The 57,671-nt window shown below is 61.0% G+C and carries 48 protein-coding genes (1 of these 48 running past the window's edge); 22 read left to right on the top strand and 26 right to left on the bottom strand.

Features of this window, described 5'->3' with window-relative positions; translation table 11 throughout:
- Positions 1 to 83 precede the first annotated feature (83 nt).
- Entirely contained in the window at positions 84 to 818 is a 735-nt protein-coding gene (locus ACQRBV_RS15035) for a phosphoadenylyl-sulfate reductase (RefSeq protein ID WP_090369257.1), read from the bottom strand.
- A 150-nt stretch (positions 819 to 968) separates the two neighbouring features.
- Between ACQRBV_RS15035 and thrH the strand changes: the two genes are divergently transcribed.
- The gene (gene thrH / locus ACQRBV_RS15040) at positions 969 to 1,586 is read left to right on the top strand and encodes a bifunctional phosphoserine phosphatase/homoserine phosphotransferase ThrH (protein ID WP_090369259.1); all 618 of its coding nucleotides are present in this window, start codon (positions 969 to 971) and stop codon (positions 1,584 to 1,586) included.
- A 12-nt stretch (positions 1,587 to 1,598) separates the two neighbouring features.
- On the opposite strand, the gene ACQRBV_RS15045 is transcribed toward thrH, so the two are convergent.
- The 6 genes from ACQRBV_RS15045 to ACQRBV_RS15070 form a co-directional block, all read right to left on the bottom strand.
- Complete coding sequence (locus ACQRBV_RS15045) at positions 1,599 to 1,955, bottom strand: helix-turn-helix domain-containing protein (protein WP_104994525.1); 357 nt, start codon at positions 1,953 to 1,955, stop codon at positions 1,599 to 1,601.
- Complete coding sequence (locus tag ACQRBV_RS15050) at positions 1,955 to 2,257, bottom strand: type II toxin-antitoxin system HigB family toxin (protein WP_104994524.1); 303 nt, start codon at positions 2,255 to 2,257, stop codon at positions 1,955 to 1,957. The genes ACQRBV_RS15045 and ACQRBV_RS15050 overlap by 1 nt, the downstream gene beginning before the upstream one ends.
- 228 nt (positions 2,258 to 2,485) lie before the next feature.
- Positions 2,486 to 3,829, bottom strand: a complete 1,344-nt coding sequence (gene pabB / locus ACQRBV_RS15055) for an aminodeoxychorismate synthase component I (protein ID WP_411985833.1) — start codon at positions 3,827 to 3,829, stop codon at positions 2,486 to 2,488.
- The gene (locus ACQRBV_RS15060; protein WP_060756243.1) at positions 3,830 to 4,816 is read right to left on the bottom strand and encodes an alpha-L-glutamate ligase-like protein; all 987 of its coding nucleotides are present in this window, start codon (positions 4,814 to 4,816) and stop codon (positions 3,830 to 3,832) included. It lies immediately after the preceding gene.
- Complete coding sequence (locus ACQRBV_RS15065; RefSeq protein ID WP_060756242.1) at positions 4,816 to 6,348, bottom strand: inactive transglutaminase family protein; 1,533 nt, start codon at positions 6,346 to 6,348, stop codon at positions 4,816 to 4,818. The genes ACQRBV_RS15060 and ACQRBV_RS15065 overlap by 1 nt, the downstream gene beginning before the upstream one ends.
- Before the next feature lie 5 nt (positions 6,349 to 6,353).
- Positions 6,354 to 6,890 (bottom strand): ATP-dependent zinc protease family protein, encoded by a 537-nt coding sequence (locus ACQRBV_RS15070; RefSeq protein WP_090369269.1) that lies wholly within the window; start codon positions 6,888 to 6,890, stop codon positions 6,354 to 6,356.
- A 272-nt stretch (positions 6,891 to 7,162) separates the two neighbouring features.
- Here ACQRBV_RS15070 and ACQRBV_RS15075 point away from each other — a divergent pair, with 272 nt between their 5' ends.
- The 5 genes from ACQRBV_RS15075 (at position 7,163) to prpF (ending at position 13,928) form a co-directional block, all read left to right on the top strand.
- Complete coding sequence (locus tag ACQRBV_RS15075) at positions 7,163 to 7,858, top strand: GntR family transcriptional regulator (RefSeq protein ID WP_060756240.1); 696 nt, start codon at positions 7,163 to 7,165, stop codon at positions 7,856 to 7,858.
- Between the two features lie 11 nt (positions 7,859 to 7,869).
- The gene (gene prpB, locus ACQRBV_RS15080; protein WP_060756239.1) at positions 7,870 to 8,763 is read left to right on the top strand and encodes a methylisocitrate lyase; all 894 of its coding nucleotides are present in this window, start codon (positions 7,870 to 7,872) and stop codon (positions 8,761 to 8,763) included.
- A gap of 42 nt (positions 8,764 to 8,805) precedes the next feature.
- Positions 8,806 to 9,933 carry a bifunctional 2-methylcitrate synthase/citrate synthase gene (prpC, locus tag ACQRBV_RS15085; RefSeq protein ID WP_411985832.1) on the top strand — a complete coding sequence of 376 codons (1,128 nt, stop codon included), beginning with the start codon at positions 8,806 to 8,808 and terminating at the stop codon, positions 9,931 to 9,933.
- Between the two features lie 198 nt (positions 9,934 to 10,131).
- Positions 10,132 to 12,726 (top strand): Fe/S-dependent 2-methylisocitrate dehydratase AcnD, encoded by a 2,595-nt coding sequence (acnD, locus tag ACQRBV_RS15090; protein ID WP_411985831.1) that lies wholly within the window; start codon positions 10,132 to 10,134, stop codon positions 12,724 to 12,726.
- An 11-nt stretch (positions 12,727 to 12,737) separates the two neighbouring features.
- Positions 12,738 to 13,928: a 2-methylaconitate cis-trans isomerase PrpF gene (prpF, locus tag ACQRBV_RS15095; RefSeq protein ID WP_411985830.1), complete on the top strand. Its 1,191-nt coding sequence runs from the start codon at positions 12,738 to 12,740 to the stop codon at positions 13,926 to 13,928.
- A gap of 127 nt (positions 13,929 to 14,055) precedes the next feature.
- Here the strand turns inward: prpF and ACQRBV_RS15100 are convergent, their stop codons facing one another.
- The 7 genes from ACQRBV_RS15100 to ACQRBV_RS15130 all read right to left on the bottom strand — a co-directional run bounded on the left by ACQRBV_RS15100 (position 14,056) and on the right by ACQRBV_RS15130 (position 22,856).
- A complete protein-coding gene (locus tag ACQRBV_RS15100; RefSeq protein WP_060756235.1) occupies positions 14,056 to 15,378 on the bottom strand; it encodes an AAA-associated domain-containing protein in 1,323 nt (440 codons plus the stop codon).
- 14 nt (positions 15,379 to 15,392) lie between these two features.
- Positions 15,393 to 17,138, bottom strand: coding sequence for an ABC transporter permease (locus ACQRBV_RS15105; RefSeq protein ID WP_060756234.1), 1,746 nt, complete (start codon positions 17,136 to 17,138; stop codon positions 15,393 to 15,395).
- Between the two features lie 229 nt (positions 17,139 to 17,367).
- On the bottom strand, positions 17,368 to 18,096 hold the full coding sequence (locus ACQRBV_RS15110) for an alanyl-tRNA editing protein (RefSeq protein ID WP_411985829.1): 729 nt from the start codon (positions 18,094 to 18,096) through the stop codon (positions 17,368 to 17,370).
- Positions 18,097 to 18,098: 2 nt separating this feature from the next.
- Positions 18,099 to 19,091 carry a serine O-acetyltransferase gene (locus tag ACQRBV_RS15115; protein ID WP_104994520.1) on the bottom strand — a complete coding sequence of 331 codons (993 nt, stop codon included), beginning with the start codon at positions 19,089 to 19,091 and terminating at the stop codon, positions 18,099 to 18,101.
- Between the two features lie 37 nt (positions 19,092 to 19,128).
- A complete protein-coding gene (locus tag ACQRBV_RS15120) occupies positions 19,129 to 20,043 on the bottom strand; it encodes a PLP-dependent cysteine synthase family protein (RefSeq protein ID WP_060756231.1) in 915 nt (304 codons plus the stop codon).
- Between the two features lie 15 nt (positions 20,044 to 20,058).
- Positions 20,059 to 21,921, bottom strand: a complete 1,863-nt coding sequence (gene moeB / locus ACQRBV_RS15125) for a molybdopterin-synthase adenylyltransferase MoeB (protein ID WP_104994519.1) — start codon at positions 21,919 to 21,921, stop codon at positions 20,059 to 20,061.
- Between the two features lie 41 nt (positions 21,922 to 21,962).
- Positions 21,963 to 22,856, bottom strand: coding sequence for a DMT family transporter (locus ACQRBV_RS15130; protein WP_161549611.1), 894 nt, complete (start codon positions 22,854 to 22,856; stop codon positions 21,963 to 21,965).
- A 160-nt stretch (positions 22,857 to 23,016) separates the two neighbouring features.
- Between ACQRBV_RS15130 and ACQRBV_RS15135 the strand changes: the two genes are divergently transcribed.
- On the top strand, positions 23,017 to 24,441 hold the full coding sequence (locus ACQRBV_RS15135) for a PLP-dependent aminotransferase family protein (protein ID WP_060756228.1): 1,425 nt from the start codon (positions 23,017 to 23,019) through the stop codon (positions 24,439 to 24,441).
- Between the two features lie 155 nt (positions 24,442 to 24,596).
- On the opposite strand, the gene ppsR is transcribed toward ACQRBV_RS15135, so the two are convergent.
- Positions 24,597 to 25,415, bottom strand: coding sequence for a posphoenolpyruvate synthetase regulatory kinase/phosphorylase PpsR (gene ppsR, locus ACQRBV_RS15140; protein ID WP_003175525.1), 819 nt, complete (start codon positions 25,413 to 25,415; stop codon positions 24,597 to 24,599).
- Between the two features lie 179 nt (positions 25,416 to 25,594).
- On the opposite strand from ppsR, the gene ppsA reads away from it, so the two are divergent.
- The 8 genes from ppsA (at position 25,595) to ACQRBV_RS15180 (ending at position 33,736) form a co-directional block, all read left to right on the top strand.
- Entirely contained in the window at positions 25,595 to 27,970 is a 2,376-nt protein-coding gene (gene ppsA, locus ACQRBV_RS15145) for a phosphoenolpyruvate synthase (protein ID WP_060756227.1), read from the top strand.
- 106 nt (positions 27,971 to 28,076) lie between these two features.
- Positions 28,077 to 29,066 carry an alpha/beta fold hydrolase gene (locus ACQRBV_RS15150; protein WP_244700071.1) on the top strand — a complete coding sequence of 330 codons (990 nt, stop codon included), beginning with the start codon at positions 28,077 to 28,079 and terminating at the stop codon, positions 29,064 to 29,066.
- A gap of 230 nt (positions 29,067 to 29,296) precedes the next feature.
- Positions 29,297 to 29,788, top strand: coding sequence for a ribonuclease E activity regulator RraA (gene rraA / locus ACQRBV_RS15155; protein ID WP_017527456.1), 492 nt, complete (start codon positions 29,297 to 29,299; stop codon positions 29,786 to 29,788).
- 24 nt (positions 29,789 to 29,812) lie between these two features.
- On the top strand, positions 29,813 to 30,808 hold the full coding sequence (locus ACQRBV_RS15160; RefSeq protein ID WP_090369287.1) for a zinc transporter ZntB: 996 nt from the start codon (positions 29,813 to 29,815) through the stop codon (positions 30,806 to 30,808).
- Between the two features lie 86 nt (positions 30,809 to 30,894).
- Complete coding sequence (locus ACQRBV_RS15165) at positions 30,895 to 31,140, top strand: hypothetical protein (protein WP_060756224.1); 246 nt, start codon at positions 30,895 to 30,897, stop codon at positions 31,138 to 31,140.
- 2 nt (positions 31,141 to 31,142) lie between these two features.
- Positions 31,143 to 31,967 (top strand): mechanosensitive ion channel family protein, encoded by an 825-nt coding sequence (locus ACQRBV_RS15170; protein WP_017527459.1) that lies wholly within the window; start codon positions 31,143 to 31,145, stop codon positions 31,965 to 31,967.
- Between the two features lie 87 nt (positions 31,968 to 32,054).
- The gene (gene sigX / locus ACQRBV_RS15175) at positions 32,055 to 32,645 is read left to right on the top strand and encodes an RNA polymerase sigma factor SigX (protein WP_003193286.1); all 591 of its coding nucleotides are present in this window, start codon (positions 32,055 to 32,057) and stop codon (positions 32,643 to 32,645) included.
- A gap of 107 nt (positions 32,646 to 32,752) precedes the next feature.
- The gene (locus ACQRBV_RS15180; protein WP_090369289.1) at positions 32,753 to 33,736 is read left to right on the top strand and encodes an OmpA family protein; all 984 of its coding nucleotides are present in this window, start codon (positions 32,753 to 32,755) and stop codon (positions 33,734 to 33,736) included.
- Positions 33,737 to 33,797: 61 nt separating this feature from the next.
- Here the strand turns inward: ACQRBV_RS15180 and cobA are convergent, their stop codons facing one another.
- From cobA to ACQRBV_RS15220, 8 genes are all read right to left on the bottom strand, one after another.
- A complete protein-coding gene (gene cobA / locus ACQRBV_RS15185) occupies positions 33,798 to 34,541 on the bottom strand; it encodes a uroporphyrinogen-III C-methyltransferase (protein WP_411985828.1) in 744 nt (247 codons plus the stop codon).
- Positions 34,542 to 34,551: 10 nt separating this feature from the next.
- Positions 34,552 to 37,260, bottom strand: coding sequence for a molybdopterin-dependent oxidoreductase (locus ACQRBV_RS15190; protein ID WP_411985827.1), 2,709 nt, complete (start codon positions 37,258 to 37,260; stop codon positions 34,552 to 34,554).
- Positions 37,260 to 37,577, bottom strand: coding sequence for a nitrite reductase small subunit NirD (gene nirD / locus ACQRBV_RS15195; RefSeq protein WP_060756220.1), 318 nt, complete (start codon positions 37,575 to 37,577; stop codon positions 37,260 to 37,262). Before nirD ends, ACQRBV_RS15190 begins: the two co-directional genes overlap by 1 nt.
- Positions 37,574 to 40,027, bottom strand: a complete 2,454-nt coding sequence (nirB, locus tag ACQRBV_RS15200) for a nitrite reductase large subunit NirB (RefSeq protein ID WP_411985826.1) — start codon at positions 40,025 to 40,027, stop codon at positions 37,574 to 37,576. Before nirB ends, nirD begins: the two co-directional genes overlap by 4 nt.
- 231 nt (positions 40,028 to 40,258) lie before the next feature.
- Complete coding sequence (locus ACQRBV_RS15205; RefSeq protein WP_411985825.1) at positions 40,259 to 41,929, bottom strand: protein kinase domain-containing protein; 1,671 nt, start codon at positions 41,927 to 41,929, stop codon at positions 40,259 to 40,261.
- A complete protein-coding gene (locus tag ACQRBV_RS15210) occupies positions 41,929 to 43,140 on the bottom strand; it encodes a nitrate/nitrite transporter (RefSeq protein WP_060756217.1) in 1,212 nt (403 codons plus the stop codon). Before ACQRBV_RS15210 ends, ACQRBV_RS15205 begins: the two co-directional genes overlap by 1 nt.
- Positions 43,141 to 43,349: 209 nt before the next feature.
- On the bottom strand, positions 43,350 to 43,925 hold the full coding sequence (locus ACQRBV_RS15215; protein WP_060756216.1) for an ANTAR domain-containing response regulator: 576 nt from the start codon (positions 43,923 to 43,925) through the stop codon (positions 43,350 to 43,352).
- 13 nt (positions 43,926 to 43,938) lie between these two features.
- Positions 43,939 to 45,144: a CmpA/NrtA family ABC transporter substrate-binding protein gene (locus ACQRBV_RS15220; RefSeq protein WP_411985824.1), complete on the bottom strand. Its 1,206-nt coding sequence runs from the start codon at positions 45,142 to 45,144 to the stop codon at positions 43,939 to 43,941.
- A gap of 309 nt (positions 45,145 to 45,453) precedes the next feature.
- Here ACQRBV_RS15220 and ACQRBV_RS15225 point away from each other — a divergent pair, with 309 nt between their 5' ends.
- The 4 genes from ACQRBV_RS15225 (at position 45,454) to ACQRBV_RS15240 (ending at position 48,447) form a co-directional block, all read left to right on the top strand.
- Complete coding sequence (locus tag ACQRBV_RS15225) at positions 45,454 to 46,308, top strand: secretin N-terminal domain-containing protein (RefSeq protein WP_411985823.1); 855 nt, start codon at positions 45,454 to 45,456, stop codon at positions 46,306 to 46,308.
- A 180-nt stretch (positions 46,309 to 46,488) separates the two neighbouring features.
- Positions 46,489 to 46,875: a winged helix-turn-helix domain-containing protein gene (locus tag ACQRBV_RS15230; protein WP_411985822.1), complete on the top strand. Its 387-nt coding sequence runs from the start codon at positions 46,489 to 46,491 to the stop codon at positions 46,873 to 46,875.
- On the top strand, positions 46,868 to 47,329 hold the full coding sequence (locus tag ACQRBV_RS15235; RefSeq protein ID WP_162843523.1) for a transglycosylase SLT domain-containing protein: 462 nt from the start codon (positions 46,868 to 46,870) through the stop codon (positions 47,327 to 47,329). The genes ACQRBV_RS15230 and ACQRBV_RS15235 overlap by 8 nt, the downstream gene beginning before the upstream one ends.
- Before the next feature lie 86 nt (positions 47,330 to 47,415).
- Entirely contained in the window at positions 47,416 to 48,447 is a 1,032-nt protein-coding gene (locus ACQRBV_RS15240; RefSeq protein ID WP_060756211.1) for a quinone-dependent dihydroorotate dehydrogenase, read from the top strand.
- Between the two features lie 227 nt (positions 48,448 to 48,674).
- Here ACQRBV_RS15240 and rmf read toward each other — a convergent pair whose 3' ends face one another.
- Positions 48,675 to 48,890 carry a ribosome modulation factor gene (gene rmf, locus ACQRBV_RS15245; RefSeq protein ID WP_002553055.1) on the bottom strand — a complete coding sequence of 72 codons (216 nt, stop codon included), beginning with the start codon at positions 48,888 to 48,890 and terminating at the stop codon, positions 48,675 to 48,677.
- A 532-nt stretch (positions 48,891 to 49,422) separates the two neighbouring features.
- Here rmf and rlmKL point away from each other — a divergent pair.
- Positions 49,423 to 51,687, top strand: a complete 2,265-nt coding sequence (gene rlmKL, locus ACQRBV_RS15250; protein WP_411985821.1) for a bifunctional 23S rRNA (guanine(2069)-N(7))-methyltransferase RlmK/23S rRNA (guanine(2445)-N(2))-methyltransferase RlmL — start codon at positions 49,423 to 49,425, stop codon at positions 51,685 to 51,687.
- 148 nt (positions 51,688 to 51,835) lie between these two features.
- Positions 51,836 to 54,274, top strand: coding sequence for a sensor domain-containing diguanylate cyclase (locus tag ACQRBV_RS15255; protein WP_411985820.1), 2,439 nt, complete (start codon positions 51,836 to 51,838; stop codon positions 54,272 to 54,274).
- 29 nt (positions 54,275 to 54,303) lie between these two features.
- Here ACQRBV_RS15255 and dacB read toward each other — a convergent pair whose 3' ends face one another.
- Together dacB and ACQRBV_RS15265 are read right to left on the bottom strand one after the other, a co-directional pair.
- Complete coding sequence (dacB, locus tag ACQRBV_RS15260; protein WP_244385292.1) at positions 54,304 to 55,764, bottom strand: D-alanyl-D-alanine carboxypeptidase/D-alanyl-D-alanine endopeptidase; 1,461 nt, start codon at positions 55,762 to 55,764, stop codon at positions 54,304 to 54,306.
- A gap of 300 nt (positions 55,765 to 56,064) precedes the next feature.
- Positions 56,065 to 56,409, bottom strand: coding sequence for a YggL family protein (locus ACQRBV_RS15265; protein ID WP_161549603.1), 345 nt, complete (start codon positions 56,407 to 56,409; stop codon positions 56,065 to 56,067).
- A gap of 260 nt (positions 56,410 to 56,669) precedes the next feature.
- On the opposite strand from ACQRBV_RS15265, the gene ACQRBV_RS15270 reads away from it, so the two are divergent.
- Positions 56,670 to 57,671: the 5' portion of an NAD(P)/FAD-dependent oxidoreductase gene (locus ACQRBV_RS15270; RefSeq protein ID WP_411985819.1), read on the top strand. It continues 324 nt past the right edge of the window; the window shows 1,002 of its 1,326 coding nt (coding positions 1-1,002); the start codon lies at positions 56,670 to 56,672; its stop codon lies beyond the right edge, outside the window.

The raw sequence follows: 57,671 nt of genomic DNA on the forward strand, positions 1-57,671 counted from the left end.
GGTGTGTCAGTAACCAGCAATCTGGCTGAACCACCGCTATCGGGAGCAAGCCCCCTCCCACAGTCTTTTTTACAGCCTCAGCGTCATGCCTTGCTGATGATATTCCCCGCATGCAGCCCGCATTCCTTCTGGGTTGCCTCCTCCCACCACCAGCGGCCTTCGCGCTCATGTTGGTTAGGCAGTACGGGGCGGGTGCAGGGCTCGCAGCCGATGCTGATGAAACCGCGCTCATGCAGGCTGTTGTACGGCAGCTCCAGCATGCGGATGTAACCCCAGACCTCCTCGCTGGTCATCTGCGCCAGCGGGTTGAACTTGTACAGGGTGCGCTCCGGTGTGGAAAACGCGCTATCGATTTCCAGCGCCGCCACCTGGCTGCGGGTGCCGGGGCTCTGGTCGCGACGCTGGCCGGTGGCCCAGGCGCTCACGCCGGCGAGTTTACGGCGCAGCGGCTCGATCTTGCGCACGCCGCAGCATTCGCCATGGCCGTCCTTGTAGAAGCTGAACAGGCCCTTTTCCTTGACGAAAGGTTCCAGCTTGCTCTGATCGGGCGAAATCAATTCGATGTCGATCTTGTAGAACTCGCGCACCTGCTCGATGAACCGGTAGGTCTCCGGGTGCAGGCGGCCGGTGTCGAGGCTGAAGACCTTGACGTTCTTGTTCAGCTTCCAAGCCATATCGACCAGCACCACATCCTCGGCACCGCTGAAGGAAATCCACAGGTCATCGCCGAACTGGCTGAATGCCAGCTTGAGAATATCCTGGGCGGATTTGTTGGCATAAGTCGCGGCGAGTTCGGCGACGTCGAAGGCTTGGTTCATCAGGACGGTTCCTACAGGTCAGTGGCGCTGAGCGCTCTATAGGGGAGTGATGGTATCAAATCCACCCTGCGTTGCGGCGACGGGCTTGAATCGCTAGAGTTCGGCAGTCCTTGTACTCGCTCAACTTATAACAACCAATGGGAGTGTCTTGTGGAAATTGCCTGTCTTGACCTGGAAGGGGTGCTGGTTCCGGAAATCTGGATCGCCTTCGCCGAAAAAACCGGTATTGAATCCCTGCGGGCCACCACCCGCGACATTCCCGACTACGACGTGCTGATGCAGCAACGCCTGCGGATCCTCGACGAACACGGGCTCAAGCTCGCCGACATCCAGGCAGTGATCGCCACGCTCAAGCCCCTGGACGGCGCCATCGAGTTCGTCAACTGGCTGCGTGAGCGTTTCCAGGTGGTGATCCTGTCAGACACTTTCTACGAATTCTCCCAGCCGCTGATGCGCCAACTGGGGTTCCCGACCTTGCTGTGCCACCGCCTGATCACTGATGAAAATGACCGGGTGGTGAGCTACCAATTGCGCCAGAAAGACCCCAAGCGCCAGTCGGTACTGGCCTTCAAGAGCTTGTACTACCGCGTGATTGCCGCAGGTGACTCCTACAACGACACCAGCATGTTGGGCGAAGCGGACCGTGGGATTCTATTCCATGCGCCGCAAAACGTGATTCGTGAGTTCCCGCAGTTCCCGGCGGTGCATACGTTTGAGGATTTGAAGAAGGAATTTATCAAGGCGTCGAATCGGGCGTTGAGCCTGTAACGACACCCTCGATCAGGCGTCTGCCAGCAAACTCTCATAGGGAATGCGCAAGCCTTCATGCAGGCGTTTGATCATTGACAGGCTGAGCTTACGCTTGTGGTTCAGCACCTCGGACACCCGCCCACTGGTGCCGATAAAGGGCTCCAGGTCGCGGGCGGTCATGCCAAGTTGTTCCATGCGAAACCTGATGGCCTCCACTGGGTTGGAAGGCGGCATGGGATAATGTTCTGCCTCGTATTTTTCGACGAGTATTGCGAGGATTTCCAGCTCGTCTCCCGCCGGTGAGCCGTTTTCAGCTCCCCAGAGTTGTTCAATACGCGTAAGCGCAGCGGTCAGGTCTTCCTGAGAATGAATAGGTTTGATGTTCATCACACGGTCTCCGCGTTGATCTGGTCGTACTGCGCGTGGGTTCCTACGAAACGTATGAACCCCAGCTGACGCTGATAATCGATCGCCATGATCACTCGATACTTGTTGCCGCCCACGTTGAAAACAACCCTGCCACCTTTGAGAATACTCGCTGTTCTGAGCTCTGCTTTGAGTGCTTGGGGTGTCGGGTAAATGGCCTTCTCCATATGACGAAACAGTTCGACCAGTGGCGTTTTGGCATCGTTATACGCTGGGTGGCTTTCCCAGAATACCCGTAAGGTTGATAGAGCGATTATCCGCATCGCTGACACCTCCCAATTTGGGAGATGATAGGTGGGGTCAGGTTGGGATGCAATCTCGGAAATGATTTCTGGCGAGTGTTTAATCGCTTCATGTGATCCTTCACAGACGGCGGTTGGACGGTCAGAGCTGGACGCTAACCTGCAACTCGCACCCGGTCCACGGGTGTTCTGATTCAGATTTTTTCTTGCCGGGATCTTTTCTTTCGAGACGCTGGTTTGGCCGGGACGCTAAAGGTTTTCCAACGTTTGCAGCAACACCCGTACCTTCGTCAGCGATTCCTGATACTCCGCCTCCCACTCTGAATCAGCGACTATCCCGCCGCCGCCCCAGCAGCACACCTGCCCGTCCTTGACCAGCAGGCTGCGGATGGCGATGGAGCTGTCCATCTCGCCACGCACGTCCAGGTACATCAGCGAACCGCAGTACAAACCGCGCCGCGTCGGTTCCAGTTCGTCGATGATCTGCATGGCGCGGATCTTCGGGGCGCCGGTGATGGAGCCGCCGGGGAAGCTGCCGGCGATCAGGTCGAGGGCGTCTTTGTCGTCGGCCAGCACCCCTGTGACGCTGCTCACCAAGTGATGCACGTTGGGGTAACTTTCCAGGCTGAACAACTCCGGTACTTTCACCGAGCCGATGCGGCAGGTGCGGCCGAGGTCGTTGCGCAACAGGTCGACGATCATCAGGTTTTCGGCACGGTCCTTGGGGCTGGCCAGCAACTCGGCGGCGTTGGCGGCGTCGTCTTCGGGCGTCAAGCCGCGGGGGCGTGTGCCTTTGATCGGGCGGGTTTCGACCCGGCGTTCGCTGATGTGCACAAAACGTTCGGGCGACAGGCTCAGTACCGCGCCGTCGTCCGGCAGGCTCTGGAAGCCGGAGAAGGGCGTCGGGCAGGCTTGGCGCAGCGCACAGTAAGCGATCCACGGGTCGCCAGCGCAGGAGGCCCGGAAGCGCTGGGTGAAGTTGACCTGATAGCAGTCGCCGGCCTGGATGTAATCCTGGATGCGCACGATGGCCTGCCGGTACGCCTCGGCGCTGAGGTCGGGCGCCATGGGCCCCTGCAGCGTGAAGGGCGCCCCTGGCTCGGCCACCGGTTGGCCGAACAGCGTGATCAAGCGTTGTTGCTCGCTGTCGGCCAATGCCGGATGGAATACAAGCTGGCTGGTTTGTGCCTGATGATCGCTGATCAACGCCCAGGCATACAGGCCGAAGCGCGCATCCGGCAGGTGCAAGTCATCCGCCGCAAGGTGCGGCATTGGCTCCAGGTGCCGACCAAAGTCATAGCTCAGGTAGCCGATCAGCCCGCCGGTAAAGGGCAGTTCATAACCGGCAGGCAGATCCGCCCGACCCAGTTGCGCAAGGTTTTCCCGCAAACGCTGCAGGAAACCGTCACCACGTTCGTCAGGTAATACCGTCAGCGTCGCTTGCGGCCAAGCGCTGAGCAGGTCATAGCGCCCACGCTCGGCCGCAGGTCGGCCGCTGTCCAGCAGCACGGCACCAGGCGCGTGGCGAATCGCCGCAAAATACTCGGCGGGGTTGGCCCGGTAGGGCAGTGGGTGTACGGAACAAGTCAGCATTTAGCCTTCAACCGGTGGGATATGCCCAAACATTTCCTGCACGATTTTCACCCGCTCCTGCGGGGTTTCCGTCACGCCGGCCGACTTCAATGCTTCCAGCCGCGCCTCTACCGCATGGGTGCGCAGGGTCAGGCCGCAGTCGTTGGCGATCTGGATATTCAGCCCTGGCCGGGCATTGAGCTCAAGGATCAGCGGGCCTTTTTCCTGGTCCAGCACCATGTCCACGCCGATATAACCCAGCCCGCACAACTCATAGCAGCTGGCGGCGAGTGTCATGAAACCGTCCCAGTAGGGCAGTTGCACGCCGTCCACGGCATTGGTGGTATCGGGGTGTTTGGTGATGATGTTGTTCAGCCAGGTGCCGCGCAGGGTCACGCCGGTCGCCAGGTCGACGCCTACGCCGATCGCGCCCTGGTGCAGGTTGGCCTTGCCGCTCGACTGGCGAGTGGGCAAGCGCAGCATGGCCATGACCGGGTAGCCCATCAGCACGATGATGCGGATATCCGGCACGCCTTCGTAGCTGATGCTTTTGAAGATCTGGTCGGGCACCACGCGGTATTCGATCAAGGCGCGATCGCGGTGGCCACCCAGGGAATACAGGCCGGTGAGGATGCTGGAAATCTGATGTTCGATTTCCTCATGGGTCAGCAACCTGCCGGATACCGTGCGATAGCGCCCTTCAAAGCGGTCGGCGACCACCAGGATGCCATCACCGCCGGCGCCCTGGGCCGGCTTGATCACGAAGTCGCTGCGCCCATCGAGGATCTCGTCGAGCTTGTCGATTTCCTTTTCGGTGGAAATGATCCCGTACATTTCCGGCACATGGATGCCGGCGGCGATGGCGCGTTCCTTGGTGATGATCTTGTCATCCACAATCGGATACAGGCTGCGCTTGTTGTACTTGAGCACATAGTCGGCGTTACGCCGGTTGATGCCCATGATCCCCCGCGCTTCCAGGGCCTTCCAGGTTTTCCAGAAGCCGAACATTATGAATCAGCCTTGAGGAAGGCCTTGAAACGCACCAGTTCGGTCAGGCGGTAGCCGCGATACCGCCCCATGGCCAGCATGAAACCGACCAGGATCAACAGGATCGCCGGGAAGGTGAACACGAAGTAGATCAGTTCCGGCACGCTCATGATCAGGTGCGCCAGGGTTGCGGCGAATAGTGTGCCGATCGCCACTTTCAATGCATGGGTGGCGCCGCGCTCTTCCCAGGTGATCGACAGGCGTTCGATGGTCATGGTCAGAATCACCATCGGGAACAGTGCCACCGACAGCCCGCGTTCCAGCCCTAGCTTGTGACTGAACAGGCTGATGGCCGCGATCAGCACCACCACGAAGGTCAGCACCACCGACAGCCTGGGCAGCATCTGCAGTTTCAAGTGTTCCAGATACGACCTGAGCGACAGGCCCAGCGCCGTGATGATGGTGAATAACACAATACCGAAGCCCAGCTGCGTCTCGCGGAACGCCAGGGCGATCAGCACCGGGGTAAAGGTGCCCAGGGTCTGCAGGCCGATCAGGTTGCGCAGGATCAGGATCACCAGCACGCCGATCGGGATCATCACCATGATCATGAAGGTCTGCTGGGTTTGCAGCGGCAGCCCGTACAGTGAGTATTCGAGGAAGTTGGCGTCGGTGTTCTCATCGGTCAGCTTGGCCAGGCGAATGGCGTTCATTTCGCTGTTGTTCAGGCTGAAGGTCACGGCGGCTTTCTTGCCACCCTCTACCGTGATCAGGTTTTCATCGCCGGTCCACCACAGCAGGCGGTCGGCCGGCAGGCCCTGTTCGCCGGTTTCCGGGTTGAAGTACAGCCAGTCATTGCCATTGAAACTGCGCAGCCACAGCTCCGGGGTCTGCGGTTGGTCGGCCACTAGGCGCAGGGTGTGCACCTTTTCGATCGGCACGTGGGCAATCGACAGCAGCAGCTCGACGATCTTGGCCTTGTGCGGTGTCGACGGGTCGCCGGCCAGCAGCAGCTTCACATTATCGTCGTTGAGGTTGTTGGTGCGCTTGATGGCCTCGCCGATAAACGTCTCGACGTCGGCCGAGTGCTGGCGGATCGGCGCGAGCAAGGCTTCGGCGGCGATCTTTTCCGGGCCCTCCACGGCAATGCTGTCGCGGAAGGTCGGGCCCTTGACCTTGAGCTTTTCGCCGCTGTAGCGCTTGGTCAGCACCAGGCGGTAGTACAGGGTTTGCTTGCCCTTGGCCCGGCGTGCCGACCAGGTCACCTTGCGGTTGCCATCGGTACGGTTGACGCTCACCCCATAGTTGTTCGAGATGAAGCTTTCATTGAGGCTGACGAAGTCGCGGCTCAGCGGCGGCACGAACATCGAGATTTTGACCGGGTCCTTGGGGTTGGCGACGAACTCGACCTTGGCGTCGATGTTCCACAAGTCGTCAGTGGCGTCCTCGGTCACCGGAATACCCAACACGAAAATCTGGTAGGCGGTGACCGAAATACCCAGCACCACCAGAATGGTGATCAGGATTTTCAGGTGCAGGGTCAGAGAGCGCATTCGGTTTACTCGGCGGTATAAGCGTCGGCGGCGCAGGCAGGTTTGCCCGCTGCGTATTTGAGACTGGGGTCGACCAGCGCATCAAAGCGTTTCAACGCTTCGGAGCCGATCAGCAGCGGATATTGGAATGCGCTGCGGTCAGTCAAGTTCACTTCGATGCTGCGTATCGTGGTGCCCATGCAGACATCCAGGGCTATCACCGGGCGGGCGGTGTAGTGCTTGTCCTCATCGGGTGAGTAGTCACCGGCGCGGCGCTTGATCTTGCTGACGCGGGCCAGGGGCAGTTCGATGGGGTGGGAATGGGCGGTGTCGATAGCCAGGTAAAAGCGCACCCAGGATTCGCCATTGCGCTTGAAGCGCTTGATATCGCGGGCGCTGAGCGACGCGGTCTTGGCGCCGGTATCGAGTTTGGCCGCCACTTCCAGGTCGATCCCGGTCAGCTTGGCGTATTCATTCAGGCCATACACGGTCTTCTCGGCGCCAGCGCCAAGACCCGATACGCACATCAGGCAAATCAATAGAAGGAAGGGCTTGAGTCTCATAAATCCTGAGGCGGTGCCATGCGATGTTCAATTCAAGGCGACTGGCATTGCTGCGCAAACTCCCTCGTGCGCCGTTTCATCAGGAGATGTCAGGCGAAAGCGGCGGGCATTCTAACATGATGCTTTTGCGACGCCAGCGCTGGCAGGCGGCCATGCCCCTGGAAGGGGCGGCAGGGGTTATTAGACGATTGTCGACAATGTGTATTTATTCTTTGACTATCAGGGGCTGATTAGCTAGTTTTTGCGGCATTGCTTTTAAAGGTGTCGACAATATGCTGGATCAACTGGAAAGCCCAGTGATGGCGCAAGACGATTCCCAGACCATGTCCGAGAACGTCTTCCGGCGTATCCAGGCCGCCATCGTCAAGGGTGAGATCGCCCCCGGCAGCAAGATCTCCGAACCGGAACTGGCGCGCACCTACGGCATCAGTCGTGGCCCGCTGCGTGAGGCGATCCACCGCCTGGAAGGCCAGCGCCTGCTGGTGCGTGTGCCGCATGTCGGTGCCCGGGTGGTGTCCCTGAGCCATGCCGAGCTGATCGAACTCTACGAAATCCGCGAGTCCCTCGAAGGCATGGCCTGTCGCCTGGCCGCCGAGCGCATGACCGACGCCGAAATCGAGGAGTTGCGCCAGGTACTGCACACCCATGAACGCGACGAAGCCTTCCAGGCCGGCCTCGGTTATTACCAGCAGGAAGGCGACTTCGACTTTCATTACCGGATCATCCAGGGCGCCGGCAACCGCACCCTGACCCAAATGCTCTGCGGCGAGCTGTACCAGTTGGTGCGCATGTACCGCATCCAGTTCTCCGCGACGCCCAATCGTCCACGCCAGGCTTTTGCCGAGCATCACCGCATTCTTGACGCGATCGCCGATCGTGACGGTGAACTGGCGGAGTTGTTGATGCGCCGTCATATCGGTGCCTCCAAACGCAACATCGCCCGTCACTTTCCAGACACTACCCCCTAACGAGGTGAGTCATGAGTTCCACTAACAACAGCACTCCAGGCCAGCGTTTCCGTGACGCGGTCGCCAGCGAACAGCCTTTGCAGGTGGTCGGCGCGATCAACGCCAACCACGCGCTGCTGGCCAAGCGCGCCGGCTTCAAGGCGATCTACCTGTCGGGTGGCGGGGTGGCTGCCGGTTCCCTGGGCGTACCGGACCTGGGGATTACCGGCCTGGATGACGTGCTGACCGACGTGCGCCGCATCACCGATGTGTGCGACTTGCCGCTGCTGGTGGACGTGGACACCGGTTTCGGTTCCTCGGCGTTCAACGTGGCGCGTACCGTCAAGTCGATGATCAAGTTCGGCGCGGCGGCCATCCATATCGAAGACCAGGTGGGCGCCAAGCGCTGCGGCCATCGTCCGAATAAAGAAATCGTGTCCCAGCAGGAAATGGTCGACCGCATCAAGGCCGCCGTGGACGCGCGCACCGACGACAGCTTCGTGATCATGGCGCGCACCGACGCGCTGGCGGTGGAGGGGCTGGAGTCCGCCCTGGAGCGTGCCGCCGCCTGCATCGAGGCCGGTGCCGACATGGTGTTCCCGGAAGCCATCACTGAGCTTGAGATGTACAAGCTGTTCGCCTCCCGTGTGAAGGCCCCGATCCTGGCTAACATTACCGAGTTCGGCGCGACGCCGCTGTACACCACCGAACAGTTGAAATCTGCCGATGTTTCCATCGTGCTGTACCCGCTCTCGGCCTTCCGCGCCATGAACAAGGCCGCCGAAAACGTCTACACCGCGATCCGTCGCGACGGTACCCAACAGAACGTGATCGACACCATGCAAACCCGCATGGAGCTTTACGATCGCATCGACTACCACACCTTCGAGCAGAAGCTCGACGCGTTGTTTGCCGCGAAAAAGTAACGCGGCATGCCTCCCTAATAAATTCAAGATTGGAGAACGAACATGGCTGAAGCAAAAGTACTGAGTGGCGCCGGCCTGCGTGGCCAGGTCGCCGGGCAGACCGCACTGTCCACCGTGGGCCAGGCCGGTGCCGGCCTGACCTATCGCGGCTATGATGTGCGCGAGCTGGCCGCCGAGGCGCAGTTTGAAGAAGTCGCCTACCTGCTGCTGTACGGCGAGTTGCCGAGCAAAGCCGAATTGGCCGCCTACAGCGCCAAGTTGAGCAAGCTGCGTGACCTGCCGCAAGCCCTCAAGGAAGTGCTGGAGCGTATCCCCGCCGATGCCCATCCGATGGACGTGATGCGCACCGGTTGCTCGTTCCTGGGCAATATCGAGCCGGAGAAGGATTTCAGCGTGCAGCGCGACGTCACTGACCGCCTGCTCGCCGCTTTCCCGGCGATCATGTGCTACTGGTATCGCTTCAGCCACGACGGCCAACGCATCCACTGCGTAACGGACGAGCCGACCATCGGTGGTCACTTCCTGCACCTGTTGCACGGCAAGAAGCCCAGCGACCTGCACGTCAAAGTGATGAACGTGTCGCTGATCCTGTATGCAGAGCATGAGTTCAACGCGTCGACCTTCACTGCCCGCGTGTGTGCGTCGACCCTGTCCGACCTGTATTCCTGCGTCACGGCGGCCATCGGTTCGTTGCGCGGCCCGCTGCACGGGGGGGCCAACGAAGCGGCGATGGAAATGATCGAGCGTTTTTCGTCCACGCAGGAGGCCGTCGAAGGCACCCTCGGCATGCTGGCGCGCAAGGACAAGATCATGGGCTTCGGCCACGCGATCTACAAAGACAGCGACCCGCGTAATGAAGTGATCAAGGGCTGGTCGAAAAAGCTGGCTGACGAAGTGGGCGACACCGTGTTGTTCCCGGTGTCCGAAGCCATCGACAAGACCATGTGGGAGCAGAAGAAGCTGTTTCCCAACGCCGACTTCTACCATGCCTCGGCCTACCACTTCATGGGGATCCCGACCAAGCTGTTCACCCCGATCTTCGTCTGCTCGCGCCTGACCGGCTGGGCCGCGCATGTGTTCGAGCAGCGTGCCAACAACCGCATCATCCGTCCAAGCGCCGAATACATAGGCGTCGAACAGCGCAAGTTCGTGCCAATCGAACGTCGCTGAATGGGAGATTGGCGGTCCTGAATGGGTAACCGGATCAAATGTGGGAGGGGGCTTGCTCCCGATAGCGGTGGGTCAGCTACAGATGTATCGACTGACAGTCCACCTTCGCGAGCAAGCCCGCTCCCACATTTGGATCTCATTCCAATTCCGGATGCACGCCGGTTCTCCTTTTGTAGCCACCGTGACCGAGTCCTGACGATGAACACTGAATTTCGCAAACCGCTACCCGGCAGTCGCCTGGATTACTTCGACGCTCGTGCGGCAGTCGATGCAATCAAGCCTGGCGCCTACGCCACCTTGCCTTATACCTCCCGCGTACTCGCCGAGAACCTGGTGCGCCGCTGCGACCCGGCCACCCTCAACGCGTCCCTGGGCCAGTTGATCGAACGCCGGCGCGACCTCGATTTTCCCTGGTTCCCCGCGCGCGTGGTGTGCCACGACATTCTCGGCCAGACCGCCCTGGTCGATCTTGCCGGCCTGCGCGATGCCATCGCCCAGCAAGGCGGCGATCCGGCCCAGGTGAACCCGGTGGTGCCGACTCAACTGATCGTCGACCACTCCCTGGCCGTCGAAGCCGGTGGTTATGATCCGCAGGCATTCGAAAAAAACCGCACCATCGAAGACCGTCGCAACGAAGACCGTTTCCACTTTATCGAGTGGACCAAGAAGGCGTTCAAGAACGTCGATGTGATCCCGCCAGGCAACGGCATCATGCACCAGATCAACCTGGAGAAAATGTCTCCGGTTATCCAGGTGCGCGACGGCGTGGCGTTCCCGGACACTTGCGTCGGCACTGACAGCCATACGCCGCACGTCGACGCACTGGGCGTGATCGCCATCGGCGTCGGCGGCCTTGAAGCCGAAAGTGTGATGCTGGGCCGCGCCTCATGGATGCGCCTGCCGGAAAGCGTCGGCGTCGAACTGACCGGCAAGCTGCAACCGGGCATCACCGCCACCGACATGGTGCTGGCGCTGACCGAGTTTCTGCGTAAACAGAAGGTCGTGGGGGCGTGGCTGGAATTCTTCGGTGAAGGGGCTTCGGCGCTGACCCTGGGCGACCGCGCGACCATCTCCAACATGGCCCCGGAATACGGCGCCACGGCGGCGATGTTCTACATCGACCAACAGACCATCGCCTATCTGAAGCTCACCGGCCGCGAAGACGAACAAGTCACCCTGGTGGAGCAATACGCCCGCCACACCGGCCTGTGGGCCGATGACCTGAAGAGCGCGCAATACGAGCGTGGCCTGACCTTTGACCTGTCCAGCGTCGTACGCAACATGGCAGGGCCGAGCAACCCGCATGCGCGCGTGGCGACCCGGGACCTGGCATCCAAAGGCATCAGCGGCCAGTGGGACGAGGTCCCCGGCCAAATGCCCGACGGCGCGGTGATCATTGCGGCCATTACCAGTTGCACCAACACCAGCAACCCGCGCAACGTGATCGCTGCCGGCCTGCTGGCGCGCAACGCCAACAAGCTGGGGCTGACGCGCAAACCCTGGGTCAAATCTTCGTTGGCGCCGGGTTCGAAAACCGTGGCCATGTACCTGGAAGAGGCCGGCCTGGGCCATGAACTGGAAAAACTCGGCTTCGGCGTGGTGGCGTTTGCCTGCACCACCTGCAACGGCATGTCCGGCGCCCTTGACCCGGTGATCCAGCAGGAAATCATCGATCGCGACCTGTACGCCACGGCCGTGCTCTCGGGTAACCGCAACTTCGACGGGCGTATTCACCCGTACGCCAAGCAAGCCTTCCTCGCCTCGCCGCCGTTGGTGGTGGCCTATGCGATTGCCGGCACCATCCGTTTCGATATCGAAAAGGACGTGCTGGGCCTGGATGCCTCGGGCAAGGAAATCCGCCTGCAAGACATCTGGCCGAGCGACGAAGAGATCGACGCGGTCGTCAAGGCTTCGGTCAAGCCGGAGCAGTTCCGCCAGGTCTATATCCCGATGTTCGCCATCCACGAAGACACCGGGCCGAAAGTCGCGCCGCTGTACGACTGGCGCCCGCAAAGCACCTATATCCGCCGCCCGCCGTACTGGGAAGGCGCGCTGGCCGGTGCGCGGCCGCTCAAGGGCATGCGCCCGCTGGCGGTGCTGCCGGACAACATCACCACCGACCACCTGTCACCCTCCAATGCGATCATGCTCGACAGCGCCGCGGGCGAATACCTGGCGAAAATGGGCCTGCCGGAAGTCGACTTCAACTCTTATGCGACGCATCGCGGCGACCACCTGACCGCACAGCGTGCCACCTTCGCCAACCCGAAACTGTTCAACGAAATGGTGGTTGAAAATGGCAAGGTCAAGCAGGGCTCCCTGGCGCGCATCGAGCCGGAAGGCAAGGTCACGCGGATGTGGGAGGCCATCGAAACCTACATGGAGCGCAAGCAACCGCTGATCATCATTGCCGGTGCCGACTACGGCCAGGGTTCCTCCCGCGACTGGGCGGCCAAAGGCGTGCGCCTGGCCGGTGTGGAAGCGATTGTCGCCGAGGGTTTCGAGCGCATCCACCGCACCAACCTGGTGGGCATGGGCGTGCTGCCGTTGGAGTTCCTGCCGGGCACTGACCGTCACACGTTGAACATCGATGGCAGCGAAACCTATGACGTGGTCGGTGCACGCACCCCGCGTGCGCAACTGACGCTGGTGATCCATCGCAAAAATGGCGAACGTGTCGAAGTGCCGGTGACTTGCCGCCTGGACACTGCCGAAGAAGTATCGATCTACGAGGCGGGCGGCGTGTTGCAGCGCTTCGCCCAGGACTTCCTGGAATCGGCGGCCACCGCCTGAAGAGGATAACCATGGCACACGCAGCGCAAATCAGGATCCCCGCCACTTACATGCGTGGCGGCACCAGCAAGGGGGTGTTTTTCAGCCTCAAGGACCTGCCCGAAGCGGCGCAGGTGCCGGGCGCCGCGCGCGACGCCTTGCTGTTACGGGTGATCGGCAGCCCCGACCCGTACGACAAACAGATCGATGGCATGGGCGGCGCCACATCGAGCACCAGCAAGACGGTCATCCTGTCGAAAAGTACCCGCGCCGATCACGACGTGGACTACCTGTTCGGCCAGGTCTCCATCGACAAACCCTTTGTCGACTGGAGCGGCAATTGCGGCAATCTGTCGGCGGCGGTGGGTTCGTTCGCCATCAGCGCCGGGCTGGTCGACCCGGCCCGCATCCCGCACAACGGCGTGGCCGTGGTGCGGGTGTGGCAGGCCAATATCAGCAAGACCATCATCGCCCATGTGCCGATCACCGACGGCGCCGTGCAGGAAACCGGTGACTTTGAACTGGACGGCGTGACCTTCCCGGCTGCCGAAGTCCAGCTGGAGTTCATGGACCCGGCGGCGGAAGAAGAGGGCGGCGGCGGTTCGATGTTCCCCACCGGCAACCTCGTCGACGACCTGGAGGTGCCGGGTGTCGGCACCTTCAAGGCGACGTTGATCAATGCCGGTATCCCGACGATCTTCATCAACGCCGAAGACCTCGGCTACACCGGCACCGAGCTGCAAGGCGCGATCAACAGCGACCCGAAAGCCCTGGCGATGTTCGAGACCGTGCGGGCCTACGGCGCGCTGCGCATGGGCCTGATCGAGAACCTGGAGCAGGCCGCTCAACGCCAACACACGCCGAAGGTTGCGTTTGTGGCCAAGCCTGCGGACTACGTGTCATCCAGCGGCAAGGCAATCAAGGCTGCCGACGTAGACCTGCTGGTGCGCGCGCTGTCCATGGGCAAGTTGCATCACGCGATGATGGGCACGGCGGCGGTGGCGATTGGCACGGCGGCGGCGATTCCCGGCACCTTGGTCAACTTGGCGGCCGGCGGCGTGGCGCGCAATGCGGTGCGCTTCGGGCATCCGTCCGGCACGTTGCGCGTGGGCGCCGAGGCCAGCCAGGTAGAGGGTGAGTGGGTCGTCAAGAAAGCCATCATGAGCCGCAGTGCACGGGTGTTGATGGAAGGCTACGTGCGCATCCCCGGCGACGCCTTCTAAAGCCCGACATCAATCCAGTGTGGGAGGGGGCTTGCTCCCGATGACGGTGTGCCAGCCAATCCAATTTTCGCTGACCCACCACTATCGGGAGCAAGCCCCCTTCCACTTTTAGCGTGGTGTTCTCGGTTTACATGCTGCCCTCGACATCCTCCAGGCTGAACGTCTCGGTGTGGTCGTCGTAGGAGAAAATCTCCGCATAGCGTCCCCACGCCACCACGGTTTCCAGGGTTTTTTCCACGAATGCTTCGGTCATCGAATCCTCCAGCTCTTGCTCGAAGCGCACCCGAGGGGCGCGGTGCCCGCTGCGTTCAAGCAATACCTGATGAATGCGTGCGGCCAGCGGTACGTGCTGGATCAAATGTTCGGCGAACAGGGTCTTGCGTTCCTGGGTGCCGTAGTCGGCGAACAGTTTGCCGGCGTCGGTGAGGGTGATGTCGGCGCCCTTGAGTTCGGCAAAGCCCAGGTGTTCCAGCATCTCCGCGACCGGGAACAGGTCGTCGACTTCCAACAGGCCCCGTTCGGCCACGTTGGGCAGGCCGGCGTGGCCGTTGTAGGGCTCGGCGGCCAGGGTTTCGATCAGGCCGGCCATGAGGTTGGTGGACACTTCCGGCAGCAGGCTGCTCATCTTCAGTTCGGGCTTGCCGACGCTCGCATCGGCGCTGCGTCGGTCGGTCATCAGGGCATAGATGTCGTCGACCATTTGCCGGAAAGTCGGGTCCAGCCGGTTGCGCGGGTGCGCAAACGGCACCTTGATCTCGGCGACCACGCGCCCGGGGTTGGACGACAGCACCAGGATGCGGTCGCACATCAGCACCGCTTCCTCGATGTTGTGGGTCACGATCAGGATCGACTTGATCGGCAGTTGCTTGCCGCTCCACAAATCCAGCAAGTCGGTGCGCAGGGTTTCGGCGGTGAGTACATCGAGGGCCGAGAACGGTTCGTCCATCAGCAACAGGGTCGGGTTGACCACCAGGCCACGCGCAAAACCTACGCGCTGGCGCATGCCGCCGGACAATTCACGGGGGTAGGCGTTTTCGAAACCGTCCAGGCCGATCAGGTCGATGGCGGCCAAGGCGCGCTTGCGGGCCTCCTTGCGCTCGACTTGCAGGGCTTGCAGGCCGGCTTCCACGTTTTCCAGGACGGTCAGCCAGGGAAACAGCGCAAACGTCTGGAATACCATGGCGACGCCTTCGGCCGGGCCGGTCAGCGGTTTGCCGTGGTATTTCACGTCCCCCGACGACGGTTGGATCAGGCCGGCAATAATGCGCAGCAGTGTCGATTTACCTGAGCCGGAGCGGCCGAGCATGCCCACGATCTCGCCTTCGTGCAGGCTCAGGTCTACGCCGCTGAGCACTTGCAGCTCTTCCTTGCCTTTGCCGAAGACCCGGTTCACGTTCTTCAGCGAGTAAATTTCTGGGGTGTCGGCAGTGTGTTCGGTATAGGTATTCATCACAGCGAATCCCATTAATTCAGACGAAGTTTGTTTTCGGCAATGGCGTACATCGGTCGCCAGACCGCGCGGTTGAACGCCACCACGAAGATCGACATCACCACCACGCCCAGGGCGATCTTGGGGAAGTCCCCGGCGGCTGTGGTTTGTGCGATATAGGCACCCAGCCCGTGGGCGACCACATTGTCCTGGCCCCAGGACACGTACTCGGACACGATGCTGGCGTTCCAGGCACCGCCCGAGGCGGTAATCGCGCCGGTGACGTAGTACGGGAAAATCCCCGGCAGCATCACCTTGCGCCACCACAGCCAGCCGCGAATGCGGAAGTTGGCGGCGGCTTCCTTGAAGTCATTGGGGAAGGCACTGGCCCCGGCAATCACGTTGAACAGGATGTACCACTGGGTGCCCAACACGATCAGCGGGCTCAGCCAGATGTCCGGGTTGAGATGGAAATGCAGGATTACGATGACGAACACCGGGAACAGCAGGTTCGCCGGAAACGCCGCAAGGAACTGTGCCAACGGCTGAATTTTCTCCGCCAGGCTCGGACGCAGGCCGATCATCACGCCCAGGGGCACCCAGATCAACGAGGCAATCAGGATCAGCCCGGCCACCCGCAGCAAGGTAATCAGGCCCAGCACCACCACGTGGCCGACTTCGGCGAGGGTAACTTCGGTGCCGACGTACTGCACGATGTGGTACAGCGCATACGCGGCCATCAGCGCGATCAGTGTGCCCCAGGCCCAGTCGATGAGCTTCGACGCGGCGGGCGTCTCGGTCGGCAATGCCTTGAATGCACTCCCCGCCAGGCTGAAACGCTTGTTGCCCAGGCGGCTGAAGGTACGGGTGATCGGGCGCAGTATGCGTTGCACGACGCGGGTGCGCTGGATCAGGTTCAGCACCCAGGATTGCGGCGCGCTGCCCTGGGAGGCGGTGGTTTCCATGCGGAATTTGTCGGCCCAGGCTACCAGCGGGCGGAACAGGAACTGGTCGTAGATCAGGATCACCGCGATCATCGCCAGGATCACATAACCCACGGCGTGAAGGTCTTTCTGGGCGATGGCCAGGGCCAGGTATGAACCTACGCCCGGCAGGGTGATGGTTTTGTCGCCGACGGTGATGGCTTCGGAAGCCACCACGAAAAACCAGCCGCCGGACATGCTCATCATCATGTTCCACACCAGCCCCGGCATGGCGAAAGGAACGTCGAGCTTCCAGAATTTCTGCCAGCCGGAGAGGCGCAGGCTGGTGGACACTTCCACCAGGTCATGGGGCAACATGCGCAGCGACTGATAGAAGCTGAACGTCATGTTCCAGGCCTGGCTGGTGAAGATCGCAAAGATGGCGGCGAACTCCGCGCCGAGCACGCGCCCGGGAAACAGCAACAGGAAGAACGTCACGGTAAACGAGATGTAACCGAGTACTGGCACCGATTGCAGAATATCGAGCACCGGCACCAGCAGTTTCTCGGCGCGCCGGCTTTTGGCGGCCAGGGTGCCGTACAGCAGGGTGAAAATCAGCGCGGCCACCATCGCCGCGAGCATGCGCAGTGTGGTGCGCATCGCGTATTCCGGCAGGTTGGCCGGGTCCAGGGAGATGACTTCGCTTTGCAGGGTGGCGATGGGAGCCCAGGTCTCCCGGGCGGTGATGGAGAAAAACAGCAGAAAACCGATCACCAACGGCAGGGCGACCAGGTCCCAGCGGTTGGGCAGCAGGCGCAGAGAGGACGCCGGAATGTAATGACGGAACACTTTGTTCATATGCAGTTGCTCATAGGCAGACGTTCCTGCAGCGTTCAGGTTCAGAAGGGCGTGGTGGGTTTGAGCTTAGCTTCTCTACAAGCACCCACGGAGAAGGCTGGGGGCTCTCTCTCCATGAGTCAGGACGGCGCACCTGGGGAAGATGCGCTGCTGGGGGAATTGTACGTTTCTGAATGTTACAAACGCGTAAATTTGCTGTCAGTTTCCTGTACGAACTATCAGTTGGGCCTTATTCAAACCGCAGGATGACCCGGCGGTTGTGCTTGCTCTTCTTCTCGATTTTCTCGCAGAACACCTTGCCGATTTCCTCGGTGTTGATCACATGGGTGCCGCCGCAGGGCTGGATGTCGATGCCGGCAATCTCGATGACACGCACCGAACCCTGGATCACCGGAGGTGCCACCGCCTGGGTGCGGGTGATCTGCAGCAAGGTCGAGTATTCCGAGGCGGGCATCGACAGGGTTTTCACCGGGTGGGCTGCCTCGATCAGCGCGTTGAGGTCGCGGGTGAGGCTGTCTTTGTCGAGGGTCATTTCCGGCAGGTCGAAATCCAGGCGGCCTTTATCGGCGCTGATACTGCAGCCGGTCACGGGCGCATCGATGAGCGAGCACAACAGGTGCAGGCAGGTGTGCATCTTCATGTGCTGGTAGCGCCGTTCCCAATCGAGGCTGGCGTCTACCTGCACGCCGGCAGTCAATTGCTCGGGGCAGTGCTCCACCTGGTGCCAGATGATCGAGCGCAGTACCGGGTCGCGAGCGGTGCCCACCACGTCGACCCGCGTGCCGTCGGCCAGGGTGAGGTGCCCGGTGTCACCCGGCTGCCCGCCGCCCGTGGGGTAGAACAGCGTGTGCTCCAGGGCGATGCCCTGTTCGCTGACGGCAATCACCCGGGCGCTGAAGGCGTTCTGGTAGGGCGCGCTGTCGAACAGCGCCAGGGTTTCCATGGTGTGTACGGACATGTTCATCCTCCAACGATCAATGGGCTGGCTTGCAACAGGTGACGCACCATTGCGCTCAAGCCAGGGGGGGAGAGCAGGGTGATTTCAAATTCCGACCCGCAGATTTTCAGGTTCAGCGGCAGGCGCGGCAGTTGTTCGCCGATGTCGATGCGGCGCAGGCGAAATTGCAGGTGGTGGCGCTCTTTTACCGTGGGCTCCAGCATCACGCCCCGCAACGGATGAAAGTCGGCATCCAGTACCGTGACGTTGTGGCTGGCGTTGACCTCGCCCACCACATGCAGGCGTTCATCCAGCGCAAAGGCGCCGAGATAGTGGGTGTGGTCCGTTTCAACGTTTTTTTGCAGTTGCACCTGGTTGACCACCCTGACCCGAGTGCCTGCGGGAACGTCCTGGGTGATCACGCACGAAGGGCTGATGAATACGTTGTCGCCGATCAAGACATAGCCCAGCACTCGCGCGCCGGAGCCGACTTCGACGTTGTTGCCCAGGCGTGGGTGGCGTTTGCCGTCCGGGTTGTTGGCGATGCCCCGAGCGCCCAGCGTGACGCCGCAAAGGATGTAGCAGTCGTTGCCGATCTCGCAGGTTTCGCCGATCACCGTGCCGTAGCCGTGGTCCAGCACGAAGCGCCGACCGATACGCGCCGCCGGATGAATCTCGGCACCGGAGAGGATCTTGCCCTGGTTGCTGAGCTTGAGGGCTATGCGCGAAAACACGCCGTTGGGGTTGTCGGGGAAGTGCCATACCAAATGCGCGAGCCGGTAGAACAGCACCGCCTTGAACGAGGCATAGGACTCCAGGATCAACTCGCCGCGCCCACGCGAAGCCGGGTCGCGATAGGCGTAGGCGATGAGGTCTTCGGCAACCGATTGGGCGGCATTCTGGATCAAGGGTGCCAGATGCGGTTCCAGTTGCTTCATCTGCGCAGGCGTCAGGGTCTTGATGAGATGGGTGAGCAACTCATCGTGCAACTGTTGCATGTCGATAAAGCCCCCCATGGAGGTCCCCCCGCATTCTGGTTGGTTGGGTAACCGGTTATTCGAAACTGGGCAGGTAGCTGTCAGCATTGTCGTAGACCATGGTCAACACCACCGTTTCGGGTGGTAATTCAGGAGCGAGTTGGGCGATGGCGACCATGTTGGCGGCCGACGACAAACCCAGGCTGATGGCATCGGTGCGCATGATGCGTTTGATCATGTCGACGCAGGCCTGGTGCGACACCTTGAGCATGCCGTCCAGTACCTCCAGGTTGAGAATGCTCGGGATCAGCCCGATCGACAGGCCCTGGATACCGTGCGGCGCGTGGCGGTCCTTGAGCAGGTCGCATTCTTCAGGTTCCACCCCCATGACACGGATATGCGGCCAGGCCGCCTTGAGGGTTTCGCCGATACCGGTGATATGGCCGCCGGTGCCGATGCCGCTGACGAAGTAATCCACGCGCTGTTCACCGAAGGCGCGGAGGATTTCCGGCGCGGTGGTGTCGCGGTGGGTTTGCGGGTTGGCGCCGTTGCGTTGCTGGTTGAGCATCACGTAGTTGGGGTTTTCCAACTGCAGCTCCATGCATTTTTCGCCGTGGGAGTTGTTGCCCAGGCGGCTGTCCGACAGCACCACCTTGGCCCCGTACAAGCGCAGCAGCTTTTGCTTTTCGGGGCTGTAGTTGTCGGGGATCACCAGCACGACTTTGTAGCCCAGCACATTGCCGGCCATCACCAGGCCAATGCCGGTATTGCCGCCGCTGGGCTCGATGATGGTTTGCCCGGAGTCGCGGATCAGCACGCCCCGGCGTTCGGCGTCGAGGATCATGCCCAAGGCGATGCGCGCCTTGTGGCTGCCGCCCGGGTTGAGGGATTCGAGCTTGGCGTAGACCTCGATGCCGAGGTCTTCGGAAAACTGCGCCAGGCGCACGATAGGCGTCTGGCCGATGACGTCGAGAATGGAGTTATGCAACATCAGTCGATCCCCGGATCAATACAACGGCATGTCGGGTTCGACGTCGCGCACCCAGTGTTTCATACCGCCCTGCAGGACCTTGGTATTGGCAAAACCTGCCGCCAGCAAGGTGCTTGCCGCTTGCTCGGCACGGGTGCCGGCGTAGCAGATCAGGTAGTGGGTGTTGTCGCGGCTGAGGCTGTCGAGCTGCCCATCCAGCTCGGCCAGGGGGATGTGCACCACGCCCGGCAGTTTGCACACCTCCAGTTCACTGGCATCGCGCACATCCAGCAGGACGTCGGCGCTGCGGTGGTGGTCGAGCACTTGTTTGAGTACGCGTGGCTTGATGTAGCGTTCTTCGGCCAGGGAGGGGCGTCTCGGCATGGCGTCGGCGCAGACGGCCGGCGCGACGCTTTCGCTGTGGCGCAGGTCCGAACAGCAGGGGCAGTCGGCGCGACGTTTGAAGCGGATTTCGCTGAACTTCATCGCCAGCGCGTCGAAGCGCATCAAGCGGCCGGACAAGGGCTCACCGATACCGATCAACAACTTGATCGCCTCGGTGGCCTGGATCATCCCCACCACCCCCGGCAATACGCCGATCACACCGCCGGCGCTGCAATTGGGCGCCAGCTCCGCGGGAGGGGCCGAGGGAAACAGGCAGCGGTAGCACGGCCCGCCTTGATAGTTGAGCACGCTGATTTGCCCGTCGAAACGGTAGATGGCGCCGTACACCAGGGGTTTGCCCAACTGCACGCAGGCATCGTTGACCAGGTAGCGCGTGTCGAAATTGTCGGTGCCGTCGATCACCAGGTCGTAGGCGCCCACCAACTCGAGGGCGTTGTCGGCATTCAGGGCAGTGTCGTGGGCGTTGACCTGGATGTGGCGATTGAGGTCCAGCAAGCGTTGCCGGGCGGACTCGACCTTGGGCATGCCCAGCGTGCTGTTGCCGTGGACGATCTGGCGTTGCAGGTTGCTGCTTTCCACCACATCGAAGTCGACCAGCCCCAGGGTACCGACGCCGGCCGCCGCCAGGTACAGGCTGATGGGCGAGCCCAGGCCGCCGGTGCCGATGATCAGCACCTTGGCGTTTTTCAACTTCAGCTGGCCCTCGCGGCCGACGCCGGGCAGGGTGATGTGGCGCACGTAGCGCTGCACTTCCTCGTTGCTCAGGGCATCGATATCCATGCCGCCGGAGGTGGCCAACAGCACTTCGATCCTGGCCTGTTCCGGCAGGGGCTCATCGGCACCGATCAGTTCTTCTTCGGCGGTGAACAGGAAGTGCTCCTTGAGCTGGTTGTTTTTTTCATGAAACAGATGCGCGCGTAACTGTGGATAGTGGCTGCAAAGGTTTTCAATGACTTCGCGCAATGTCGATCCGGCGCCCTCAAGGGTCGATTCCGGCAGCTTGGCCACGCGAACCAGAATGTCGGGGAAAGAGACAGCGTTCATGGACAACTCCGTGTGCAGGTCGTTGAAAGGGTTAAGGGCGAAATGCTTGCCATCCCAGGCAAACAGCTTTGATCCCAGGGCCTGGCCCTGGCGAACGTCCACCACCAGATAGCTGACGGGGTAGATCGGCTCGCCCAGGAACAGCGCCTTGTCCTGGTCTTCGTCACTGAAATAGGCGCCCACATCCGGGTGGGAGTGGTAGATCACCACCACCGGGTTATCACTGCGAAACGCCTTGTTCATCAGCAGGGTGTCGGCTACGGAAAAGGTGTAGCCGTTGGCCGCGCTGCGTGGGTACATCTCTGGGTTTTTGCGATGCAGCTCGTTCTGGATATTGCTGCCCAGGTACACACTGCCGTCGGCGAAGACAAAACCACAGCATTCTTCGGGGTAGCTGCGGCTGGCGTGGGCGTAGATCTGTTCCAGGGCGGTTGGGCGCAGGACGTCCATGTTTCTCTCGCGTGGCTGATGTTGAGGGGCCGGGGGGACGTTCAAGGTTTCTTGGCCAGGAGTTTTTCAATCGGCAACTTGGTGATTGCAAAGCCGGCCAGCAGAATGGCCGAGTACAGCATCAGGTCCCGGGAAATCGCCACGCCCTCGTACCACGCGCCGATGATCACCGCGAACACCGGAAAGATAATGAACACGAACGACAGGATGATCGGGCTCAAACGCTTGAGCAGCATGAAGTACACGATGAACCCGCCCACCGACGCGACCAGCCCCAGGTAGAACAGGGCTCCCCAGGAGCGCAGGGTGATCTGGTCAAACGTGGGCGTCTCAAACCACAGGCCGGCGACGAACAGCATCAGCCCGGCGATGCCGATGGGCAGGGTGTTGTAGGTGATCACGCTGATGGCGCTGCCTTTTTGCTTGGTGATGACATAGCACAGCGCATGCATGATCGCCGCGCTCAGGATCGCCAGCACGCCGAGGAATTCAGCGTGGTCCAGGTGCAGGCCCTGGCTCTTGATGATCATGTACAGGCTGGCGAAGCCGATGCCGATACCGACCACCTGGGAGAAGTAGATGCGCTCGCGCAGGAACAGCCCGGAGAAAATCAGGATAAACACCGGCATGCAGCTGAACAGCAGAGCGGTGAGGCCGGACGAGACGTGCATCTCGCCGTAGTTGAGCAAGTAATAAGGAACGCTGAAATAGGACAGGGTCACAAACACGAAGAACCAGCGGCTCTCCCGGGGAAACAGGATCGGTTCGCGACGTACCAGCGCAAAGCACAGGAACAACGGGAAAGCGATCAGAAAGCGCAGGCCGGCGGACGTCAGCGGTGGCACGCTCTCCACGGCGATCTTGATGCCCAGCCACGTGGTGCCCCAGCTCAGGCACACGATCAGGAACATCACACTGGTGATCAACCCGGCCAGCCACTGTTTTTGGGTTTTGGTCTTGGCGGTGTTTTCGAGAACGGCGGACATTGGCATCGTTTATTGCTTCCCTGAGCCGGAATTGAACTCTATATTGAGCTTGTAATGAGTTGTAAAATTCGGCGATTGAACCCGTAAAAGCACACTATTAGGGCGAAAGATGGCTGTCAAAACAAATATTGACATGGTGTCAATTATGCGTGAGGGGTTGTCCAACGGGCAGGGCGTGAAGTACAAGCGCCTGTCCGATGTCATGGAACGGGGCATCCTCGAAGGCTTGATTGAACCAGGAAGAAAATTGCCGCCCCATCGGGTGCTTTCCGACAACCTGGGTGTGACGATCGGCACGATCAGCCGGGCCTACGGCGAACTGGAACGCCTGGGGTTGGTTGTGGCGCGGGTCGGTGACGGCACTTTCGTGCGCAAGCGTGGGATGGAGCGCCAGCGCGATGAAGGTTTTCGCAACTTCAGCGAGGAGCCGCGCCAGTACTTCGACATGAGCCGCAACATGCACATCCCCGGGCAGGAGACGGTGTTCCTGGCCCAGAGCTTCCAAACCCTGTCGACCAACGCCAAGTTCCTCCAGGACATCAGTGCCTACACGCCGGACGCCGGCCTGCCACGCTATCGCGAGGCCGGCGCGCAATGGCTGGTGCAGCGCGATTTCCACCCGATTCCCGAGCAGGTCATTTGCGTCAATGGCGGCCAGCATGGCTTGCTGTGCTCGATGATGGCGCTGTTACGGGCCGGCGATACAGTGGTCACCGAACAGCTGACTTATCCGGGGCTCATTACCGCCGCGCGCATGCTGGGCATCCGCCTCATCGGCCTGGAAATGGACGAGGAGGGCGTGCTGCCGAGCGCGCTGGACGAAGTCTGTCGTAATCACCGGGTTTCGGCGCTGTACTGCACGCCGACCATCCAGAACCCCACCACTGCGGTGCTCTCGGTGGCGCGTCGAGAAGCGTTGGCCAAAGTGTGCCGTGAACACAATCTGCTGATTCTTGAAGATGAAGCCCACGGTGTGCTGGTGGAAGACCGGCCGCCGCCCCTCAGCTATTTCGCCCCTGAGCGTACGATTCTGATCAGCAGTCTGAGCAAGGCTGTGTCTGCCGGGCTGCGTGTGGGTTATGTGCATGCGCCGCCGGCCCTGGTCAGCCGTATCTCGGCGGCGCTGCGTTCTACCTGCTGGATGGCCACGCCGGTGACCCTGGAACTGGCCACCCAGTGGATTGAAAACGGCACGGCGGAATACCTGCTGCGCCAGCAGATCAATGAGATCAGCCGCCGCAAGGCGCTGGTGCAAGGTTTGTTGGCTGGCCTGCAATATCGCACCCACCCCAACAGCCCACACTTCTGGATCGAGGTGCCGGAGCCGTGGCGTGCATCGGAAATCGAAGCGGAGCTCAAGCAGAACAACTACCTGATCGCCACGGCCGAGGCATTTGCGGTGGGGCAAACCGCAGTGCCGCAGTTCATTCGGGCGAGCATCTGCAATACGTCAGGGGATGATCAGTTGTTGCGAGAGGGGTTTGACGCGTTGGCCACCGCATTGGGCCAGGGCGGCGGTCGTTTTCACCTGTAGGCATTGATTGTAGTGAGCGGGCTTGCCCCGCGCTGGGTGGCGAAGCCGCCCTAAAACCAGATACCTCGGTTTTTCTGAAACACCGCGGCGTCCTTGTTGGGGCGGCTTCGCCACCCAGCGCGGGGCAAGCCCGCTCACTACAAGCATCAGCGGGGTTATTTGAAGCGGCGTTCTACGCCTTTTTCTACCAGAATCTTTGCCGAGATCTCTTCCACTGAGAAATGCGTGGAATTGATGTGCGCAATGTTCTCCCGACGGAACAGATTTTCCACTTCGCGCACTTCGAACTCACACTGGGCATAGCTGGAGTAGCGGCTGTTAGGCTTGCGCTCGTTACGAATGGCGGTGAGACGGTCCGGGTCGATGGTCAGGCCGAACAGCTTGTGCGAGTGCGCACGCAAGGCAGCCGGGAGCGTCAGGTGTTCCATGTCGTCCTCGGTCAGCGGGTAGTTGGCGGCGCGGATACCGAATTGCATGGCCATGTACAGACAGGTAGGCGTTTTGCCGCAGCGCGACACGCCCACCAGGATCAGGTCGGCCTTGTCGTAGTAGTGAGTGCGGGCGCCGTCGTCGTTGTCGAGGGCGAAGTTCACCGCCTCGATACGCTCCATATAGTTGGAGTTGTGCCCAATGGAGTGGGATTTGCCCACGGAGTATGAGGAATGTTCACTCAGCTCTTGTTCCAGAGGGGCCAGGAAGGTCGAGAAAATATCGATCATGAAACCATTCGAAGTCGCCAGGATCTCACGAATATCCTGATTCACGATGGTGTCGAAAATGATCGGACGGAAACCGTCTTTTTCAGCCGCCAGATTGATTTGTTGTACCATGGCCCGCGCTTTATCCACGCTGTCGATATAGGGCCGCGTGAATTTGGCGAAGGTAACGTTTTCGAACTGCGCGAGCAGGCTCTGACCCAATGTCTCGGCGGTGATGCCCGTGCCGTCGGAAATAAAGAAAGCAGATCGTTTCATTTGAGCCCTGGGCCTTAAGCTGATGGCGAATCTTGGATATGATAGGCGCGATTTTGCTGTCCCGCAGTGGGCCGCATTCTCACTTATTTTCCAGGTCCAGGCCACAAGCGCAGGCGTTTGCTCCTCTATGAGCCGCCAGCGTCCTGAGCTTTTCCAACACAGTTAGTGGAGAGATCACCTTGGTAGAGTACGTAGTTTCCCTCGATAAGCTCGGCGTCCATGATGTAGAGCACGTGGGGGGCAAGAACGCATCCCTCGGCGAGATGATCAGTAATCTTGCAGGCGCTGGTGTGTCGGTGCCCGGTGGTTTCGCCACCACGGCCCAGGCTTACCGCGATTTCCTCGAACTGAGCGGCCTCAACGCTCAGATCCACGCCGCGCTGGATGCCCTGGACGTTGATGACGTCAATGCGCTGGCCAAGACCGGTGCCCAGATTCGCCAGTGGATCATGGAAGCCGAGTTTCCCGAGAAACTTAACGAAGAAATTCGTGCCGCCTTCGCCGCCCTGTCGGCCGGCAACCCGGACATGGCGGTCGCCGTGCGTTCCTCGGCTACCGCCGAAGACTTGCCCGACGCCTCGTTCGCCGGCCAGCAGGAAACCTTCCTGAATATCCGTGGCGTGGAAAACGTCATTCGGGCCGCCAAGGAAGTGTTTGCGTCATTGTTCAACGATCGCGCGATTTCCTACCGTGTACACCAGGGTTTCGACCACAAATTGGTGGCCTTGTCTGCCGGCGTGCAGCGCATGGTGCGTTCTGAAACCGGTACCGCCGGCGTGATGTTCACCCTGGACACCGAATCGGGCTTCCGTGACGTGGTGTTCATCACCGGCGCCTACGGCCTTGGTGAAACCGTCGTACAGGGTGCGGTCAACCCGGACGAGTTCTACGTACACAAGGGCACCCTCGAAGCAGGCCGCCCGGCCATCCTGCGCCGTAACCTGGGCAGCAAGGCCATCAAGATGATCTACGGCGACGAGGCCAAGGCCGGTCGCTCGGTGAAAACCGTTGAAGTCGACAAGGCCGAGCGTGCGCGCTTCTGCCTGACCGACCAGGAGGTCAGCGAACTGGCCAAGCAAGCGATGATCATCGAAAAGCACTACAAGTGCCCGATGGACATCGAATGGGCCAAGGACGGTGACGATGGCAAGTTGTACATCGTGCAAGCCCGTCCGGAAACCGTGAAAAGCCGCACGTCGGCCAATGTCATGGAGCGCTACCTGCTCAAGGAAACCGGCACTGTGCTGGTTGAAGGCCGTGCGATTGGCCAGCGCATCGGCGCAGGCAAGGTACGCATCATCAAGGACGTGTCCGAAATGGACAAAGTCCAGCCAGGCGACGTGTTGGTTTCCGACATGACCGACCCGGACTGGGAACCGGTCATGAAGCGCGCCAGCGCCATCGTGACCAACCGTGGCGGGCGTACCTGCCACGCGGCGATCATCGCCCGTGAACTGGGGATCCCTGCTGTGGTGGGTTGCGGCAACGCCACCCAGTTGCTCAAGGACGGCCAGGGCGTGACCGTGTCCTGCGCCGAAGGCGACACTGGCTTTATCTTTGAAGGCGAGCTGGGCTTCGACATCAAGCAAAACTCCATCGACGCCATGCCCGACCTGCCGTTCAAGATCATGATGAACGTCGGCAACCCCGATCGCGCCTTCGATTTTGCACAGCTGCCGAACGCCGGCGTGGGCTTGGCCCGCCTGGAGTTCATCATCAACCGCATGATCGGCGTGCACCCCAAGGCGCTGCTGAACTACGACGGCCTGCCGTTGGAGATCAAGGAAAGCGTCGACAAGCGCATCGCCGGCTACAACGATCCGGTGGGCTTCTACGTCGAGAAGCTGGTGGAAGGCATCAGCACCCTGGCGGCGGCGTTCTACCCGAAAAAGGTCATCGTGCGCCTGTCGGACTTCAAGTCCAACGAATATGCCAACCTGATCGGCGGCAAGCTCTACGAGCCGGAAGAAGAAAACCCGATGCTGGGCTTCCGTGGCGCCTCGCGTTACATCAGCGAAACCTTCCGTGACTGTTTCGAACTCGAATGCCGTGCCCTCAAGCGCGTGCGCAACGAGATGGGCCTGACCAACGTCGAGATCATGGTGCCGTTCGTGCGCACCCTGGGCGAGGCGAGCCAGGTCGTCGACCTGCTGGCTGAAAACGGTCTGTCCCGTGGCGAAAACGGCCTGCGCGTGATCATGATGTGCGAGCTGCCGTCCAACGCCATCCTGGCCGAAGAGTTCCTGGAGTTCTTCGATGGGTTCTCCATCGGTTCCAACGACCTGACCCAGCTGACACTGGGCCTGGACCGTGACTCCGGGATCATCGCCCACTTGTTCGATGAGCGTAACCCGGCGGTCAAGAAGCTGCTGGCCAACGCTATCCAGGCCTGCAACAAGGCCGGCAAGTACATCGGTATCTGCGGCCAGGGGCCTTCCGACCACCCGGACCTGGCCAAGTGGCTGATGGAACAGGGCATCGAAAGTGTCTCGCTGAACCCCGACTCCGTACTGGAAACCTGGTTCTTCCTGGCTGAAGGCCAAGCGTCCGCCTAAGGTCGACGCGTCAAAAGTGCCGGTCACTCGTTGCGGGTGACCGGCATTCTTATCTGTACAGGGCGGGAATCCTTGCGGACGCCGCCCTTTTTTGTGCAAGAGCATTATGCAAAGCAGCAGCAACCTGTTTCCCGTCGCCCTGATCAGCGCTGAACGTCGCGGCGACCTGAGTGAAGATGTGTATCGCCTCAAACCCGGCAATAGCCCGGACGGTACTGTCGAGCTGGCCGTGACCCGCTTGGGCCTGGCTGATGTCCCGGAAAACCGGGGCGCGCCGATTATTTTGCTGCACGGCAGTTTTTCCAATCGGCGCTTCTGGTACTCGCCCAAAGGTATCGGCCTGGGTGCCTATCTGGCACGCCAGGGGTTTGATGTATGGATCCCGGAAATGCGTGGCCATGGCCTGTCCAAGCGCAATCACGACTACGCCAAAAACCGTGTCGCCGATTACGCGCGCTACGACGTGCCGGCCATTGGCGCGTTCGTGCGTGAGCAGAGTGGGCAGATTCCCCACTGGATCGGGCATTCCCTGGGCGCTACGACTCTGGCGGCGGCCTTGGGTGGCCAGCACTTGGGCGCACCTGCAGCGGCTTCCGTGGCATTGTTTGGTTGCCAGGTCAGCCGCACCTACTGGCCGCTGAAAATCCCTGCGGTGGAGTGGGGCGCGCGCTTGATCTTGAAGCGCCTGGGCCAGTTGTCCGGCCCAAGGCTCAAGCGCGGCCCGGAAGACGAGCCTATCGGTATCATGCTTGAAACCATGCGCTGGCATGGCCTGTTCGGGCGCTTTGGCGATGCCGAGCGCGACTGGTGGAAAGGCTTGGCCGAGGTTGATGTGCCATTGCTGGCAGTGAGCGCTGCGGGTGATCGGCAAGACCCGGACTGGGCCTGCCGCAAGCTGTTCGAGCAGGTCGGCTCTGAACATCGCCAGTACCTCTGCCTGGGGCGTCAGCAAGGGTTTAGCGGTGATTTCGGGCATGTGCAGATGCTGGTCAGCAAGCCTGCGCAGGCCGAGGTCTGGCCATTGGTGGCACGCTGGTTGAGAGACCCGCTGACACCTTTGTCCGGCGCGCAGTCCGAAGTTGACGCAGCGGTTTGACGAAGCGCTCTGCCAAGGGCGTTTCACTTGTGAGTGGTTGCGGCTAAGATATGACGCGTTAAACGCTTCTGGTCATATTCAGTCGCGCAACGGGTATTGCGTTGCGGCCAAGCGGGTCTGATCATGGCCGCCGTCAACCGCGCAGTCTTTAAAGAAAGCCTGTCGTGGCGCGTTTTCCTGATGTACAGCATGGGATGTTGAACCTCTACTTTGATGACAGGAGTTTCTCGATGAACCATTACGTGACCCCCGACCTGTGCGACGCCTACCCGGAACTGGTGCAGGTGGTTGAGCCGATGTTCAGCAACTTTGGCGGGCGAGACTCCTTTGGCGGCGAAATCGTCACCATCAAATGCTTTGAAGACAACTCCCTGGTCAAGGAACAGGCCGACCAGCCAGGCGCCGGCAAGGTGCTGGTGGTCGATGGTGGCGGTTCGTTGCGCCGGGCGTTGCTGGGCGACATGATCGCCGAGAAAGCCGCGAAAAACGGTTGGGAAGGGCTGGTGATCTACGGTTGCATCCGTGACGTCGACGTTATCGCCCAGACCGACCTGGGGGTGCAGGCGCTGGCGTCGCATCCGATGAAGACCGACAAGCGCGGCATCGGCGACCTGAACGTGGTGGTGACCTTTGCGGGCGTGACATTCCGCCCGGGTGAGTACATCTACGCCGACAACAACGGCGTGATTGTGTCGCCCAGCCCGCTGAAAATGCCTGAATAAACCGCAGTAGCCATAGGGGTCAGGATGTTCGAGGAAGAAAACGCGCAGTGGGGTTTGGTACATGCCCTGGTGCTGGACGGTAAAGGCGGTGCGCGTTCGATTGCCCGGACTGAGCTCGATGATTTGCACTTGCAGCCCCAGGAAAGCCTGTGGCTGCATTGGGATCGCAGTCACCCCCAGACCCAGACCTGGTTGCGTAAATCCAGTGGTCTGAGCGAGTTTGCCTGTGACCTGCTGCTGGAGGAGAACACTCGTCCGCGCCTGTTGCCGTTGCCGGATGCCGAATTGCTGCTGTTCCTGCGTGGGGTCAACCTCAATCCAGGTGCCGAGCCTGAAGACATGGTCTCGGTGCGTATTTTTGCGGCGGCCGACCGGGTCATTTCCCTGCGTCTGCGGCCGTTGCGCGCCACCGATGAGTTGCTGGTGCAATTGGCGGAGGGCAATGGGCCGAAAACAGCGTCCGAGCTCATCCTTTATATGGCGCAGTATCTGACCAATAAAGTGCAGGATCTGGTCACGGATCTATCTGAAATCGTCGATTCCGAGGAAGAAAAACTCGATGCCGACGAACGGTATACTCCGGAGCATGGCAGCGTCTTGCAGATTCGCCGACGCGCAGCCGGGCTGAAGCGTTTTCTGGCGCCACAAAGGGATATTTTTGCGCAACTGACGCGCATCAAATTGCCGTGGTTTTGTGATGACGACGCCGACTACTGGAACGAATTACACAACAGCCTGACCCGTTACCTGGAAGAGCTCGAATTGGCTCGGGAGCGCGTGGGGCTTGTGCTTGAGACCGAGGACCGGCGTTTGAGCGTGCGTATGAACCGCACCATGTACCGCTTCGGGATCATCACCGGAATCTTTCTGCCGATGAGTTTTTTGACCGGCCTGCTGGGAATCAATGTGGGTGGAATACCCTTTGCGGGAAACCCCTACGGATTCTTGATTGCCTGCTTGATGATGGTGGCCGTTGCACTGGGGCAATGGTGGCTTTTTCGACGATTACGCTGGGTTTGACCTGAATATGACCTGAACGCAGCAAGGGTCTTATGTGACCCCAAGAATTTAACCCTCGTCTTTTAAAACACTTGCGAGAGGTCTATATGCACGATCCGTTCGAACAGTCTTTGCGTGACATGCTCAATGCATCGCCATCCAACCGTGATGACGATGCCTGCCTTGGCCGCGTTTTGAAAACCGCCAACCGCCAGGTAGGGGCGGGCGACCTGTTCGGTCTGTTGGGTCGCTGGTTGCCGGCGCTGATGATGGCCCTGAACAATGGTTCGGCCCATGTGTCGCCGGTTTCCCGCCGTGAACCTCTTGCTCGCACTGCTGATAAGGCTGATTGAATATGGAACTTGATCTCTGGACCCAGAGCCTGGTCACCGCGATGACCGCACTATGGACCAAGGTGGCGAATTTCATTCCCAACCTGTTTGGTGCCCTGGTTCTGGTGTTGCTGGGCTTTGTCGTGGCCAAGCTGCTCGACACCCTGCTGTCCAAATTGCTCGCCAAATTGGGGCTAGACCGCTTGATGGCAGGCACCGGCCTGACCAAACTGCTGGGGCGCGCAGGGCTGCAAGTGCCGATCTCCACGTTGATCGGCAAGATCGTTTATTGGTTTGTTTTGCTGATTTTCCTGGTTTCTGCGGCGCAATCCCTTGGACTTGAGCGAGTTTCAGCTACGCTCGACATGCTGGCGCTGTATTTGCCGAAGGTTTTTGGCGGCGCGCTGGTGCTGCTGGTGGGCGTTCTGCTGGCACAACTGGCCAATGGGCTGGTGCGTGGAGCGGCTGAAGGCGTGGGCCTGGACTACGCGGCGGGCCTGGGGCGAATCGCCCAGGGGCTGGTGATCATCATCAGTATTTCCGTCGCGATCAGCCAGTTGGAGGTCAAGACTGACCTGCTCAACCATGTGATTGTGATTGTTTTGATTACCGTTGGTCTGGCCGTTGCGCTGGCAATGGGGTTGGGAAGCCGGGAAATTGCCGGGCAGATTCTTGCGGGAATCTATGTGCGTGAGCTGTATCAGGTTGGGCAACACGTGCGTGTTGGCGAGGTTGAAGGGCAAATCGAGGAGATCGGCACGGTCAAGACGACGGTGCTGACCGATGACGGCGACCTGGTGTCGCTGTCCAATCGGATTCTCCTGGAACAGCAGGTCAATAGCCGCTAATACGGCAAATCCTGCTAATGTACGCCGCCGCAAACCCGGCTGACCGGATTGTGGCGGACATTGACCTGACTGTCGGCACGACTTGTTTTGAATAAAGCCCAAACGCTGTCTACGCGCTACGACCCCCGTGAGCTCTCTGATGAGGAGTTGGTCGCGCGCTCGCACACGGAGCTGTTTCACGTAACACGTGCGTACGAAGAATTGATGCGCAGGTATCAACGCACTCTGTTCAACGTTTGTTCAAGGTATTTAGGGAACGATAGAGATGCGGATGATGTCTGTCAGGAAGTGATGCTCAAGGTGCTGTATGGCCTGAAGAACTTCGAGGGCAAATCGAAGTTCAAGACATGGCTCTACAGCATCACGTACAACGAGTGCATCACGCAGTATCGTAAGGAGCGGCGAAAGCGTCGGTTGATGGACGCTTTGAGTCTTGACCCCCTTGAGGAAGCGTCTGAAGAGAAGGCGCCGGCACCCGAGGAGAAGGGCGGACTTGATCGCTGGTTGGTGCATGTGAACCCGATTGACCGTGAAATTCTGGTGCTACGATTTGTCGCAGAGCTGGAGTTTCAGGAAATCGCTGACATCATGCATATGGGTTTGAGTGCTACAAAAATGCGTTACAAGCGTGCTCTTGATAAATTACGTGAGAAATTTGCGGGCGAGACTGAAACTTAGTGCGTGGCAAATATCTCTTACGTGTAGGCAAGTTCTGTTAGACTTGTCGCCGAGTTGTCCCCCGGTTTGTGGGACTGCTTTACAATCACCAGATGGGGATTTAACGGATGAAACTGAAAAACACCTTGGGCTTGGCCATTGGTACTCTTATTGCCGCTTCTTCTTTCGGCGCACTGGCACAAGGCCAAGGCGCAGTTGAAGGCGAGCTGTTCTACAAGAAGCAGTACAACGATAGCGTTAAGCACATCGAAGACGGCTTCAACCCTGGCGCTCGCATCGGTTACTTCCTGACCGACGACCTGTCCTTGAACCTGTCCTACGACACTACCAACCACACCCGTTCGAACGACGGTACTGGTAACCAGAAGATCAAAGGCGATACCGGCAGCCTGGTTGCCCAGTATCACTTCGGTCAAGCTGGCGTAGACAGCCTGCGTCCATACGTAGAAGGCGGTTTCGGTCACCAGAGCCGTACCAACGTCAAAGCTGACGGCCACAGCGGTCGCGACCAGTCCACCCTGGCTATCGCTGGCGCTGGCGTGAAGTACTACTTCACCAACAACCTGTACGCTCGTGCCGGTGTTGAAGCTGACTACGCACTGGACAACGGCAAGTGGGACTACTCCGCACTGGTCGGCCTGGGCGTGAACTTCGGCGGTAACGCTGGCGCAGTCGCTCCAGCTCCTACCCCAGCACCAGCTCCAGAGCCAACTCCAGAGCCAGAAGCTCCAGTTGCTCAGGTTGTTCGTGTTGAGCTGGACGTTAAGTTCGACTTCGACAAGTCCGTTGTTAAGCCTAACAGCTACGCTGACGTGAAAAACCTGGCTGACTTCATGAAGCAGTACCCTAACACCACCACCGTGGTTGAAGGTCACACTGACTCCGTAGGTCCAGACGCTTACAACCAGAAGCTGTCCCAGCGTCGTGCTGACGCTGTTAAGCAAGTTCTGGTCAAAGACGGTATTGCTCCTAACCGTGTAAGCTCGGTTGGTTACGGCAAATCCCGCCCAGTTGCTGACAACGCAACTGAAGCTGGTCGTGCTATCAACCGTCGCGTAGAAGCCTCGGTAGAAGCTCAAGCTGCTCAGTAATTACTGAGTAGTAGAAAAAACCCGGCTCAGGCCGGGTTTTTTTTCGCCTGCAATATATGCCTCAGGCGCTGGCTGGCACGGCAATGCACGCCGGCTGCGCAGCCGCGGCAACGCTGCCGATCACCAGAATCGCCGGGCTCTTCAAGGCAAATGCCTGTGCGTCCCAATGCATGCGCGCCAGCGTGCTGCGGCATTCGCGCTGCTGGGGCAGGGAGGCATTTTCGATCATCGCCACGGGCATATCGACGGCCATGCCGCCGTTGAGCAATTGCTGACGAATCTCCTCCAGCTTCGCCACCCCCATGTACACCACCAACGTCGTCCCGCCCTCGGCCAGTGCCCGCCAGTTCAGGCTGCTGTCGTCCTGGGTATGCGCCGTGACCAGCGTTACGCCACGGCTCACACCGCGCAAGGTCAACGGGATATCGCAATTCGTCGCACCCGCCAGCCCTGCCGTGATCCCGTTGACTAGCTCCACATCGACACCGCGATCGCGCAACCACATCGCTTCTTCACCGCCCCGGCCAAAAATGCACGGATCGCCGCCTTTGAGCCGCACCACGCATTTTCCCTGGCGCGTATAACGCAGCATCAGGCGATGAATAAAATCCTGTGGCGTCGAACGGCAGCCGCCGCGCTTGCCGACGGTGATCACCCGCACATCCAGGCAATGCTCCAGCACCTGTGGGTTGACCAGATCATCGATCAGCACCACATCCGCCTCACGCAAGGCCCGCACCGCCTTGAGGGTCAACAGTTCCGGATCGCCAGGCCCTGCGCCCACCAGCCAGACTTTTGCGTTCATGTTCTTCTCCTCACACATTAATGGCGAATGGCTGCGGGTTGCCGGCCAAAAGACGTTTGATTTCCGGTACACAGGAACCACATTGGGTGCCGCAGCCCAGCTCGTGTTTGAGCCCTTCCAGGCCCAGGCCGCGGGCGATGCCGGCACACACCGCGCTTTCGCTGACGTTCTTGCAGTTGCACAGGGTCTTGAGGCTGGCCGCCGCACCGCCCGGCGGTGCGCTTAATGGGGCCAGCAGCCAGCGCCGCAATTGGTCATCGGCGCAACCTTCCAGCCACAGGCTTTGCAACCAGTGCCGCGCCAGGGTTTCCCCTGCCAGGCGCAGGGCGGTGATGCGGCCTTGCTCGATCTTCACGCGTTTGCCGATCGAGCGACGTGGGTCGTCATAAGCCATGACAGGGCCGTCATTGAGGCCGAGGAGTGCGTCGATACGGGTCAGCAGTGACAAGTCGGGCGCCTCGCCATGTGCGGCGCGCACCAGCAATGCCGGGCGTTCACGTCCGACCAGAGTCAAACTGACGTAGGCAAAGTCCTCGCATAGCGGGCGCAGCGCCTCAAAGTGTTGCTGCACATTGCCTTCGATCAGCGCGAACAACTGCCACGGCAGTTGCACCGCTTCCAGGCGCACCCCGCTGTGCTTCAGTTCCGGTTGTTTCGATAACGGATCAAACGCCGGCTGCGTAAGGGTGTTGACGCCCCCCTTGAGAAAACGGTCGCCCCAATGCATGGGCAGGAACGCCTGGCCCGGGCGCACGCTGTCATCGCTGCTGACCGCGACGATCACGCTGCCTCGGCGGCTTTTCAGGCTGACCAGATCACCGTCCTTCAAGCGATGGCGACGTAATTCATCCGGATGCAGGCCCAACAACGCTTCGCTGACATGCCCAAACAACTGGGCCGCCGTGCCGGTGCGGCTCATGCCGTGCCACTGGTCGCGCAGGCGGCCGGTGATCAGGGTCAGCGGGAAGCGGGCGTCGCGTTGCTCTTTGGCCGCGCGGTAAGGATCAGCGACAAACTGCGCGCGCCCGCTATCGGTTGGGAACACGCCATCGCTGTACAGGCGCGTTGTTCCGGCATGCGCGCCCGTCGGAAACGGCCACTGCTGCGGCCCGATCCGGTCGAGCAGGGCATGGCTGATACCCGAAAGGTCGAGATCACGATGGCGCGTCAGCCCTTTGTATTCATCAAAGATCTGTGCCGGTTGTTCGAACGCAAACAGGCTGGCCAAGCCCGGCCGCAAGCGCTTTTCCAGGCGCTGTGCGAAATCCAGCGTAATGGCCCAATCGGGTCGTGCTTCTCCCGGTGGGACGATGGCTTGGCGGACGTGGGAAATACGTCGCTCGGAGTTGGTCACGGTGCCTTCCTTTTCTCCCCAACTGGCCGCAGGCAGCAGTAGGTCGGCGTAAGCGGCCGTCTCCGTGGTGCGAAAAGCTTCCTGCAGAACCACGAACGGGCAAGCGGCCAAGGCTGCGCGTACGCGGTTCTGGTCCGGCAGCGATTGTGCGGGGTTGGTACAGGCAACCCACAACGCCTTGATCTTGCCGGCCTGGATCTGCTCGAACAGTTCGATCGCGGTCAATCCGGTTGGCTCCGGCAATGAATCAACCCCCCAATACGCGGCGACTTCGGCCCGATGCTGCGGGTTGGCCGCGTCACGATGGCCCGGCAACAGATTCGCCAAGCTACCGGTCTCGCGGCCACCCATGGCGTTGGGTTGGCCGGTCAGGGAAAACGGGCCGCAGCCCGGCCGGCCAATGGTCCCGGTGGCCAGGTGCAGGTTGATCAAGGCGCTGTTTTTCGCACTGCCGGCGGTGGATTGGTTCAGCCCCATGCACCACAACGACAGGAAACTGCTGGAGGTACCCACCCATTGCGCGCACAGGCGCAATTGCTCAACGCTGATCCCGCACAATTGCGTGACCATCTGCGGCGTGTAGTCATGCACCAGCCGCTTCAGCGGTGCCAACCCCTCGGTATGGGCCTGGATAAAGTCGCGGTCGATCCAGTCTTCCCACAGCAACAGATGCAAGATCCCATGGAATAACGCCACATCCGTACCCGGTAAAATCGCCAGGTGCAGGTCAGCCAGATCGCAGGTGTCTGTGCGCCGAGGGTCGATCACCAGCACTTTCATCTGCGGGCGCCGCGCCTTGGCTTCTTCCAGGCGTCGGAACAGCACCGGATGCGCGTAGGCCATATTGCTGCCGACGATCATGACGCAGTCGCTGTTTTCCAGGTCCTCATAGTTGCACGGCGGTGCGTCGGCACCCAGGCTGCGTTTGTAGCCGACCACTGCCGAAGACATGCACAGCCGCGAGTTGCTATCGATGTTGTGGGTGCCCACCAGCGCCCGTGCCAGTTTGTTGAAGCTGTAGTAATCCTCGGTCAACAATTGCCCGGAGATGTAGAACGCCACGCTGTCCGGCCCGTGTTCGGCAATCGTGTCGGCGAATACGTTGGCGGCGTGTTCCAGGGCCGTGTCCCAATCGGTGCGTGCACGGGCCAGGTTTTTGCCCAGGCGCAGTTCGGGGTACAAGGCGCGGGCAGCCAGGTCACCGGTCAGGTGCAGGCTGGCGCCCTTGCTGCATAACTTGCCAAAGTTGGCCGGATGGCTCGGGTCGCCTTGCACGCCGAGGATCTGTACGCCGTCATGCTCGATCAGCACGCCGCAACCCACCCCGCAATAACAGCAGGTGGACGCGGTAACCTGGCGGTTCATCAACCTGCGTCCCGCAGGGCCAGCATCACCCGGCCGTTTTCCACGCGGGCGGGGTGATGGTGGGCGCAGCCGATATCCGGCGCCTGGGCTTCGCCGGACGCCAGGTCGATCTGCCAGTTGTGCAACGGGCAGGCCACGCGTTTGCCGTAGATCAAGCCCTGGGACAGCGGCCCGCCCTTGTGCGGGCAACGGTCGTCGAGGGCGAAGACTTCATCGTCACTGGTACGAAAAATCGCAATATCGCCTTTAGGCCCCTGGATGATGCGCGAGCCCAGGGCGTTGATTTCATCGAGGGCGCAGATATCCAGCCAGTTCATGCCGGCACCTCCAGCTGTTTGACGGGGATGACCTCGAACTCCTTTTTCAACTGGGGCTGTTCCAGGCGCTCCTTCCAAGGGTCCTGTTCGAACGACAGCGAAAATTGCAGGCGCTCATTCAACGCTCGGCGTCGGGCCGGGTCTTCCAGTACGGCTTTTTTGATGTGCTCCATGCCGACCCGTTGCAGGTAGTGCACGGTGCGCTCCAGGTAGAAGGCTTCTTCGCGATACAACTGCAGGAACGCGCCGTTGTACTCGCGCACTTCTTCGGCGGTTTTCAGCTTGACGAAGAACTCCGCGACTTCTGTCTTGATCCCGCCGTTGCCGCCGATATACATCTCCCACCCGGAGTCGACACCGATGATGCCGACGTCCTTGATGCCTGCTTCCGAGCAATTGCGTGGGCAACCGGAGACGGCCAACTTGACCTTGTGCGGCGACCACATATTGAACAGGTCGTGCTCCAGCTCGATGCCCAGCTGTGTGGAATTCTGCGTGCCGAAGCGGCAGAACTCGCTGCCGACGCAGGTCTTCACGGTGCGGATGGATTTGCCATAGGCGTGGCCCGAGGGCATGTCGAGGTCTTTCCACACGCCAGGCAGGTCCTGTTTCCTGATGCCGAGCAAGTCGATGCGTTGGCCGCCGGTGACCTTGACCATCGGCACGTTGTACTTGTCGGCTACGTCGGCGATACGGCGCAGCTCCGACGGATTGGTCACGCCGCCCCACATCCGGGGGACGACGGAGTAGGTGCCATCTTTCTGGATGTTGGCGTGGGCACGTTCGTTGATCAGGCGCGATTGCGGATCGTCCTTGGCCTCGCCGGGCCAGGTCGAGATCAGGTAGTAGTTCAACGCCGGCCGGCAGGTGGCGCAACCGTTGGGCGTGCGCCAGTTCAGGTAGCTCATCGTGCCAGCGATGGTCAGCAGGTGCTGGTCGCGGATGGCCTGGCGGATCTGTCCGTGGTTGAGGTCGCTGCAACCGCAGATGGCTTTTTCGCTTTTGGGTTTGACGTCGGCGGCGCCGCCCACGGTGTTGATCAGGATCTGTTCCACCAGCCCGGCGCAGGAGCCGCAGGAGCTGGCGGCTTTGGTGTGTTTTTTGACGTCGTCGACGCTGAACAACCCGTGTTCCTGAATCGCCTTGACGATGGTGCCCTTGCACACGCCGTTGCAGCCGCAGACTTCGGCGTTGTCGGCCATGCTCATGGCTTTGTCCTGGCCTTGATGGCCGACGTCTCCCAGCGCATTTTCACCGAACATCAGGTGATCGCGGATCTCGCCGATGGCGTGGTTCTCACGGATCTGGCGGAAATACCAACCCCCGTCGGCGGTGTCGCCGTAGAGGCAGGCGCCGACCAGGATGTCGTCCTTGATCACCAGCTTTTTGTACACGCCGCCAATCGGGTCGGAGAGGGTGATGGTCTCGGTGCCTTCGCCGCCCATGAAGTCGCCGGCGGAGAACAGGTCGATACCGGTGACTTTCAACTTGGTCGATGTGACCGAGCCTTTGTAGGTGGCAAAGCCGAGTTGGGCCAGGTGATTGGCGCAGACCTTGGCTTGTTCGAACAGCGGTGCGACCAGGCCGTAAGCGGTACCCCGATGGTTGGCGCATTCGCCGATGGCGTAGATGCGCGGGTCATAGGTTTGCAGGGTGTCGTTGACCAGAATCCCACGGTTGCAGGGGATGCCGGATTTTTCCGCGAGTTCGGTGTTGGGGCGGATGCCGGCCGCCATCACCACCAGGTCGGCCGGGATGATGTCGCCGTTCTTGAACTGCACCGAGCCGACGCGACCATTGCCGGCGTCGTGCAGTGCCTGGGTCTGTTCGCACAGGCGAAACACCAGGCCACGGCTTTCCAGTTCGGTTTGCAGCAACTGGCCGCTGGTCTTGTCCAGTTGCCGCTCCAGCAGCCATTCGCCGATATGCACCACGGTCACCTGCATGCCGCGCAGCATCAGGCCGTTGGCGGCTTCCAGGCCGAGCAGGCCGCCGCCGATGACCACCGCGTGCTTGTGGGTCTTGGCGGTGTCGATCATGGCTTGGGTGTCGGCAATGTCGCGATAGCCGATCACGCCCTGCAAGGTGTTGCCGGGAATCGGCAGGATAAATGGCGTGGAACCGGTAGCGATCAGCAGGCGATCATACTCGGCCTCGGTGCCGTCCTCGGCGATGACGATGCGTTTGACGCGATCGATCTGCACCACTTTGCGGTTGAGCAGCAGCTTGATGTCGTTGTCCAGGTACCAGCTCAGGTCGTTGAGTACGATCTCTTCGAAGGTCTGTTCACCGGCGAGCACCGGCGATAGCAGGATGCGGTTGTAATTGGGATGCGGCTCAGCGCCGAACACGGTGATGTCGTACAGCTCGCTGCTCAGCTTGAGTAATTCTTCCAGGGTGCGAACCCCGGCCATGCCGTTGCCGATCATGACCAATTTGAGTTTTTTCATGTCGTTCTCCGCAATGGCTCGACAAATCGTGCGCAAACAAAAAAGGCGCCCCCGCCAGTGATCTAGCGAGGACGCCTTTGTCCGGTCCCGTTCTCTCGGGAAGCACGCCCTTCAACGTTGAAGGGCGGGCTATATGTGTGTTCTTGAATCAGTTAATGCAGTGGCTGTGCCAAGTTGGGCCACCCCCGGTTTTATTGGGTTTACTGTCGAACGGCGAGGACGAATCGCCCTCTAGTGGTGCAGCAGCCAGTAGCCCAGCACCAGATTGATCAGCAATGAGAGGATTGCCAGGGTTTGCCAGACTTTCAGCGGTTCACGCTCCAGCAGCGGGCGTGGCCGCACGCTCAACTCGCGGCGCTCGGCCTGTTCCAGCACCAGCAGCCATTCTTCGGCGGTTTCATAACGTTGCGCGGGTGACGCCGCCACGGCTCGCTCCAGGCTGAGCGGCAGCCAGTCCGGCAGGTCAGGGCGATAGCGGCTGGCGCTGATGGCCTGGGTGAATCGGGGGCGTTGGAAAGCTTCGATCTCGCCGTAGGGGTAGTGCCCCGTCAGCAGGTAATACAGGCTGACGCCAACGCTATACAAATCCTGCTGGGCGGTAGGGCGTTCGCCGTTAAACGCCTCGGGCGCGATAAAGCTTGGCGTGCCGGGCAGCAGGTGGGCGCGGTCTTCCGAGAGCCCCGGGCAGTAGGCCAGGCCGAAATCCAGCACACGCAGCTCACCATCATCGCCCAGCAACAGGTTTTCCGGCTTGATGTCGCGGTGCAGGATCTGCCGCCGGTGCAACAGGCCCACCGCGCGCAGCAAACGCTCGGCAATGGATTGCCATTGGGCCAGGGGCAGAGGGCCCTGGCGCCGGAACAGCTCGGCCAGGGTCTGCCCCGGATATTCACGCATCACATAGTACAAATGCTGACGGTCGCCGGCTGCGTGTACTTCAGGAAAGGCGCGCCCGGCCACCCGGCGCAAAAACCATTCTTCCGACAGCAGAGCCTGGCCCGCGTCGCTGTCATCGTCGCAGTCCAGCGGCAGGGTTTTCAGTAACCACGGCTGCTGCTGGGCGTCGTGCACCCGGTACAGCAAGGACTGTCGACTTTGTGCCAGCACCCCTTCAACCTGCCAGCCTTCAAACCGTTGCCCGGCTTTCAGCAGCGGCGGCAACGGCCATTGCTGCAACTGCACCAACGCATCGCCGAGGGTGGCGCCGCCGAGTTGGTCGACACGCACCAGCAGGGCGCTGGCATTGTCCAGGCTGCCGGCCAGGTGCGCGGCGTTGACCAGGGTCTTGACCGCCGTATCGAGATCGCTTTGCTCACGCAGGATGGCACGGATGCTGTGGTCGCCCAGGGTGGCCCAGACGCCATCGCTGAGCAGAAGGAAGCATTCGCCTGCACGCAGTTCGCCGTCGAGAAAATCCAGCACCAGGTGTTGGTCCAGGCCGAGGGCACGCTTGAGCACATGCTGCATGCCCGGTTGTTCCCACACGTGATCTTCGCTGATGCGCAACAATTGGTCGTCGAGCCAGCGATACACCCGACAGTCTCCCACATGGGCCAGGGTGAAACGTTGCCCACGAAACACCAGGGCGCTGAGGGTAGTCAGCAACGGCTGGCCGCCGCCGTTGGCTTGCAGCCAGCGATTCTGGGCGAGCAGTAACCGTTCGAGCGCCTGGGCCACGCCCCAGGTTTGCGGCGTGGCGTAATAGTCCAGGGCCAGGGCCTGCAAGGTCGAGCGTGCGGCCAGGCCGCCGTCGGCACATTGGCTGACGCCATCGGCCATGGCGCATAAATAGCCTTTGCTCGCGGCCAACTCCGCCACGGGAGTGACCACCCGCAGCGCGTCCTGGTTTTCCGCCCGTGGGCCGATGGCGCTGGCCTGGGCGACGCTCAGTTGCAGGCTCATCAGACGCGCGCGGCGGTCACGGCAGCCGAGCCCCAGGTGGTTCTCCAGCGCCGTTTGACGCCGTACAGGCCGAACCAGGCCAATACGCCAAGGCTGGCGAACAACCACAGTGCCATCTGATAACTGCCGGTGCTTTGCTTGATCGCACCCATGCCCGCCGCCAGGGCGAAACCACCGATACCGCCGGCCATGCCGATCAGGCCGGTCATCACGCCGATCTCACGGCGAAAGCGCTGGGGCACCAGTTGGAACACCGCACCGTTACCGGCACCGAGGCCGAGCATGGTGCACACGAAAAGCGCCAATGCAGCGTAGGAACTGGGCAGGTTGAAGCCCACCGCGGCGATGCAGATCGCGGCCACGCTGTACATGCCGAGCAGGGTGCGAATCCCGCCGAAACGGTCAGCCAGGGCACCGCCCAGCGGGCGCATCAGGCTGCCGCCGAAGACACAGGCGGCGGTGTAGTAGCCGGCGGTCACCGGGCTCAGGCCGTACTGGTCGTTGAAGTAGCCGGGCAGGGCGCTGGCCAGGCCGATAAAACCGCCGAAAGTCACGCTGTAAAAGAACATGAACCACCAACTGTCGCGGTCGCCCAGCGCCTTGAAGTAGTCGGCCATGGCTTTGGGTTTCGGGCGTTCAGGGGCGTTGCGGGCGAGCCAGGCGAAGACGATCAGGGTCAGCACCAACGGAATCAGCGCAAAGCCGAACACGTTGCTCCAGCCGAACGCCGCCGCGAGGACCGGTGCCAGCAAGGCGGCGAACACCGTGCCGGAGTTACCTGCGCCGGCGATGCCCATGGCCTTGCCCTGGTGTTCCGCAGGGTACCATTGGGACGCCAAGGGCAGCGCCACTGCAAACGACGCACCGGCCATGCCCAGGAATACGCCCAGCAACAAGGCTTGTTCGTAGCTGTGGATCCCCAGTTTCCAGGCACCGAACAAGGCACTGATCACAATCACCTGGCCAATCAGCCCGGCGGTCTTGGGCGACAGCCTGTCGGCCAGCATGCCCATGACAAAGCGCAGCACCGCGCCCGCCAGGATCGGCGTGGCCACCACCAGCCCGCGTTGCTGGGTGGTCAGGTGCAGGTCGGCGGCGATTTGCACCGCCAGCGGGCCGAGCAGGTACCACACCATGAAACTCAGGTCGAAATACAGGAACGCGGCGAACAGGGTCGGGGTGTGCCCGGATTTCCAGAAGCTTGATTTCATCACGCACCTCAACGGTTGGGAGTCTGTAAGAAGGCCGAGTGATGGAGCTGCCGACCGTGGCCGCCCCATCCGCCCCATGCGCTGGGGCCAAAACGAAAAAACGCCGCCACCGGGTTTGCGAGGGCAAACCGGGTGGGCGACGTCTTTGTCGTGGAGGGGCAACCGCCGTTGGTTACCTGTGATGAATGCTTAGCAAGAGCTGCGCCAGTTCAGCCAAGCAACTCGCTCATGGCGATGATCTGTTCCGCCACCTGAATCAGTTTTTGCTGGCGGCTCATGGCTTGGCGGCGCATCAGGGTGTAGGCCTCTTCTTCATTACAGTGCTTCATTTTCATCAGCATGCCCTTGGCCAGTTCGATGCGTTTGCGCTCGGCCAACTGCTGGTCACGCGCCTGGAGCTGGGCGCGCAGGGCCTGGTCGCTCTCAAAGCGCGCCATGGCTACATCGAGGATCGGTTGCAGGCGCTGGGCCTGGATACCTTCGACGATATAGGCGCTGACGCCGGACTTGATCGCCTGGCGCATCACACTCGGATCATGCTCGTCGGTGAACATCACGATCGGCCGTGGCTGATCGCGGCTTAACAACACCACTTGCTCCATCACATCGCGGCCGGGCGACTCGGTATCGATCAGGATCACATCCGGGCGCACCGTTTCGACGCGCGCGGGCAGGTCGATGGTCAGGCCGGACTCATCGATTACCTCGAAACCGGCCTCGGTCAGTGCGGCCTTGAGCCGGCCGACCTTGCTCGGGGTGTCGTTGATCAACAGGATTCGCAACATCGGGCACCTCCTGTCAGCGCAGAGCCTGGCGGTTCGCAGGTTCGGCCATGGCGTGCAGGCGGAAGCTGCGAGCGTAAACGGCGGGATCGGAGCCGTCCCAGACCTTGCCGTCGATCAACTGGCTGCTGCGCATGTCTTCGTTGTTCGCGTGCACGCCCACCGCTTGGGCGGCTTGGCGATACAGCTTCAGTTGCTGCACCTGACGCGCCGTGCCGAGGTAGTCGGGGTCTTCCCGCAGCAGGCCCCAGCGGCGGAATTGGGTCATGAACCACATGCCGTCGGACAGGTACGGCAGGTTCACCTCGCCCTCGGCGAAAAAGCGCAACCCGTGGGGATCTTGCCAACGGTTGCCCAGGCCATCGTCATACACACCGAGCAGGCGCGGCTCTATGCAATCGAGCGGTGCGTCGAGGTAGTCGCGGGCGCTGAGCAGCTGTGCGGTGGAGCGCCGGTTTTCCTGGCTGTTTTCGATGAAGCGGCTGGCTTCCAGGATGGCCATCACCAGCACACGCGCCGTGTTGGGGTACTGGTCGACGAAAGCCTGGGTGCAGCCGAGCACTTTTTCCGGGTGGTCCGGCCAGATCGCCTGGGTCGTTGCCAAGGTAAAGCCCTGGCGCTGTTGTACCGCGCTGGCGCACCAGGGTTCGCCGACACAAAAACCATCGATTCGCCCGGCTTGCAGGTGCGCGACCATCTGCGGCGGCGGTACGACCACGCTGTCGACATCCTTAAGGGGATGAATGCCCTGGCTCGCCAGCCAGTAATACAGCCACATGGCGTGGGTGCCTGTGGGAAAGGTCTGGGCGAATGTCAGTTTTGTTCGGCTTTGGTGCACGTGGCGTTCCAATGCCTCAGGAGTGACCACGCCTTGCTGCTGCAAAGCGGGGGACAGGTTGATGCTCTGACCGTTCTGGTTGAGCCCCATCAGCACGGCCATCTCGGTAGGCGTTACGCCGCCAATGCCCAGGTGTACCGCATAGATCAGCCCGTACAGGCTGTGGGCGGCATCCAGCTCGCCGCTGACCAGTTTGTCGCGCAGAGTGGCCCAGGATGCCTGGCGCTTGAGGTTGAGTGTGAGCCCATACGGCTGGGCAAACCCCTGAGTGGCCGCGACCACCAGGGAGGCGCAATCGGTCAAGGCCATGAAGCCCAGGTCGAGGCTGCTTTTTTCCGGGGCGTCGCTGCCGTTGACCCAGGCCAGCGGATCTGAACTCTTCATCAACACCTACCTTTTTCTCTCACAAAAAAGCGCCGTTCCTACAGATGGCCGCGCAGGCCATTGCAGGGTAACGACGCCTTTGTCCGTAAGCCCGCTCCGTCGTTGGTGCGCGCTCAGATACAGAGTGCATAGCAAGGCACATGCCACGGGCTGCCGTCAGTTTTTCATCAAGATTGAGCGCTGCCTGCCTTTCAGTATGGCCGCCTCTTAACGCCGCTCTGCCGAGGAAAACCCAAGGTGCATGCTGATTTCCCTGCAACGAGGCTCCGCCTCCGGTTGCGCAACGGGCTGTTGTGCGCGGTGCTGTTGATGGGCAGTTTCGCGGCCTGGGCCGAGGCTTATCAGGCCAGGGATGAAAACCTGCAGGCGCTGTTGGGCGAGTTGTCGGTGGCACTGGGCGTGCCTGTCGTGACCAGCCGGGAAGTGGCTGGCAGACGGGTGAGCGGGACGTTCGATTTCACCGCGCCGCAACAGGCCCTGGAGGCGCTGGCCCGGCAGGAAGACCTGATCTGGCATAGCGATGGGCAAGGGCTGTACGTCTACGCTGCCGCAGAGGCGAGAAGCCTGGCGGTAGGGCTGCGCCATATTGCTGTCGACGGGATGCGTCGGGCAATGCGGCGTACGGGGCTGGATGAGTCGCGCTATCCGCTGCGTGAGAACGGGGCGCGCACGTTTTATGTGTCGGGGCCGCCGAACTATGTCGAGCAAGTGTTGCGGCTGGCCCAATTGATGGACCGGCCACGCCGAGATGTGCGCCTGGGTAAGTTCTCATTGGCAGTGGTGCAGGTGTTCAACACGCATGTGGAGGATCGCCAATACGGGGCCGGCGCCAACCCGGTGCGTTCGCCGGGGATGGCATCAATGATTCTGGCGCTGTTGTCCAGCGAGCAGAAAAGGTTACTGGCCGACGGGAGCCTTGCCCTGACCGCCTACCCGGATACCAACAGCCTGTTGATCAAGGGCAAGCCTGTCCAGGTGCGGCTGATCGAAAAGCTGGTTGCCGAACTGGATGTCCCCAAGCGACCGAATGAGATTTCGGTCTGGCGAGTGGGCATGGCTCAAGGTGAGCCCACGCCGGCGTCTGGGCCGCCGCCCTTGACTGCGGCGCAGTATGAGCGCGTGCAGCGTGCGTTTGTCCGACCCGGGCGCGAGCCGCCTCCGTGAACCAGCGTGGTTTATTCGCTCGGCAGCGAATTGTCTTACCGGGAGTGGCCAAAAAGCGCCGTTCGAATGGGTTTTTTCCTAACGCGGGCCGTAAGACAGGTTTTTATAGTCGTGAGGTTGGCGGCGAGCCGGTACAGGAAATAAGGATTGGAATGTCAGTAGTCGGATGCAGAGGTACGCATGCCCGTGATGATTGAGCTCGCGACGCTGCCCCTCGTCTTTGCTCACTGGACCCTGCACCCTGATGGCCGGTTGACAGGCGGGGAGGCGGATATTCAGTTGCCACCCAAGGAGGGGCAGGTGCTGCGATTGCTGCTGGCCTCGGCCGGCACGCTGGTGACCAAGGACCGTTTGCTGGAGCGGGTGTGGCCCCGGGGGGAAGTGGCTGAGGAGTCACTGACGCGCTGCATCTATGCCTTGCGCAAGCATTTGCGCGGCGACAAGGCGTTTATCAAGACGATCTATGGCCGAGGCTATCGTTTTACCTGTCCGGTGCAGGTTGAAGGGTCTGAGCGTGGGCGATTGACGCACGTGTGTCCGGGCTGTGGGCAGTTGAGCCATGTATAAGCGGTGGGGCCAAGCCGTGTTGTTGAGCCTGTTGATGGGCAGCCAGACGGCGTTGGCTTATTGCTGGGAGGAGGTTGCCGGTCGCTATGACCTCGAACCGGAGTTGCTCCAGGCCATTGCTGCCGTCGAGTCGGGTTATCGTGCCGGGGCGATGAACTACGCCAACCGTAATGGCACGCGTGATATCGGCTTGATGCAGATCAACAGCATTCATTTGCCGCGCTTGCGCAAGCTGGGCATCACCGAAGAGCGGCTGCTGAATGAGCCTTGCCTGTCTGTCGAGGTCGGCGCCTCGATACTCGCCGAGTTTATCCAACGCTTCGGCTACAACTGGACGGCTGTCGGCTCATACAACGTGGGGGCGGGGGCAGGGCCCAAGCGCGATGCATTGCGCCTGCAATACGCGCAGAAGATCTGGGCGCGCTATGAGGCGTTGGTCGCCAATCGCTACTGACGATTGGGCCGCACGCCTCGCATGCGGCCTATGACCCCGGCTATAATCGCCGCCACCTTTCGCCGCCATCCGAGTCTAGCCCGCCCATGTATACCCTGGCCCGCCAGCTGTTGTTCAAACTTTCCCCGGAAACCTCTCATGATCTGTCCCTGGACTTGATCGGTGCCGGTGGCCGCCTGGGTCTCAATGGCCTGGTATGCAAGGCTGCGGCGAAAGTGCCGGTGTCGGTGATGGGGCTCGAGTTCCCTAACCCGGTCGGCTTGGCTGCGGGCCTGGACAAGAACGGCGCGGCCATCGACGGTTTCGCGCAGCTGGGTTTCGGCTTTGTCGAAATCGGCACCGTGACCCCGCGCCCGCAGCCGGGTAACCCCAAGCCACGCATCTTCCGCCTGCCGGAAGCCGAGGCGATCATCAACCGCATGGGCTTCAACAACCTGGGGGTCGATCATCTGCTGTCGCGGGTGCAGGCGGCGAAGTACAAGGGCGTCCTGGGGATCAATATCGGCAAGAACTTCGACACGCCCGTGGAGCGTGCGGTGGATGACTACCTGATCTGCCTGGACAAGGTCTACGCCCATGCCAGCTACGTCACCGTCAACGTCAGTTCGCCGAATACCCCGGGCCTGCGCAGCCTGCAGTTCGGTGACTCCCTCAAGCAATTGCTCGAAGCCTTGCGCCAGCGCCAGGAAGACCTGGCGGTGCGTCATGGCAAGCGCGTGCCTTTGGCAATCAAGATTGCCCCGGACATGAGTGATGAAGAAACCGTGCTGGTGGCTCAGGCCCTGATGGACTCGGGCATGGACGCGGTGATCGCGACCAACACGACCCTCAGCCGCGTCGGTGTTGAGGGTCTGGCGCATGGGGATGAGGCGGGTGGCCTGTCGGGTGCGCCGGTACGGGACAAGAGCACGCACATCGTCAAGGTGCTGGCGGCTGAGCTGGCCGGGCGTTTGCCGATCATTGCCGTGGGCGGTATCACCGAAGGCAAGCATGCTGCCGAGAAGATCGCGGCCGGCGCCAGTCTGGTGCAGTTGTACTCCGGTTTCATCTACAAAGGGCCGGCACTGATTCGCGAGGCGGTGGATGCGATCGCGGCGAGCGGGCTTGCGTCGCGCTGAGCTCACCGCGCTCTTTGTAGTGAGCGGGCTCGCCCCGCGCGGCGGTGTGTCAGGTAAGTTTGAGCCGCCTGACACACCGCAGCGCGGGGCAAGCCCGCTCACTACAAGAGCAGCAATAAAAAGGGCTCCATAAGGAGCCCCTGGGCCGAAGCCCGCCGCCCGAATGGGGCGTGCGTGGTTAAGTCATTACAGCTTCAAAAGTGTCGTGTCGGAATTAAGTGCCCTGATTAGCCGACGGCGTGAAGTTCGTTGAGTCTGTGGATGCCCGCAGTGCCAGTCATACCGTCCCAGTTGTCGCCGCGTCCTTCTCGCCAGCCGTTGATCCAGGCTTGGCGTACCGACGGTAGAGTAAAAGGGCAAAGCTCACGGGATTTTCCATGAACGCCATATTGATATCCGCGTAAAAATGCTCTTTCCAACGGATCACGCTTAAGTCTTCTCATAGGGTGTTTCCCTCACTTGTTGACTGTCTTGATATCCTTCAGCCTCATCCGAGGCCGGGCAGAGTTTTTCTGCCGTTGGTGGGCTCGCTGCCGGCGTGGCGAGCCAATGTGTCGGCGTCGTTACGGCGCCAACCTGTGTTGAGTTCTAACCAATAGGTCACATGGATTCAATGATCGTTTTGTCATAAGCACGTAACGATAACGATGCTATAGCCATAAGCTGGGATGGCTTTTCGCCCCATTTATCGGGCAAAGCCAGCTATGATGTGCCTTGCGAAGCGGATAGGTTTAATCCTTTAGTGAGAATGTCCGCCCGTTGCAGTCGGTTATTATTCGACGAAGGGTCGGAATATTACTTTCTGTTACAGCCAATTGTTTATCTGCCCCGTCAATTCAAGGCCCAAAAGCCCGGCAGCCGGGGTGGAACGGCACATTCGTGCCACGCGAGCACTCTTCGAGAAAAGTGCTTGATTGAAAACCGAGCCGGCGATGCGTCGCCCGTTCACTGATTGCTGAAAAGCCTGGAATGCCCATGTCGGACCGTTTTGAACTCTTCCTCACCTGCCCCAAGGGCCTTGAAGGCCTGCTGATCGAGGAAGCCGTCGGGCTTGGCCTTGAGGACGCCCGCGAGCACACCTCGGCCGTGCGCGGCATGGCCGATATGGAAACCGCCTACCGCCTGTGTCTCTGGTCGCGCCTGGCCAACCGTGTGCTGCTGGTACTCAAGCGCTTCCCGATGAAGGACGCCGAAGACCTCTACCACGGCGTGCTGGATATCGAATGGGCTGACCACATGGTCCCGGATGGCACCCTGGCGGTGGAATTCAGTGGCCATGGTTCCGGTATCGACAACACCCACTTCGGCGCGCTGAAGGTCAAGGATGCGATCGTCGACAAACTGCGCACCCCGACCGGCGAACGCCCGTCCATCGACAAGATCAACCCGGACCTGCGTATTCACCTGCGCCTGGACCGTGGCGAGGCGATCCTGTCCCTCGACCTGTCCGGCCACAGCCTGCACCAGCGCGGTTACCGCCTGCAGCAGGGCGCCGCACCGTTGAAGGAAAACCTGGCGGCCGCGATCCTGATCCGTGCCGGCTGGCCGCGCATTTCCGCCGAGGGCGGCGCGCTGACCGACCCGATGTGCGGTGTGGGCACCTTCCTGGTGGAAGGCGCGATGATCGCTGCCGACATGGCGCCCAACCTCAATCGTGAACTGTGGGGCTTCACCACCTGGCTGGGTCACGTCCCGGCATTGTGGAAGAAACTGCATGCCGAGGCCGCTGAACGTGCCGCCGTCGGCATGAACAAAACCCCGCTGTGGATTCGGGGCTACGAGGCTGATCCGCGTCTTATCCAGCCGGCACGCAATAACATCGAACGCGCAGGCCTCAGCCATTGGATCAAGGTGTACCAGGGCGAAGTCGGCACCTTCGAGCCGCGCCCGGACCAGAACCAGAAAGGCCTGGTGATCTGCAACCCACCCTACGGTGAGCGTCTGGGTGATGAAGCCAGCCTGTTGTACCTCTACCAGAACCTCGGCGAGCGCCTGCGCCAGGCCTGTATGGGCTGGGAAGCGGCGGTGTTTACCGGCGCGCCGGACCTGGGCAAGCGCATGGGGATCCGCAGCCACAAGCAGTATTCGTTCTGGAACGGTGCCTTGCCGTGCAAATTGCTGCTGATCAAGGTCAACCCGGACCAATTCGTCACGGGCGAGCGCCGCACGCCCGAGCAGCGTCAGGCCGAACGTGAGCAAGCCGCCTACGATCAAGCCCCGGCCGAGCCGCAAGAGCGCCAGTACAACAAGAACGGTAACCCGATCAAGCCAGCCCCGGCTCCTGTGGTCGAGCAGGCACGCTTGAGTGAAGGCGGGCAGATGTTCGCCAACCGCCTGCAGAAAAACCTCAAGCTGCTGGGCAAGTGGGCCAAGCGCGAAGGCGTGGATTGCTACCGCGTGTACGACGCCGATATGCCGGAATACTCCATGGCCATCGACCTGTACCACGACTGGGTGCACGTGCAGGAATACGCCGCGCCGAAATCCATCGACCCGGAAAAAGCCTCCGCGCGCATGTTCGATGCGCTGGCGGCCATTCCCCAGGCGCTGAACGTCGACAAGAGCCGCGTCGTGGTCAAGCGTCGCGAGCGTCAGAGCGGCACCAAGCAGTACGAGCGTCAGAGCGCCCAGGGCAAGTTCACCGAAGTCAGCGAAGGCGGCGTGAAGTTGCTGGTCAACCTCACGGATTACCTGGACACCGGTCTGTTCCTCGACCACCGTCCGATGCGCCTGCGCATCCAGAAAGAGGCCGCCGGCAAGCGCTTCCTCAACCTGTATTGCTACACCGCCACCGCCAGTGTGCACGCGGCCAAGGGCGGCGCGCGCAGCACCACCAGCGTCGACCTGTCCAAGACCTACCTGGACTGGGCGCGTCGCAACTTCTCCCTCAACGGTTTCTCCGACAAGAACCGCCTGGAGCAGGGTGATGTGATGGCCTGGCTGGAGGCCAGCCGCGATGAGTTCGACCTGATCTTCATCGACCCGCCGACCTTTTCCAACTCCAAGCGCATGGAAGGCATCTTCGACGTGCAGCGTGACCACGTGCAGTTGCTTGACCTGGCCATGGCCCGCCTGGCACCGGGCGGCGTGCTGTACTTCTCCAACAACTTCCGCAAGTTCCAGTTGGAGGACAACCTCAGCGAACGCTATGCGGTCGAGGAAATCAGCGACAAGACCATCGACCCGGATTTCGCACGTAACGCGAAGATCCACCGGGCCTGGAAAATCACCGCGCGCTGATTGCCGCAGCGCAGTGCACCTGAAAGCCGCAAACCTGAATTTTCCAGGTTTGCGGCTTTTTTACGCTGGTCAAATTCCGGACCGATGGCTATAACTTAATCCCTAGCCAAAGTGACACCCCCGCACGCTGGCGTTGTGAGTGTTGCCTATGCCTTTACCCGCTGCCCGCCCGAAAATCCTAGGCTTTATCAGTGAGCAGGCATCGGCTTGGCTGGTGGCATTGGTGGTATTACTGGCAGGCTGCGCGCTGACGGCGGTTGTCGCGTGGGCGGCTGCCGACCTTTATCAGCAACAGGTGCGCCAGCGTTTCCAGTTGCTGGTCAATGAACGTTCTACACGCATTCAGGAACGTTTCGAGGACCAGGAGCAACGCCTGGGCAGCCTGCGGCGTTTCTTCATCAACTCCGCTGATGTCTCTCGCGAAGAGTTCGACGGCTTCGCCCAGCCCTTGCTGTTGCATACCCGCGCCTATGCGTGGGCGCCCCGGGTATTTCGCGAGCAACGCGCTCAGTTTGAGCAAGAGATCTCCCGACAGCGCGGCAGCCCTTTTGTGATCCGTGAACTCAATGCGGCGGGCAATTTGGCCGCGGCCCCCGAGCGCGATGAGTACGTCCCGGTGCTGTTCAGCCAGACCCAGAGCCTGCTGGGCTCACCCCTGGGGTTTGACCTGCTGGCCCAGCCCCTGCGCCGATCGGTCCTTGAGCGTGCGCAAAAAAGTCGCAAGCCGGCAGTGTCCCAGCCGATGCAACTGGTGGGGGTGGAGCCCGCCTATGCAGCCGGCGTGTTGTTAGTGTCGCCGGTGAGCAAAACCCCGGACGCCGAGCCCTACGGGTTTGTGATGGCGGTGATCAGCATGCGTCAGCTGGTGGCCGAGGGTTTGCCCAAGTCGACACGCGACAATCTGGTGATGCAGATCGTCGACACCTCAGATGATCAGGAACGTGTGCTGTATGCCTCCAGTAATTCGGTGGGCGACAGCGGCCTGGCCGCTGCGCGCCGGATCACCCTGGGCGACCATGTCTACATCCTGAGCCTGCGTGCCAGTAAGGTATTCGACCAGGCCAACCACTCTTCGATGAGCATGATCCTGACCATGGGCGTGCTGCTCAGTCTCTTGCTCAGTGCCTTGCTTTACGTACTGGTCAGCCAACGCCAGCGCGCCTTGAAACTGGTGGAGCAGCGCACCGTGCAGTTGCGCCTGCGCGAGCAAGAATTGCGCGGCGCGCATGGCCAATTGCGCAGTGTGCTGAATGCGGCGACCCAGGTCGCGATCATCGCCACCGACTTGCGTGGCGTGATCAACACCTTCAATGCTGGTGCCGAGCAAATGCTGGGGTTCAAGGCCGAACAGGTGTTGGGGCAACTGAGCCTGGACAGCCTGCACCTGCCTTCGGAACTGGAAGCCCGGGCCGTGCACTTGAGCGCGGCGTTGGGCAAGCGTATCGCACCCTGCCAGGCGATGCTGGTGGAAAGCCCGGACAGCCAGCATGAAGCCCGTGAGTGGACCTTGAGGCGCGAGGACGGCAGCCACTTGACGGCCAATATGCTGCCGACGGTGTTGCTCGATGAGCACGGTCTGTGGATCGGGAACCTGGCGATTTACCGCGATGTCACTGAGCAAAAACGTGCCTACGAGGCCCTGGCGGCACGCGACCGTTTGCTGAAAAAACTCAGCGCCCATGTGCCCGGTGGAATCTTCCAGTTCACCGTGGAGCCTCAGGACCGCTGGCGCTTCATCTATGCCAGTGACGGCATGCGCGATATCTATGAAATCGAACCGGGCGTGTTGCAGCAGGATGCGAGCAGCGTTCTCGAGCGTATCCATCCGTTGGACGTGGAGCGGGTGCGCAACTCGATTCGTCTGTCGGCGTTGCAGTTGAGCCATTGGCGCGAAGAGTATCGGGTGCAACTGCCGCACCGGGGCCTGCGCTGGATTCGCGGTGAGGCCACGCCGGAAGAGTTACCGGGAGGCGGTACGTTGTGGCATGGCTATGTGTCGGATATTTCCGATCTGAAGCGGGTCGAGGAAGAGCTGCGCACGCTGTCGATTACCGACGCGCTGACGGGTATCCATAACCGGCGCTATTTCCAGGATCGCGTCAAGGCGGAGATGATCCGGCTTAACCGGACCTGCGGCGCATTGTCATTGATCATGTTCGATATCGACCATTTCAAGCGGATCAACGATCAGTACGGGCATGGCGTAGGCGACGGGGTTCTGCAGGAACTGTGCAAACGCGTTCTTCAGCGTCTGCGTCGCAGCGATGTGTTTTGCCGCCTGGGTGGTGAAGAGTTCGTGGTGTTGTGCCCCAATACCGATGGCGACCAGGCCTACAGCCTTGCGATGGCGCTGTGGGAGTCGCTGCGCTGTGCGCCGATGGAGACGGTGGGCATCGTGACCGCCAGCTTTGGTGTGGCCAACTGGCGGGTCGACGAAGGGGTTGATGGGTTGTTGCTGCGTGCGGACTCGGCGGTGTATGTGGCCAAGCAGGAGGGCAGGGACCGGGTAGAAATGTGTGGCAGGGGCGGTGCGCCGAGTCGATTGAATCGCGAATCTGGTGAGTCAGCCAAAATCTGGGGTGACTGACCGCCCGAATTCGCGACTCTCCTGCCGGGTCAGAGCACCGGCGCTGCAGCGCTCAGTTTCGGCTGGCGATACAGGTCCAGCAATACCTGATCCAGCACCGACGAAGCGCCCCACGGCTTCGAGTCGTTGAGAATGGCCACCACGACCCAGGTATTGCCATTGTTGTCCCGGCTGAACCCGGCGATAGCGCGCACGGTGTTCAAGGTGCCGGTTTTGACATGGGCTTCGCCGCGCAAAGCCGTGGTCTTCAGGCGTTTACGCATGGTGCCGTCGGTACCGGCAATCGGCAGTGAGCTGATGTATTCGGCCGCGTAAGGGCTTTTCCAGGCGGCTTGCAGCATGGCCGCCATCTCGCGCGCACTGACCCGTTCGGCGCGGGACAGGCCGGAGCCGTTTTCCATTACCAGGTGAGGGGCGGTGATGCCTTTCTTCGCCAGCCATTGGCGTACTACGCGTTGCGCCGCCTTGGCATCGTCGCCATCGGCATCGTTGCGAAACTGTGCACCCAGGCTCAGGAACAACTGCTGGGCCATGGTGTTGTTACTGTATTTGTTGATGTCGCGGATGATTTCCGCCAGGTCCGGCGAGAACGCACGGGCCAGCACCTTCGCATCCTTGGGCACCGGTGCCTGGATATCGCGGCCCTGGATCGTACCGCCCAACTCCTGCCAGATCGCACGTACGGCGCCGGCGGTGTAGGTGGCGTGGTCCAACAGCGACAGGTAAGTCTGCGAACTGCAGCCATCACCCAACTGGCCACTGACCGTAACGGTCACGCTGCCATCGGCCGCAGTCGTGGGGTTGTAGCGTACGTCGCCGGTGCATTGCTTGGCATTGTTCGCCTTGACCTGATTGTCGATGCGGATGCTCGCGATCGGTGGTTCGACCGACACGATCACCCGGCCTGAGTCGTTGCGGGTGACAAAGCGCAGGGCCTTGAGGTTGACCAGCAAGGCATCGGGCTTGACCAGGAACGGTTTGTTTTCGTCGTTGCCGTCGTCATTGAATTCCGGCAGTTGTGGCTGGTTGAAGAAACTGCGGTCCAGCACCAGGTCGCCGGTCACTTGCTGTACGCCGTTGGCACGCAGATCGCGCATCAGCAGCCAGAGTTTTTCCATGTTCAGCTTGGGGTCGCCACCCCCCTTGAGGTACAGGTTGCCGCGCAACACGCCACCGCTGAGGGTGCCGTCGGTGTAGAACTCGGTCTTCCACTGATGGTTGGGGCCGAGCATTTCCAGGGCCGCATAGGTGGTGATCAGCTTCATGGTCGAGGCCGGGTTCACCGAGACGTCAGCGTTGAAAATGGTCGGCGTGCCTGGACCGTTCAACGGCAACATCACCAGAGACAGCGAGGTGTTCTGGATTTTGGCTTTCTGGAGGGCCTGCTGAACATTCGGGGGCAGGGTGTTATTGACGGGGGCAGCGGAGACGGAAAAGGCCAGTGGGAGGAAAAGACCGGCAATGAGCACTGAACGTAAAGATTTGATCATAAGGAATAAAACCCTGCTGCTGAGGAGGGTGAAAAGGTGAGGGGTAAATAAGAAAAATCCCTCAATGGTCATGAAAGTGTCGGCATTATGCCCCAAGGTGCATGCCGTTGTAGCTGAACGATAGCGGGTAATTGGCGTTTTTTTCAGGCACGGGACCGCTCTGCCGGCGAATTCGGCTGGTGAGCGCTTTGGATATCAAGGATTGAAGGCTTTGGAAGGGCAGCCCTGCGGCGTGCGGCTTGTAGCGAGGGGTGACGCTTAAACAAACAGGGCCATCACGAAGGATGGCCCTGATGGCGATCAAGCAACAGGGTTGATCGGCTTTTCCGGGTACCACACGTCCAGCAATGGGCTGACTTCGGCTTTGGTCAGTTCATCGCGGGACTTGAGCCAGGCTTCAACCTTGGCACGCTGCTCTTCGCTGACCGAGCCACGCTTCTGCAGGCAGACCAGACCGTAGTCGTCACCACCGACGTAGCCCAGGCCGTTGGCTTCCATGGCTTCTTTCAGGAACGCGTCGAGAAATGCATCGATTTTATCGTCAGCCAGATTTTCCTTGAAGTCCAGGTTCAGCTCGAACCCCAATTCCTGGAACTCGTCCACACACAGTTTTTTGCGCAGACGCTGGGAGCGGTTAGTGGCCATGAAAACATTCCTCTTAATAAATATCGGTGCGCACTCTACCAGTTAATAGGCCTGACTGCCCCATTTGCGTGCTATCACCGTCTGCCGCCGGGCAGAAAACCGATGTTTGCCGGGGCGGTAAAGTCTGCCGGGGTGGGCTTGATAAACAGTGGTTTGTACCACTCGGCGGGGCTTTTTAACCGTTTATGCATGGCTTCATGGTGGTGTAATAAATCCATGCTGCCGCGATGCCATGACTGACCCTTGACGGATACCCACTTATGCCAGCTCCCTTGATTGCTGTAGAAACTTCTCCCGACTTGCCGACGGATGCTGATGTCGTGGTGATTGGCGGTGGAATCATCGGTTCCTTTACTGCTTATTACCTGGCCAAGCGCGGCATGAAGGTCGCCCTGGTTGAAAAGGGCCGCATAGGCGCCGAGCAGTCGAGCCGTAACTGGGGCTGGTGCCGTCAGCAAAATCGCGATGCGCGCGAGCTGCCGATGTCTACCAAGAGCCTGGATCTGTGGGAGAAGTTCGCCGCCGAGACCGGCGAGCAAACTGGCTTTACCCGTTGTGGCCTGCTTTACCTGAGCAACGACGAAAAGGAGCTCGATACTTGGGCACGTTGGGGCGAGTTCGCCCGTTCGGTCAACGTCGAGACTTATATGCTGACGGCACAGCAAGCCGCTGACCGCGGGCGGGTGACCGGCAAACCGTGGAAAGGTGGGGTCTACTCACCCACCGACGGCATCGCCGATCCCTCCCGCGCCGCCCCGGCGGTCGCCCGCGCGATCATGGCGCTCGGCAGCACGGTGCATCAGGACTGCGCGGTACGGGGCGTGGAAACCGAAGGTGGTCGACTGTCTGCGGTGGTCACCGAAAAAGGCACTATCCGCACCCGGCTTGCCGTGCTCGCCGCAGGCGCCTGGGCTTCCTCGTTCTGCCGCCAATACGGCATTCGTTTTCCCCAGGCGACCATTCGCCAGACCGTGCTTCGCGTGTCGCCTCCAAGCCTGGAGCTGCCGAGTGCGCTGCACACTACCTATGCCTCGATGACACGCCGTTTCGATGGCAGCTACACCTTGGCGATCAGTGGGCGCGGGCGTGTCGACCCCACTCCGCAGTTGCTCAGCTTTGCACCGCAGTTCCTGCCGATGTTTCAACGCCGCTGGCGCAACCTCGCCGTGGGTGGGTTCGAGGGGGTGAGGGCGGGTCATGAAGGCTGGAAGCGCTGGCGCCTGGACGCGCCGACGCCGATGGAGAAGATGCGGATTCTGGAT

Source organism: Pseudomonas sp. R11F (assembly GCF_050312575.1).
GTDB classification, from domain to species: Bacteria; Pseudomonadota; Gammaproteobacteria; order Pseudomonadales; family Pseudomonadaceae; genus Aquipseudomonas; species Aquipseudomonas palleroniana.

Excerpts from the sequence above, each read along its gene's own strand:
- ACQRBV_RS15100 (WP_060756235.1), bottom strand. The coding sequence starts at position 15,378 with ATGAATACCTATACCGAACACACTGCCGACACCCCAGAAATTTACTCG.
- ACQRBV_RS15115 (WP_104994520.1), bottom strand. The coding sequence starts at position 19,091 with ATGGGGGGCTTTATCGACATGCAACAGTTGCACGATGAGTTGCTCACC.
- pabB (WP_411985833.1), bottom strand. The coding sequence starts at position 3,829 with ATGCTGACTTGTTCCGTACACCCACTGCCCTACCGGGCCAACCCCGCC.
- ACQRBV_RS15050 (WP_104994524.1), bottom strand. The coding sequence starts at position 2,257 with ATGCGGATAATCGCTCTATCAACCTTACGGGTATTCTGGGAAAGCCAC.
- rmf (WP_002553055.1), bottom strand. The coding sequence starts at position 48,890 with ATGAGAAGACTTAAGCGTGATCCGTTGGAAAGAGCATTTTTACGCGGA.
- ACQRBV_RS15215 (WP_060756216.1), bottom strand. The coding sequence starts at position 43,925 with ATGTTGCGAATCCTGTTGATCAACGACACCCCGAGCAAGGTCGGCCGG.
- ACQRBV_RS15110 (WP_411985829.1), bottom strand. The coding sequence starts at position 18,096 with ATGTCCGTACACACCATGGAAACCCTGGCGCTGTTCGACAGCGCGCCC.
- rlmKL (WP_411985821.1), top strand. The coding sequence starts at position 49,423 with ATGTCGGACCGTTTTGAACTCTTCCTCACCTGCCCCAAGGGCCTTGAA.
- prpC (WP_411985832.1), top strand. The coding sequence starts at position 8,806 with ATGGCTGAAGCAAAAGTACTGAGTGGCGCCGGCCTGCGTGGCCAGGTC.
- ACQRBV_RS15210 (WP_060756217.1), bottom strand. The coding sequence starts at position 43,140 with ATGAAATCAAGCTTCTGGAAATCCGGGCACACCCCGACCCTGTTCGCC.
- ACQRBV_RS15240 (WP_060756211.1), top strand. The coding sequence starts at position 47,416 with ATGTATACCCTGGCCCGCCAGCTGTTGTTCAAACTTTCCCCGGAAACC.
- ACQRBV_RS15135 (WP_060756228.1), top strand. The coding sequence starts at position 23,017 with ATGGCTGTCAAAACAAATATTGACATGGTGTCAATTATGCGTGAGGGG.
- ppsR (WP_003175525.1), bottom strand. The coding sequence starts at position 25,415 with ATGAAACGATCTGCTTTCTTTATTTCCGACGGCACGGGCATCACCGCC.
- ACQRBV_RS15035 (WP_090369257.1), bottom strand. The coding sequence starts at position 818 with ATGAACCAAGCCTTCGACGTCGCCGAACTCGCCGCGACTTATGCCAAC.
- nirD (WP_060756220.1), bottom strand. The coding sequence starts at position 37,577 with ATGAACTGGCTGGATATCTGCGCCCTCGATGAAATCAACGCCCTGGGC.
- ACQRBV_RS15045 (WP_104994525.1), bottom strand. The coding sequence starts at position 1,955 with ATGAACATCAAACCTATTCATTCTCAGGAAGACCTGACCGCTGCGCTT.
- acnD (WP_411985831.1), top strand. The coding sequence starts at position 10,132 with ATGAACACTGAATTTCGCAAACCGCTACCCGGCAGTCGCCTGGATTAC.
- nirB (WP_411985826.1), bottom strand. The coding sequence starts at position 40,027 with ATGAAAAAACTCAAATTGGTCATGATCGGCAACGGCATGGCCGGGGTT.
- ACQRBV_RS15170 (WP_017527459.1), top strand. The coding sequence starts at position 31,143 with ATGGAACTTGATCTCTGGACCCAGAGCCTGGTCACCGCGATGACCGCA.
- ACQRBV_RS15065 (WP_060756242.1), bottom strand. The coding sequence starts at position 6,348 with ATGCGCTCTCTGACCCTGCACCTGAAAATCCTGATCACCATTCTGGTG.
- ACQRBV_RS15070 (WP_090369269.1), bottom strand. The coding sequence starts at position 6,890 with ATGAGACTCAAGCCCTTCCTTCTATTGATTTGCCTGATGTGCGTATCG.
- ACQRBV_RS15235 (WP_162843523.1), top strand. The coding sequence starts at position 46,868 with ATGTATAAGCGGTGGGGCCAAGCCGTGTTGTTGAGCCTGTTGATGGGC.
- ACQRBV_RS15150 (WP_244700071.1), top strand. The coding sequence starts at position 28,077 with ATGCAAAGCAGCAGCAACCTGTTTCCCGTCGCCCTGATCAGCGCTGAA.
- prpF (WP_411985830.1), top strand. The coding sequence starts at position 12,738 with ATGGCACACGCAGCGCAAATCAGGATCCCCGCCACTTACATGCGTGGC.
- rraA (WP_017527456.1), top strand. The coding sequence starts at position 29,297 with ATGAACCATTACGTGACCCCCGACCTGTGCGACGCCTACCCGGAACTG.
- ACQRBV_RS15255 (WP_411985820.1), top strand. The coding sequence starts at position 51,836 with ATGCCTTTACCCGCTGCCCGCCCGAAAATCCTAGGCTTTATCAGTGAG.
- ACQRBV_RS15105 (WP_060756234.1), bottom strand. The coding sequence starts at position 17,138 with ATGAACAAAGTGTTCCGTCATTACATTCCGGCGTCCTCTCTGCGCCTG.
- ACQRBV_RS15190 (WP_411985827.1), bottom strand. The coding sequence starts at position 37,260 with ATGAACCGCCAGGTTACCGCGTCCACCTGCTGTTATTGCGGGGTGGGT.
- ACQRBV_RS15220 (WP_411985824.1), bottom strand. The coding sequence starts at position 45,144 with ATGAAGAGTTCAGATCCGCTGGCCTGGGTCAACGGCAGCGACGCCCCG.
- ACQRBV_RS15225 (WP_411985823.1), top strand. The coding sequence starts at position 45,454 with ATGGGCAGTTTCGCGGCCTGGGCCGAGGCTTATCAGGCCAGGGATGAA.
- ACQRBV_RS15120 (WP_060756231.1), bottom strand. The coding sequence starts at position 20,043 with ATGTTGCATAACTCCATTCTCGACGTCATCGGCCAGACGCCTATCGTG.
- ACQRBV_RS15165 (WP_060756224.1), top strand. The coding sequence starts at position 30,895 with ATGCACGATCCGTTCGAACAGTCTTTGCGTGACATGCTCAATGCATCG.
- ACQRBV_RS15180 (WP_090369289.1), top strand. The coding sequence starts at position 32,753 with ATGAAACTGAAAAACACCTTGGGCTTGGCCATTGGTACTCTTATTGCC.
- cobA (WP_411985828.1), bottom strand. The coding sequence starts at position 34,541 with ATGAACGCAAAAGTCTGGCTGGTGGGCGCAGGGCCTGGCGATCCGGAA.
- prpB (WP_060756239.1), top strand. The coding sequence starts at position 7,870 with ATGAGTTCCACTAACAACAGCACTCCAGGCCAGCGTTTCCGTGACGCG.
- ACQRBV_RS15060 (WP_060756243.1), bottom strand. The coding sequence starts at position 4,816 with ATGTTCGGCTTCTGGAAAACCTGGAAGGCCCTGGAAGCGCGGGGGATC.
- ACQRBV_RS15075 (WP_060756240.1), top strand. The coding sequence starts at position 7,163 with ATGCTGGATCAACTGGAAAGCCCAGTGATGGCGCAAGACGATTCCCAG.
- ACQRBV_RS15230 (WP_411985822.1), top strand. The coding sequence starts at position 46,489 with ATGCCCGTGATGATTGAGCTCGCGACGCTGCCCCTCGTCTTTGCTCAC.
- ACQRBV_RS15265 (WP_161549603.1), bottom strand. The coding sequence starts at position 56,409 with ATGGCCACTAACCGCTCCCAGCGTCTGCGCAAAAAACTGTGTGTGGAC.
- moeB (WP_104994519.1), bottom strand. The coding sequence starts at position 21,921 with ATGGACGTCCTGCGCCCAACCGCCCTGGAACAGATCTACGCCCACGCC.
- dacB (WP_244385292.1), bottom strand. The coding sequence starts at position 55,764 with ATGATCAAATCTTTACGTTCAGTGCTCATTGCCGGTCTTTTCCTCCCA.
- ACQRBV_RS15205 (WP_411985825.1), bottom strand. The coding sequence starts at position 41,929 with ATGAGCCTGCAACTGAGCGTCGCCCAGGCCAGCGCCATCGGCCCACGG.
- ACQRBV_RS15160 (WP_090369287.1), top strand. The coding sequence starts at position 29,813 with ATGTTCGAGGAAGAAAACGCGCAGTGGGGTTTGGTACATGCCCTGGTG.